Here is a 57,671-nt window from a genome sequence, read left to right as displayed (position 1 = left end):
TGCGAACCGTCGTCCAGTGCATTGAGCTGAGCCGGTGTTAAAGCCACCGACCAGTTGCCGTTAACGTCCACCACCCCGGTTATACTCTGCGTGCCGTCAATGGTGACTTTCACCGTCTGGCCCGCACCTGCCTGCCCCGTCGAGCCTGCCAGTTGCGTACCCGCGTTCGCTTCCGCCTTGCTAATGTAATTATCACCAAAAATTGTCGCCGGCAGCGTTGCCGTCGGCGGCGTTAACATCACAACCAGTGTGGTGGTCGCGGTGGCCGGGTTATTCCAGGCATCCACGGCCGACACGGTGGCGGTCAACTGACCGCTGGTGTTGAGTTCACCAGCGCCAACGGCCACAGTCCAGACTCCGCCGCTCACGCTGCCAGAGAAGGTCTGCGTACCGATGGTGACATTGACAATCGTGCCATCCGCCAGCCCGGTTGCTGTACCGGTCAGCGTGGCTGGCGCTCCGGCTTCGGCAATACTGACAATGTTATCGGTGTACATCGCACCCAGGGTAATCGTCGGTGCCGTCGTGGTATTTGCACTCACAGGAATCGTCACAGGCGTTGTGTTGCCCTGTGCATCGGTGGAGTAGAACACCAGATTGGTCGTACTTTGCCCCAGGCTTTGCAACGCGCCCGACGGGATTGTCATGCTCCAGTTACCCTGATCATTCACTGAGGTAACCAGAGTGGTGCCATTGATATCCAGTTTCACCGTCTGTCCCGGCGTACCGGTTCCGCTGACGGTCTGATCAACGCTCGCCTCCGCGATATTAATCACCCCGTCAGACAAGATAGAACCTTGCGTCGTCACCGTCAGAGCCGGACCGGTGGTATCGACAACCACATTGTGCGTCGCCGATGCCGGGTTATGCGCTGCATCCTGCGCACTGGCAGTGACCTGGTAATACGGGCTTCCAACCGAAGAGTCCGACATATCCTGCACGTCGGCCTGCGGAACGGTGATCTTCCAGTTACCGCTGCTATCCACCGTACCGGTATAGGTTTTGGCATTCAAGGTCACAGTGACGACAGTACCAGCCGCCAGATGCGTCGACGTCCCGGTGATATCCAGAGACTGGTTATGCTCCTGGGCGTTAATCACATCATCCAGTGCGATACTGTTGATGATCAGCGTCGGCTGCGAGGCCGTATGCGTCACAAAGGTCACGCTATGGCTGGCCGATGCGGTATTGCCCGCCAAATCTGTCACCAACACAGAAATGACCTGCGAACCATCCGGCACCGCTACCACATCATCTCGCGGGATACTAAGCGACCAGACGCCGCCCGATACCTGAGTTGTGTACGTTTGCCCATTCAGGGTGACGGTGACCGTTCTGCCGTCTTCCACACGCGTGGTGGTGCCGCTGATGATCAGTGCACTTTGCGCTTCCAGATTGCTGACAAAATCATCACCGGAGACTTTGTTAACCTGTACCACAGGCGCGTTGACCGCTGAGGCATCCAGGGTAAAACTCGAAGAGGTCGTTGTGGTGTTGCCCGCATAGTCGGTAATGGTTGCTTTGACCGTGACCGGGCCATCAGGCACATTCGACAGCGCCCCGGCAGGCAGCGTGACGCTCCATGTCCCGTTAGATTGCAGGATAGCGTCGTAGTTCTGCCCATTAATCAGCACCTTGACCGTCTGCGCATGCAGCGGATCGTACGAGCCCGTACCGGTAATGTTCAGTGCACCGCCCGCTTCCACTGTATTGACGATGTTGTCGCTGGTAACGCTGTTGATTCCCAGCGTCGGCGCCTGCGTATCCACCAGCAGCGCCGCAGTGGTGCTACTTTGGTTGCCCGCCGCGTCAGTCGCGGTAACGGTAATGGTATGGTTGTCCTGGTTGAGCGCCCCCAGTTGCGTGGGCGTCAGTGGCAATGTCCAGTTGCCGTTCGCATCCACCGTTGCCGTCAGCGGTGTACCGGAATCCAGTGTGACGGTGACCGTCTGGCCACTACCTTTACTGCCCGTGGTGCCGCTCAGAGTGCCACCAGCAGCAGCTTCTGCCGCATTCACGATGCCATCGGTGAACGGTACGCTGATTGTCGGTTGTGGCAGTTGATGCGTGATGATGGTGAACTGGTGTTCACTGGAAACAGGAAGATTATCGACATCATATGTGGTAACCGTCACCGTCGCAGTGCCATCGGCAATGGCCGCCGCATCCGCCTTCGGAATGGTTAACTGCCAGTTACCGCTGGAATCCACCTGTGTGGTGTACTGTTTGCCGTTGAGCGTAACGGTAACCGTTGTCCCATCGGCAACGCGCGCAGTGCTCCCACCGATAGTTAAACCGTCGTTGATATCCGCAGCACTGATTTTATCGTCAGATTCAACGGGGCTAACCGCAATGGCGCTGGAGTTGGTATTCACCGTGAAGCTCACGGTCTGCACAGACGAGCTGTTACCGACCGGATCAGTCACCACCACTGACATCAAATAGGTGCCGTTGCCCATACCGGAGAGCACGCTGGAGCTTACCGGGACAGACCAGGTACCGTCTGCGCCCACCGTACCCGTAACGGTCGCACCATTAATGTTGATGGTGACGACGCTGCCCGGATCCGCCGGAACGGTTTTCCCGGTCAGGTTAATGCCGCTGTTGAGCTCGGCAATATCAATTTGGTTATCGCGGGTGACCGGGTCGATCACCACATTCGGTGCCGTCGTATCCAGAGTTATGGTGCGGGTTATCGTCGTGGTATTGCCTGCGTTATCTGTCGCAGTCACCGTATAGGAGGTTGCGCCATTAGGCAGCGCACCCAAATCGGTCCCGGACAATGTCACCTGCCAGACGCCACCGCTCAGGATGGCATTATGTGGCACACCGTTAAGGGTAACCACTACGCTTGCCGTATCCCCCGACGCGTTGATCGTTACCGTCTGCCCGCTTTGTACGTTAGCGGCATTCAGCACGTCGGTGCCATTCACCGGTGTGACCGTCACGGTTGGCGGCGTTTTGTCCACGCTAAATGCAATGGTTTCTGAGGCGGTATTGCCCGCAGCATCTTTCACATCAACCGTGATCGTACCCGGTGCAGAAGGCAGGCTTTCCATCGCCCCGGCCGGTAGGGTGACTGACCAGGAACCGTCGTTCTGAACCACGCCGATATACTGCTGACCGTTAAGCGTTACCACAACGCTTTGACCCGCACCCGTTACGTTGGTATGCCCGGTCAGCACCTGATTCTGGGTGGATTCCGCCAGGTTAACCGTACCGTCAACAAACGGCTGATCCACCTGCAATTGCGGCAGGTTATGGATGATAACGGTAAAGTTATGGTTGTCACTCACGGTGCCAGCCGATGTCGTGGCCTGCGCGGTGATCGTATTCAGGCCATCGTCCAGCAGAGCAAGGTCTGCGGCCGGAATCGTCGTTTGCCAACTGCCATTCGCCGTGACCGCTGCCGTGTAGACTTTACCGTTTAGCGTAACAACAATGATGGTGCCTTCCGGCAGACCCGCACTGTTGCCTTTAACCTCCAGGGGACTCCCCGACTCCGCCAGATTCAGATAGTCATCACCGGAAAGGATGCTGATAGCGACCGCATCGGTCGTGGTATCCACGCCAAAGCTGGATACCACGGTCTGAGTCTGTCCGTATGCGTCGGTGACGCTAACGGAATAACTTTGCGTGCCATCGGCAAGTTTTTGCAGTTCAACCGCAGGTAAAACAATCTGCCAGTTACCCAGAGCGTCCACCACCCCGGTGTAGCTCTTCCCACCCAGGTTTAATGTCACCACGCTGCCTATTTCGGCATTGGTCAAACCGTGCAAGGTTTGATCAACTTTCACCTCGGCGGCGTTCAGGGCGTTGCCATCGGTGAAATCCTGCACGCTGAGGGTCAGCGCGGTCGTTTTCACATCAACGTTATGCGTGATGGTGGTGGTGTTACCCGCTGCATCGGAGAGACTAACTGTGATGGTATGGGCACCATTGCCAAGTAGTTCCAGATCCGCCGAGGGCAGCGTGACCTGCCAGTTACCGTCGTCCCCCACCACTGTGGTATAGGTTTTTCCGTTCAGGGTTACGGTAACGAGCTGGCCGCGCTCACTGGTCGCACTGATGCCGTTAAGCACCTGATCCTGACCCATCTCGGTAAAATTGAGTTTGTCATCGCCCGTTAACGGCAGCACCGTCAACGCCGGAGGCACGGTATCTACCTGAGCGATATCAGTAATCGTTCCCGCATTCCCTGATGCATCGGTCGCGTTGACGGAGATCGCCAGTTGACCATCCGGGAAGGTTTGCAAATCGGCTACAGGAACGGTGATTTTCCAGTTACCGTCGCCATCTACCGTTGCCTGGTAGGTTTTACCACCGACCATGACCGTGACATGCTGGCCGCCGCCGGACACACCGGTGTTCCCGGAGAGGGTTTGCGCCGTAGCTTTTTCAGTGCTGTTCAGGTAGCCATCACCAAAAGGTTCATTGATTGTCGGCTGCGGCAGGTGGTGAATCAGAACATTTAAGGTGTGCTGATCTTGAGCCGTCTCAGTCCCTTGTGTCACGATGGCCGTGATAACATTTGGGCCGTCACTCAGTTGCAACAGGTCGGCTGACGGGATAATGACGCTCCAGTGACCCGCAGCATCAATGTTGGTGACCGTATAATTTTTGCCATTAACGGTGACGACAATAGCAACACCCGCGCCAGTGACCGTGGTGATACCACGCACTTCCAGCGACTGCTCTGCTTCAGCAGCACTCAAGTAATCATCCGTAGAAATAATGGCGATGGCGATCCCCGGTTGACCGGTGCTCACCGTCACGGTGTCATTTCTGACAATGGTATTACCGTTAATGTCGTTGACAGTGGCGGTAATAGTATTCGCCCCCTGTCCCAGCATCGCTAAATCGCCAGAAGGGATAATAACCTTCCAACTGCCATCGCCACTGACTTGCGCATAATAGGTTTTCGTCCCCAAAGTCAGGGTAACAATCTCTCCGACAGCAACATTAACCGTATGGCCAGAAAGGGTCTGGCTGAGCAACACTTCCGCCGAATTAATAACGTTATCGCCAGCGAACTGATCGAAAGAGAGGTCGGGGTTAGAGAAGTTGGTGGTGATCGTGCTCTGTTGTTGAGTCACGTTACCCGCCAGATCCACCACGCGGTAGGTCAGGGTGTAGCTTTGATCATCCTGCAAAAGCGCCATATCGGCCTGCGGGATCGTTAGTTGCCACTGACCATTGGCATCGACCGTGGTGTTGTACGTTTTGCCGTTTAAGGTCACGCTAACCTGGCTGCCCTCATCCGCAATACTTGAGTAACCGCGGACCAGCTTATCGCCTTCGGTGAGTTCCAGGTCGACGACATTATTTGGTGCAAAGGCGGTTAGCGTCAGCGCCGGAGGAATGGTATCAACCCAGAACTGGGTGGTTTCAGTGGTCGTGCCTCCAGACAGCGTTGTCAGCGTTACCGTTACGTCATGGTTGCCCTGCGCAAAGGTGGCCATCAAGGATGGCGGTAAAAAGACTACCCAGCTTCCGTCACTGCCCACCACCGTGGTCCAGGTATAGCCACCACTGGTGACCGTGATTTGACCACCTGCGTTCGCCGCATCTGTCGTCCCGGATATGGTTTGCGGTGTAAGAATATCGGTTGAGTTGAGTGTGTTGTTGTTACCAATAACCGCAAGGTGCAACACAGGTGCGCCAGGAGTACCGCCGCCGTTGTTGCCCCCCCCCGTATTCCCTCCTCCCGTATTCCCTCCTCCCGTATACCCACCACTGTGATTACTGTCGCCACCTCCGGCAGCCGCCGCGATGCCAACAATACCCGCTACCGCAGCAATTCCACCTAATACCGCCATTGCGGAAATACCACTCGCACCAATTAATGAATTCGCGGCGACCTCGGTAAAGGTTGGATAAATAGCTTCAGCGCCAATGGCTCCCGCAGTTTCAACAGTTGCCGGGAAGACGGCATGGTGGGTGCCAAGGGTATCTTCAAAGATTAATTCGCTGTGCAAACCTTCCGCATCGAGCTTAAAGAAGTTCTGGTAACGAACAGTGGTTCCATCTTTCATATGGACAATCAGATCGTTTCCCTGGCGCTCATATCCGCTCACCACATCCGGAGATGCATTCACCCGGACGACGCTGGTCTCAGTAAGATTCACTACTCGGTCGCTATTTTTCGTATATTCCATAACGACATCGCCGGTTTTCCTATTTAATACATCAACTGCACCTGGAAGACTATTTTGCGGGGCCATTTTGTCACCTCGAAAAAAATGATCTGATATCAGCGCCAGAAATTATTATGTAAACGACCTGACGCACATTATTAAACTTGCGAAATTAAAATTTCATGCTAGATGAAGCCATCAAATAGCAACAGGTTGTTTTAATGGGGAAAATAATTATTTTTCATCAACATAAATGATTTCACGATATAGAAACATATAATCAATGTTTTCTGGATAGGCAAATGTAAACATCACAATTCATTGATATTTTTTTGGATACATAATATATCTCAGACTTCTGATGGATAAGTTAAGCATGGCTAAACCTTTAGTGTGAAAATCATTAAGTAAAATTCGAATGATTACCTTATTAAAGATATTTAATTACAGGTATACGCTATATTGTTTTTATTATTAATATGCAATATCGATACGTTTCGCTGTATGTGTCGACACTTATCTCTCCCGAGGAATCCGTCCCGCCGCCGGATTGATTGCATATTGTACGGCAAAAATTTCTCCCAACACTTCCTGCAATAGGGACTGGTATGCCGTATGGCAAATCTGTTATACTTAACGCAACACTATTGGGGCTGATTCTGGATTCGACGGGATTTGCGAAACCCAAGGTGCATGCCGAGGGGCGGTTGGCCTCGTAAAAAGCCGCAAAAAATAGTCGCAAACGACGAAAACTACGCTTTAGCAGCTTAATAACCTGCTAAGAGCCCTCTCTCCCTAGCTTCCGCTCTTAAGACGGGGATCAAAGAGAGGTCAAACCCAAAAGAGATCGCGTGGATGCCCTGCCTGGGGTTGAAGCGTTAAAACTAATCAGGCTAGTTTGGTAGTGGCGTGTCTGTCCGCAGGTGCCAGGCGAATGTAAAGACTGACTAAGCATGTAGTGCCGAGGATGTAGGAATTTCGGACGCGGGTTCAACTCCCGCCAGCTCCACCACTTTTTAGTTGTTTGAAGTACAATGAAGTCTACTAAGCCCGCACAGCACAAGCTCTGCGGGCTTTTTTACGTCTATTGTCGTCCAGTGAGAATTGCTGAGAACTATCACTTATGGCACCCTGAATGGGACCCACTAAGAAGGGTCCAAAAACCGAGGGTCCCAAAATGGCAAAAATCGCTAAGAAGCTCACTGACACTGAAATCAAAAGCACCAAGCCAGCCGACAAAGAAATCAACTTGTTTGACGGAGATGGTTTGATACTACGAATCGCTCCCCTCTCGAAAGGAGGAAAGAAGAATTGGTATTTCAGGTATGCAGTGCCAGTCAGTAAAAAAAGAACCAAAATGAGCCTTGGGACATATCCTCACCTTACTCTGGCAAGAGCCAGAGCCTTACGAGATGAATACCTTTCCTTGCTTGCTAATGGCATTGATCCCCAAGTTCATAACAAGAATGCTACTGAACACACTCTCCAAGCCGTGGCAAGGAAATGGTTGGATGAGAAGGTAAAGACCTCAGGTATCTCACAAGACCATGCAGCAGACATCTGGCGCAGCTTAGAGAGAAATGTCTTTCCTGGCCTGGGTAATGTCCCTATCAATGAGATCCGACCTAAGCTCTTAAAACAACACCTTGATCCTATTGAGCAACGAGGCGTATTGGAAACTCTACGCCGCATCATTTCACGTCTGAATGAAATCTTCCGGTGGGCAGCCACTGAAGAACTTATTGAGTTCAATCCGGCTGACAACCTTGGTCAAAGATTCAGTAAACCAAAAAAGCAAAATATGCCTGCCCTTCCCCCAAGCGAATTGCCAAGGTTTATGGAATCTTTGACGAATGCGTCAATCCGGCTGGAAACACGTATGCTAATTGAATGGCAATTGTTGACATGGGTTCGTCCGGGTGAAGCCGTTCGCGCAAGGTGGTCTGATATTGATACAACCAACAACATTTGGAACATTCCTGCTGATTTTATGAAAATGAAAAAGCCTCACAAAGTTCCTTTGAGTAAAGAAGCTTTGCACATCCTTGAATTAATGAATTCAATAAGTGGACATAGAGAATGGGTTTTCCCTAGCATTAAAGCGCCTCTTAACCATATGCATGAACAAACAGCCAACGCAGCTATCATCCGAATGGGGTTTGGAGGCGAGCTTGTAGCTCACGGTATGCGTTCTATTGCAAGAACAGCGGCAGAGGAGTCTGGTAAGTTCAGAGCTGAAGTTCTTGAGGCAGCCCTTGCCCACTCAAAAAAAGATGAAATTATCGCAGCATACAATCGTGCAGAATATTTGATAGAGCGACAGAGTTTGATGCAATGGTGGAGTGATTACGTTCAAGCTCAAAGATTAAATGCTCTGGTAGCCTAGGCATCAGAATAGTTAATATAATCCTGAAGGTGCAGAAAATGGAAGCCTTATTCAAAGTTTTTGAAAAATTCAGTTCCAGACCGCTTTTTTTTATTTTTTTCGGACTCTCACTTTGCGAATTTTTTCAGGAACAATCGGTTCTAATGAATCCATCAGCAGATAACATTGCGAAATTATTTGCAGCCATGACATTAGTTGTTTTTTTAACTTGGGGATTTGAATGGCTAATTTTTAAGTTCAATGTAAACCTTGAACCTCATGATCAAGGCGATATTGGACCAACAATTGGAACGGCTACTTTAGCTGTATACTTAGTTTATGCCTTTCATTTTCTCAGTGAAAATCCTGAAGCATTAAATTTAAAGTTATTAACTAACTCTGGTTTTATATACAGCACAACTCTATTATTATTCTCATTAGAAAGTATGAAGCTTAGAAGACTTAAACAAAAGTAAACAACATCATTGCGAGATAAATACAAAAGAGGTATGGCGGTAAATCACCATACCTAAAACATAATAATTTTGGTAGTATCGGTGATACATAATCCACACCAATATTGGAGCGATACTGAGACGCTATAGCCTGATATCTTTCTCCATAACCAATTCTAAGTTGAGATTTAAGATACGTTTTTTTTCTTTCCCTTTTTCTTTTGGGATTTGTCGTGATGTGAATAATATATCTTTGGTTTCAGATTAAATCCTTCAACAACTTCCTTCCAAGTTTGAACCGCCAATAAAAATTGAATAGAATTGATGTCAATTAATTTTTTAGCTTTTGTAGTAGTTGAGATCCATAAAACCACATCAGTAATTGTCTCTTCAAATTTTACTACTCCTCTTACTATAGTTTGAATTGTAGTTTTTGACTGTTCAATATTATAAATTAGATCATGCGGTTTATCTGATATCTTTACAGCAATAATCTCTCCATTTTTATAAAGATCTGCAACTTCAACATTGTAGTCCTTGCCATTATCACGTAAGGATGGTATTTTTTTTAGCTGGCGATCTAGAAGTATATAACCTTTCTCATCAGACATCTTTTCATTAAAATAATACTCTCTATATTCTAATTTGTCTTTAGAAGTTCCTTCTGCGATTTGTTTTATTTTTTCAGCTTGCCATACTTTGAAGTCGTCTTCCTTAAGAGCATCTTTAACCTCAAATTTTATACTGGCTAAAGAAGTAGACAAATACTTCATAAAAGCAGAGTTAAATCGACTCCATCCTCCCCTCTTAAGGAAGAAGTGCTCACTGCCCTCGCTATAAGTAATGCTCAATATTTCTTTTAACGAGGCTGTATGACCACTGTTATTTTCATTAGTTATCTTAACAAAAACTTTATTGACATCTTTTATGTCGTTAGTTTTTATGAATTTCTTTACATCTGCTATTTTTATGTCATTAATTTTATCTGATGATTGAAGATACTTTCCTCTCCCCTCAACTTTTGTGTGCAATTTAAAAAATGTCAAAGAATTATTAATTACAATAGAGGCACCAAAAGATTGAATCTCATCAATAATAACTTTTGCATCATCTGTAATGATCGATTGAAGTAGATAATTATCAAGCTCATCGATCTTTGACTCGTCAGTGATTTTTTCCGATTTAGGAAATTCGATTTTCTCTTTGGTTGCCAACGAAGAATCAATATCATTGAAAACATCGACTAATGCAGTAGGGGCACCATCCAAACTTAGCTGAATTGAATCAGAAAAAGTTATATTATTACATCCCCACTTGTCAGTTTCTTTGGCTTTTGTTTTGAGATGCTCGATGGATTCGCCAGGAAAATATGATCCTTGAACAAACTGTGAGTATGAGGATGCCTCCTGACTCTTTCCCCCACAAAAGAATCTGCTTTTCTTGAGTAAAATATTTTCATCATTAGCTATACGCATTGCCACATTCAGCCCAAAGTCTGCTTCAATAAACTTGCTGAGATAAAAATGTGATTTACCAAGACTGATAAGATAGCAATTCTCAGGGTCCTTTTCTTTAAATCCTATTAGCAGGCCAAAATAGAATATATTATGAGGCTTTTCAATTTCTTCATTGAAGAAATCACTAAAAACATCCCACCACCATACTTCATTTCCTTTTAACTTATCAGAAAAATAAAATTTGAGTTGATAAGATTGATGTAGAATAGTTTTTTGTTCGACAAGCCCTTCTTTAATGATTTTTTTGTCAATTCTGGAAGACTCTTATATGGCATTCTATATATGTTATAGCTGACTGACATTTAATCGCCTCTGAAATATATATTCATACAAGTTAATGTTAAAGTGAATAATTTTTAATATACTTGATTTATCGAGCTAAAATACTCAATGAATTTAACAACTGTGTATCTAAGGTTTCACTTGAGGGCACTGGTAGTCCGTTCGCAATGCGATAATTTTTTATTGACTGCCTTGTGGAAGGCCCCATTATGCCGTCAATATTCCCGTTGTAATAACCTTTGTCCAGCAAAGCGAATTGAACCCGCATGATTAAGCGCTTACGCTTCTCTGTACCAGAAGTCAGCTCATTACTTGCACGGTTAGCTTCTGTAGTTCCAACAGAATTCGTAGTAGTAGAGTTGTTATTGTCGTTAGAACGAAGCGAACGCACAGAGGAAGAGGACGATGAGGAACTTGTTCCTGAACTTGAAGACCCAGATGAACTTGGTGAGCTGTATGTTTTTGGATAATAGGGAGTGCTGCCACCATAGTACCCGCCACCTGATGATGAACGGTGAGAACTATGGCTCCGATGGGAGCTATGACTGCGATGCCCTGCAATGTAGAATGGAACTTCGGTGTTAAGTGGGGCTATCACTAAATCATGTTCATTAAGAGTCATACCAGGCAAATCACTTGCTCCGGTAGATGAATCACTTGCCCATACAGAATTATTGAGTGCCAAAAACCCCGGAAGTAGAGCAGCAAAATTAAATTTTTTCATAAAATTGGTCTCGGTGGTTGATGAAAACGGCCCGTTGAAGAACTGAAATAACCAGCACAGGAAGACTTCTGAGTGCATTCATCACATTCTTTAGGATAGTAATTTTTCCAATCAGAGATCGACTGAGCAGCAAGCTCCCAGGCTCTTTCAGGAAGATGACACAAAGGATAATTAAAAATTGTTAGAGGTATACCTGACCTGTGTGCAGCGTCTATAGCGGAGGTTATTTTCTCACTATAGCTGCTGTGTTCAATGAAGATTGTTGACCAGTTTTTTCGCGCCCAACCGATAGATTCCAACCCCATAAGGGAAATCTGATTGATGTTGGAGAAAACACGGCCAACGAACTCTACGATGTCATCCAATTCCGTATAGTTAGCCAGTGTCGGAATAACTCTAAGTTCGATATTAATCCCTGAGTTCCCTGCATTGATTAACCCCTTAACCGTTTCATTAAATGCGCCATCACTTCCTACCAAATGATCATGCACAAGTGGTCTTGATGAGTAGAGCGGTATACCAAAGGTGATTTTTATTTTTTTACTTCGCTTTGCCATTTCATGAGTAAAGTTGGTATCAGCAAATTTGCGTCCGTTTGTTAAAACATGCAAAGCAGTACCTGGTGAATTCTCGATGATAAAATCAATGAAGTTAAGGAAATCATCTCCATACAGCAAAGGTTCACCACCGCTGACCCCAACTACTCCATTCAACCCAAATGAAGCGATAGCAAGGGCTGATTGGGTAAGTAGCCAGTCATCATTTGATTTCTTTGGTGGCTGCGAACAAAAGAGACACAAGTTATTGCAGCGTTCCGTTACTAAGACAGTATTATGATTGGCTCTGCGGGACAGAATAACGCGGATCATATTGCCATTGTTAATTACCCCAATATCTCCATCTTCAATTGACTCAAATAATTCAGTGCTAATAACAGAGTAATCAAAGCATGGTAGAATGGCATCATTATTGCTTTCAGCAACTACCAGCAAATTGGGCAAAAAGAATAAAGGGTTCACTGGTTTTTGTTTGCATAACCGATAGAACCCTGTGGGCACATTCTTTTTTGAAGCAAAATGAAAGATATCGTTCCTGATAACCTCAGACATATGCCCATCCTTTTAGCATCTCAGCCTTCGGACCACCTTCTGAGATGGAGTTCATCAGATACCTGAACATTCCCTTGTGATACTGACAAAACGTTGAACGACTCCTATCACCGACAGGCTCACCTTGTACACTTATGTTCTGGCATGGGTCTGCACCGCAAAATGGTTGATACGCGCATGTATCACAACCTGGCAGAGCAAAATTGAACGATGAACTCAATACTGCGTTATAGTAAGGACTCTTGGAAAATGATAGCGTCTTAACCTCACCCGCACTGAACTCCGTTTCAGGGTTCACCTTCTGCAACATGCGGCTCTCATCGCTGCCATATACTCGACCGTCATAATTGAAAAGAATACTGTTAAGCACGACCCCACTTGGCGACTTCAAATCCGCATAACCACTAAAACCGGGATTGAAGATCCTTTTCAGATGAATGGAGGCCGAATGTTCCACAACCCTTATCCCTTCAATGTTGATCTTAAGGATTTCATCTATCAACGAGGCATAGAAACTTAAGTATTCGTCCATAGAAAAGGTGAACGATGCTTTTTGTGCAAACCCATAGGGACTAACAGGTCGGATAAACATGTCCTTGAGGCCAAGAGACAAGTGAGCCTGGACAATCGATTCAGGATGCCTGATAAGATCTTTAGTAACTGTAGTAACCGTTGCAACGCGACCAGCGCCTAAAGACCGTTTGATAGCCTCTACTCCTGATACTGTTCTACTATAAGCAAGCCCATGACCAAGAATTCGATTACTGTTGTGAACAACTTCCTCTCCATCGAGCGAAATAGAGAACGTTATGTTCCTGTTTCTCGACCATTCAAGCATATCCTCATTCAAGACAGACAGGCTTGATACTATCACCATCTCAAAATCGGTGCTTCCCAACGTTTCAGTACAATGCTCATAGATAGACTGAATTAAATCGAACCGCAAGAGTGGCTCTCCACCCTGTATCTCTATCTTGTAAGGTGGTGTCGATATTTTTTTGATAGTCGAAATGATATCAGGGATGAGATCGGGATCTAGATCATAACCAGAGGCGTTCACTGAAGCTCTACTGACCTGACAATACTTGCAGGTATGGTCGCAGCGCAATGTGGGCACAATCATGAAAATTGGCCTGATCGCCAGTTCATTCATCAATCGTTTTGCAAAAGCAGAACTTAAAGCATAGGGAGCAATAGCTGATGAGCTTTCGTTGGTTATGAACAGCTTGCTTTCTAGTGCATTTGATTGCTCCGCACTGATTTGCTCATCAGAAAGATCAAGCAGCTCTTGCTCATTAATGAAGTGATGAAAGCCAGCGAGGTTGCTTATAAAAACCCGTCCATTAGGCAATCTGTCAAAATTGAATGGCATCAATTCCATTACGAAAGCCTTTCATCGACACTGCGAAGCACTTTATGGACAATAGAATCTCTCAACGCCCCCGTTTTATGCTGTAGTTTTTCTCGCAAAGCATAATCATTCAGCAGCCTCTCGAATTCATAGAGGCATTCGGGACCATCGTTTTCAAAAGAGATTGTCCAGGAGGATATATCTTCACAAAGTTTCCACTGAGTAAGAGAAGTCATCCAGTACAGGCTATTGCGTATAACCCATTCAGAATAAACATCTTTTTTTAACGTCCTTTCGCACATTGCCATTGCCTCACAAAACTAATAATCACAATCAGCAACCGCTTTAAAGCGGATTTTTCCTATAGAAATGAGGATACACCATTTAATTAATATGTTACAGGATGTTAGCATCTGAATGCCGATTCTGAAAAATGATGTTGCTTATCCCTATGTAAATAATGATATTTTCCGATTATTATCAGCAGCTCGAACAGGTGAAAATTTAGGAGGCTAACATGCCATTATAAGTATGGGCTTCAAGATCTTTTTGTCGGCCATGGGATGAGAGCTATTGCCTCAACAGTGCTTAAAGAGAAAGGATTTCCTCCTGATGTGATTGAAGCTGCGTTAGCACATATCGATACTTACGAAGTCAGGAGAGCCTACAATCGTGCTCAATACCTTGAACTGCGTAGAGAAATGATGCTCTGGTGGGGTGAGTATGTAGAAGCAGCATCCTTTGGAAACTCATCAATAAGTGTTATTGGCAAGTAAACCTCAACAGAAGGATATACCGATTAAAATCTTTAGCTGCTCTCATAATTGAACTTTCTCACATTTATGAGCAAGATAGTGAACATTTTGCATTTCAATCGCACTAAAAATGATTAGTATGTCTATGTAAGAATTCTGATTTATAGCTATGTTCAGTAAAATTTTCATAGGATAAAAAATGTCTAACATAGAGGAAACACTGCCAGAAAGTGCGATCAGTTCTTGGGGGGGGTTTGTTTACCAAGGGAAAGTAGCTCTTTATCACTGCCTGAAACTATTAACGGCAAAATCATTTCAACAGAGAATAATTGATAATTTTGAGTTGCAATTAGATAGCACAGATGACTTTGCTATTTATTGTGATGGCAAGGTGATATCAACTCATCAAGTGAAAGCAAAGCTATCGCAATATCGTTCTGAATATGTCAAAGCTATTTATAAAGCAGCATGTATAGCTACTGACTGTGATGAAAATACAATCAGATATTTTCATGTAGCTAAAGAACTTGATAATTTTGAAAATTATACAAGTAATGATGGGAAAATAGTGGAGTTTTACAGTTATGGCGATATTAAATACTGTTTACTATCAAAAATAAATGAATTGATTGATGAGCAAATTGAATTGTTTTTAGATACCAACAAGTTGATTAAAACAAAAAATTTAATTATTGAAAAATCCACTTTACTCTCAGAGCTAATAACTAATAAAGTAATTGTAATTCATAATTTAGTTCACAATGGACAAAAACAAGACTACGCAGCATATCATAATAGAATCTCAAGTAGCATTTTTTGGGAATTACTAATATCCCCCCCACTTAATCGGACAGACGAAATATATCAAGCATTATTAACCAAAGAAAAAATAACAAATATTATTGAAACTGAGTTCTATAATGACTTGGACGCTTTTAGCGTGAAGCAAATTGAATCGATATCAAACGTTTTCAGATTTATTTATAGCTTGAATTATAACTCTGCCATACAATTGCATACCTCTTTACAGCCTCACAGACAAAACAATGTTATAAATGAAGATGATGTCCGGGATTATCTTGATGTAGTATCAGCAATATCCCACATACCAAAACTAATGGGCTTGCCTCATTATTCTAAAAAAATAGATAAATATCTCCCAACAGCGTTGACAATTAGAGATGGAAGAAGACGAAACACTTCATTCCAAGAAGAGTTGAAAAATCACATAAGGGATAATGCTACACTTGCATCGTTGCTTTATGAATATAATAATATAATAGCCTATAAAGTATCAGATGATACGATAATTTCAGCAACCTCAGAAAAAATCACAAAAATTAACGACTCTAAAGAGAACAATAACCATATTGTTAGGGAATTTGATTTAAGGGTTATCTCTACTGATAAAGCAGAGGCGGAACTAAATGCTAAATAATTTTATAAAACAAGCTATTGAAGATCACCAGTTTATAGAAGTTGAAAGTACGCTAGAAAATATTTCTTTTTTTAAAAAGGAGAAAGATGCATTACGTCGATATATAATAACCTACAGAACTGATAAACTTGAAGATGCGAGTTTCATTAATGAGTTAATTATTAACAACACCCCAACTGAACTTTTAGAAGCTCCAGCTTTTGCAAAAAACACTGATCTTATAATAGTTTTTCAACTCGACAAGCTTTCAAATTACAAGCAATATGAAAAAAGTATATTTGATATAGAAGAAAATGCTTATCATTTCAAAAAGTATGTATTGTATTATTCAAATGAAGAGAATCAATTAATTTCCGGGAAGAACTTTAATAATCTTAGAGCAGTTCTCTCAGATCATGAAGAATTCTCCACATATAAAGCAGATCCATCCCGACCCAGCCTGTATAACATGGCAGCTAGAATTTTCATTAAACTACCTTTTTTAGAAATGCCTGATATAGAAAAGGATATTGTTCCAATTGATCTCCAAATCAACACGCTGGTAGATTCATTAAATTTATCTGAGATATATACTAAGATCAGCACAGCAAATAAACAAAGTGATGTAAATTTAGAAATGCTAATTGAGGAATTAATAAATGAAGAACTGGAAGCTATCAAAGCTGAGAATAAATAACTTCAAAGCGTTTGATAAAGTCGAATTCGATTTTGAGAGTTCTTCTTTGTTGACACTTGAAGGCCCTAATGGATATGGCAAAACAAGCGTATATGATGCTTTAGAATTATTGTTTACAGGAAAAATAAAAAGAATTGTACAACTATGTGAAACAATAATGCCAGGAGGCATTAAAAATTATAGTGATAATCTTTTCTGGAACAAAACAAATGGAGAGGATGATATCGAAATCAGTGTCGAGATGTCGAATGATAATAATGAGAAACTTTACTTTTCACGAAGAGCATATGCAAAAGATTTAAAAATAATACAGAATAATAAAGCAGATAATTTTAGCATATTTAAACTCTATAAATTAGGTTTGTTAGACTCTTACGAAAACAGCACCTTAATTACACAAAATGAACTTGATGAAATATTAGGCGAAAAATTCACTGATAACTACAACTTTCTTAACTATCTTGAACAAGGACAGAGTTCATTTATTTTTGCTAACAGTATTAGGCAGCGAAAAAATGCTATCAGTGGTTTGATGAACGTTAGTGAACTAACTGAAATCATAAATTTATGTGGACGAGTTCAAAGTACATTGACGAGGAAATCAACCGGTCTGAATTTCATTCAAAAGAGGGATTCAATTACATCTCAAATTCAAGCGATAGGTGTACCAGGAACAAATGATAATAATCCTGTGCAGTATGAAAAAATATCAACTCATCTGACTACGCCGTCATGGGATGTTGAGAACCCTTCAATTTTTTCTGATATTGAAACAACAGAAAAAAATGAGAATAAAATTTCATTACTAAAAAAACTAATTACTAACAAAGAACAGCTTCGCGTAATTATTGATAATGCCAGAATAGAAAATTTCATAAGCAAAAATGAAAAGCTATTAACCGAGGTAATAAAAGTAGGACATCATATTGAAGCCTACCCGGAACTGGCTCAAAAGAATAAGATTAACAATGGGATGAATTTATCTTTAAGCATTTTGCGTAAGAAGGAAGATTCGATAAGTCAGGATGATACTGATAAAATCAAAGATAATACAAATATAAATATTATCGATTTTAAAAGACACTTACAACTTAGAGATAATTACAAAAAAGAAATAGGTGAGAAAAATGCTATTCTTGTAGAGATTAGCCAAGCAAGAAAGAAATTAATAGAAGAACATCAAAAGAAAACATCTCTATCAGAAAAACATTGTCTACTTTGTGGGCATGACTGGATCACAAAAGATCTGCTATTAGACGCAATCGATATTAAAAGTAAATATTTAGAAAGTTTATTAGATAATGTAGGGAAACAGCTACAAGCCGAACTCGATGAAATAAAGCAATCTAAGGATGCTGAGATTCAGCGTTTGGTAGAAGCACAAACACAGCTTAAATTTGACAATAAATTATTTGATAGTTTACAAAAGTCAGAAAGCATATTCGAAAAAATAAAAAAAATAAATGAAAGACTTTCTCAAATCGGAATATCTTACCCGCAGACCTTTACAGATTTACCAGAAGAAATAGAATCAAGGAAACAATCATTAGTATCGTTGATACGTCAACAAAAGAAAAATGAGCTGATTTCACTTCCTGAAGGATGGGAATCAGTCTTGAATGAATCATTCGCTACACCAGATGATGTTTTCAACATAGACTTAGAACAGATCAATCGAAAAGATAAATATTTCTTATACAAAAAGAATGAAGCGAATAATCTTAGACTTAAAGCTTTAAAAAAAGAGCTTAACGATTTGTTAGATATGGATAAAGCCTTAACAAATGCTAAACAGAAAATTACCACATTAAAGGAACAACTCACTATACTAAACAAAGATTATTCTAAAAAAACCATCGCTGATATAGAGTTAACGTTCCATATTTATAGCGGTAGACTTATCCAAAACTATCAACGTGGCTTAGGACTATTTATAGATGAAGGGAATGGAGATAGACTGAGGTTCTGCACAGCAGAAAAATCAGAACATGACGCAACCATGTCAATGAGTTCTGGACAGCTATCGGCATTGAGCTTGGCCTTTTTCCTATCACTTAATAAAGTGTATGCGAAGTCCCCCCTTGTTCTGATAGATGATCCAGCTCAATCTCTTGACGAGATAAATATAGCTTCTTTAAGCGACTTGCTACGCTGTGAGTTAAGTAATAGGCAGTTGATACTCTCATCACATGAAGATAATATTTCTTCATATCTCAGGTTTAGATTCATGCGTGCAGGTTTGACGCAAAAACCCTTCAACATGCAATCACATACCGGTAAATAGAAATTCATAGCTAGGGTATTGAAATACCTTAGCTATATTAAATTATATAACGCCTTTCCTTTTTGAAAATCACCCCAAGTAAATATATTGAATACTTATATCTGTAATACTACCATAGTCCTCGTTGTATTCTTTATTTTCCTTTGGTACGTATATGAATGTCGTTTCAATTTGCATAGAGTGATTCATGCTTAAAGAAAAATCATTGCCATAATCATTCAAAGAATGACGTTTCTCATGATTCAACAGGGATTTGTAATAAGTATCATCATTTTTGTCAAACGTAAGTTCAACTTCAACTTGACTATAATCTAAACGACATCTGCACAATATACCGAAATCACTCAACTCAGTTTGTATTATCTCAAGTTTAACTTTAGAAAATCTGCCTATATAAACAGCCTTAGCCTTAAAATATAAATCTACCTGACCTTTACTGTCAGTAACATTTATATTGTCCGCATTTTTAAAAAATGAATCTTCAAGAAAAGTTCCCAAGTCCATTTCAAACATACCAATTTCAATATAGTTTTTGATATCTACATATGACGTAGGATACCTCTCTTTCTCTACAGAATAGTGGCTCATAAGATTAGATACTGAATGAAAATATTTAATATCTGCTTTTACACCCAGAGAACTAATATCAGCCTTCAGATCATCATGCAAGACTCCCACCCCTATTTTTTTATTAGATATTTGCTCTGGGGAAGAAAAATCATGAGAGTTGTTAGAGACAAAAGCCACTTCCTCATTTTCAACTTTATTTTCAACAAGATAATTCAAGAAAGAAAGCCAAATTAAACTATCCTTATAGCCTGAACCATCGTTTTTGAAAGGCTTCTCAATATTAAACGCTTTTTTACAAATCAATTGATGCGATACTTCATCAGATTTAATAATTATTACTTTATTTTTATCAATATATTTATATATCTGCTTTAAAAAATCATATCTAATCGGATTCCGATCATCTGCATCAGTAAAACCTTCAAAATGTTCAACTTTCGTTTCATCGCCCATAGGGAAAAACCTGTTATACTCATTCAATGCAGAGGTTAGCTTTTTTTTAGCTGCATCGTAACCATCCCGAAAGTGTTTTTCCACTTCTTTTAATACTATATCCGAAATGAGTAATACATGACTCTCATTATTTATATAACTTAACATTAAACGCAAGTCAGCAGATTTGATATAATATGAATTATGAAAGATATTCGTATCAATTAAAATTTTCAAAACTTTCTCCTAAAAACTTCCTTGTATTTAAAGATAATACTAGTATTAGATGTTGACAAATGCTTTTTAAAGTGCTAAGGTAAAATTGTATAGTAAGAAAGTGGGTTTAAGGATTTCCTTGCAATCCACGATCGTTGTCGGTTTGTTCTGGCAACACCCCCTACTTAGATGTAGGCAGCGGCCACCACGAGGTGGTCGTTTTTTTATCAAGGATATTTTATGAGATTTTGCTTCATTGATGAGGCTGGTGATTCTCAGCCAATAAACTCTCCAACGCAAAACATCCAACCTCTTCTTGTTATAAGTGGCTTATTCATAGATGGCAGTAAAATTCCATTACTAACAAAAGAATTTATTCAGTATCCATACCCGATATTAAGAAAACCATCTCTAAACCTTATAGCAAAAGCTCTGCCAGAAAAAAGGTAAAGAATTACGTTAAATATAGTAATTTTTTAGATTGAAACTTTACAAAACCTCGTTTTTTTTGAAACTCAGTCAGTGAACTTATAAGGTCTCTAAATTTATTTCCTTAACATTATTAAAAGTTAAAAGATCGATGTAGCAACATTCCTCTTAAGCAACATGCTTTCTTGAATTCTCGATAGTTGATTGAATCCACTCTTCCACTTCACTTTCAATGAAAGCAACTGCACGAGATCCAATTTTTACTGGTGATGGGAAACATCCTTTGCTGATTAGGTGATAGATCCAGGCTTTACCATAACCGGTTCGATTGAGAACCTCTGGTAAACGAATAAGGCGGGTATTGTGCTGATTCATAGTCGCTTCCTCTTGTGTCGTTTTGATGGAAATGACTATACGAATGAATCAGCAAGAAAGAGACAGAAGCTGAGAACGCCAGAGCTAATAGAGGTTAGCCTTAGTCAGAATCTGAGATTTTCATCACCTCTGAAACTCTGATCTTTTTCAAATGGCTGTTCTTGTTGATGAACAGATGAAACTGGCGAATAAAAGGTATACTCGCCGCCTTCAAAGCAAGTGGTTTGTCCGTATCCCTGATTTGGTGGTTCAGGCGAGTGTTGATCTCATCATCGTCATCTGTATACAACAGGCGGGAAAGGCGGTCTTCTGATATACGTACTTTATGCAATTTTGACCATACCAGGATGTCAATCATAGGAATGAGTCTGTAATTGATGATTTTCTTGATGGTGCCATAGCCAAACCTGATCGAATCAGATGTATCGGCTTCGATGCCCCGTACTTTACGCCATTGAGGTAGCGCAGCTTTGAGTGATTCAGCGATCTCTTCATCTGTCCCGTTTGCAAGATCGATTTCGACCATGACAGTATCCCTGAACAACTTGGGGAGAGCTTCTGAAACAGGGCTATCGAGGAGTTCACGGTTAACCGAGTACTCATCCCCTCCCTCCCAGAAGAAAAGTGAATTTCGCAGCCCCACAATACTGAGTTGCGCCAGTCTTTCAGTTGTTGTCAGATAGAAGTGAGGTGGCTGGTAAAGGGTATCTTCTCTTGTGAGGTATCCAAGATGTTGTTCTGTAATAAGAAACGGTTTTCCGATGAAAATCCGCTCAATGTAAAGTCTGACCGCTTCTGCTTCAAATTCTTCATGATATGGTTTGAAGAACAATGTCCTTGCCAGCAATTCATGGTAGAGGTGTATAAGCGGAAGCTCTTCGAATCCTCGATATGTATCTATATCCAGCCACTTCTTCACCTCTCTCGTATGCTCAACTGACCAGTTTTTCATAACAATCTCCAACAGGCGGAAGACTTAATGTATGTAGCTAACGTAATCGACATGTTAAAGGAAGACCAATGAAATGAGTTCAGATGACATCAGGAAGTTGAACCAAGAGGTTTGATATTTTTTGATACAGTTTGCCAACGGGCTATTTTCAGGGGTTCATGCCGTTACGATTTAAGGTTCCTTTATAGAACCAAAGATAAAGTCAGAAACAACAGTTATCTAGAAAATTCAATCAAATAGATATCTAGTTACAGGGACGCCAGCCCAAAATTCTCCATCGGTGATTACCAGAGTCATCCGTTGAAGTCCTAAAAGCCCGCTTTTGCGGGCTTTTTTGTTTTTGTGTTGAAGCATCATCATGCTCTAGCTTGCTGAGCATGCACGACTCGTTTTCTCTTGGGTTTATCCGGCCAGTCAATATCAGGCGCAAAGTTGACGTCAACGCATAGCAACAGGGTCCAGTACTGCTTCCACAGCACCATCTCTTTAACTTCTCCATGAGTAGCCATGTTCAGCTTAATTGCGCTTTGCAGTGGAGCGATGGCTGATTTCGCTTCTTCGATAAGCAGTCGTTTAAACTGGATTGCTACCTCAACATCTTCAGAATGTTGTTCGGCTTTATCAGTCAACCACTCACTGCCATTCCACTTATCGTAACGAGCAACCGGGGCGATTCGTGAGTGGGTTTAGTGTTTCCCACTTAAAAGCGCCAACCGAACTTACGTAAAGTTCACTCTCCGGTCTGGTATCTTGTTGCCTTAAGCGATACATCGAGAAATAACGCTTAACAATTGGTGTTTATTTCAGCTCTTTAAGTGTTGCAAATCCGATCATATAACTGCGCAATGTTGCCTTTTCTCAGGTGATCTTCATCACGTTTCATCTTGTAATCGCCGTTAGAAATTGACACAAATCAAAGATGCATTTTGTTTATACCTTCATATCTGGACGCTCACTCGCTCATATGTAAATGTAATTGATAGTAATTATTATTATCATATCAATAATCATTTATAGGTTAACGATGCTACACTCCATTACTCGAGGGGCCTGTGTACTCTCTGCCCTGCCGCTCTTTATTGCAGGTGCTGCTTCAGCCGCCACGGCTAACAAAGCGCAGAATAATGCCAACAAAGAAGAGACGCTTATCGTCACCGCGAATCGTTCGGAGAGCAGCCTTTGGGAGAGCCCGGCGACCATCCAGGTTATCGACAGCCAGATGCTAAAAAACTCCACCAACAGTTCTATTGCTGATGATTTACAAGACATTCCCGGCGTTGAGATTACCGATAACGCCCTTGCTGGCCGCAAACAGATTCGTATTCGTGGCGAAGCCTCTTCACGCGTATTAATTTTAATCGACGGACAGGAAGTGACTTACCAGCGCGCTGGACAAAACTATGGCGGTGGCCTGTTGATTGATGAGTCGTCTCTTGAACGTATTGAAGTGGTGAAAGGCCCCTATTCGGTGCTGTACGGCTCTCAGGCTATCGGCGGCGTAGTGAATTTCATCACCAAAAAAGGCGGCGATAAGCCACTCGCGGGCACGGTAAAAGCCGTTTACAACTCGGCCAGCATGGGCTGGGAAGAGTCAGCTGCGGCATGGGGCAGCATCGGCCAGTTAGATTACCGGATTAACGGCAGCTACTCCGATCAGGGCGATCGCGATACGCCGGACGGCCGCCTGCCCAATACCCACAACCGTAATAACGGTCAGGGTCTCTGGTTAGGCTACAACCTCGACAAGCATCACTTTGGCCTGTCGCTCGACAGATACCGCCTAGCAACGCAGACTTACTTTGAAGATCCGGACGGCGAGTACGATGCCTTTAGCGTCAAGATCCCCAAGCTGGAGCGTGAAAAGATCGGCCTGTTCTACGACATGGATGTGGACGGCGACTATCTGAAGAAGATCCACCTCGATGCCTACGAGCAAACTATCGATCGCACGTTTGAAAACGAGGTTGCGACCACTCAGGTTGTTCCTGTGCCCCTTGCCAAAGCACTCACTATTCGCAATCAGACGTCCACCAAAGACAAGCAGTACACCCAAGGCGTGACGTTACAGAGCAACTTTGCGTTACCGGCAAACAATGATCTGGTGGTCGGTGCACAGTATCAGCGCGATCGGGTATCCCAGACCTCGAATGGCTACACGGACCAAAAGGCAATCACCGGCAATGCGATGTTTGCCAAAGAAACGCGCACCACCTCGTATAACGAGTCCGAACAAAGCAATACCTCACTTTTCGCCCAGAACGACTGGCATTTTGCCGACAACTGGACCTGGACGTTGGGTGCGCGCCAATACTGGTTATCGTCAAAACTTACCCGAGGCGATGCACAATCAACCGTCAACGGCGTGACCAGCGACACCTCTTTGGCCGAGCAGTCCGCCCACGATAATGAATTCGTCACTGCCACCAGCCTGCGCTATTCCGGCTTCGACAATATCGAGCTGCGCGCGGCCTTTGCGCAAGGCTACGTCTTCCCAACCCTCAGCCAGCTGTTTATGCAGACCACCGCAGGCGGCGGCGTCACTTACGGCAATCCCGATCTGAAAGCCGAGCACTCTAATAACTACGAGCTAGGTGCACGCTACAACGGCAATCTGTGGATGGTTGACGGTGCCGTCTATTATTCAGAAGCGAAAGATTATATCGCCAGCGTCTCCTGTTCAGGCCAGGCTCTGTGCAACGGCAATATCGCCACTTCGCGCGGCAGCTATTACTACTACGACAACATCGACCGAGCTAAAACCTGGGGTATGGAGCTCAGCGCGGAATACAACGGTTGGGCGGTATCCCCGTACGTTAGCGGCAACCTGATTCGCCGTCAGTACGAAGGGCCGACACTGAAAACCACCAACACCGGCGAGCCGACCGTCAACGGCCGGGTCGGGCTAAAACACACGCTGATGCTGAACGTCGCTAACGTCACTTCTGATATCTACATTCGCGCAGCCTCCAGCGCTAAAGACGATACCGGCACCAAGGAAACCCGCACGCCGGGCTGGGCGACACTGAACCTGGCGGTCAACACGGAATTTGGTGCCAACGACCAGTATCAGGTCAATGTGGCGCTCAATAACCTGACCGATAAACGCTATCGCACGGCGCATGAATCCATTCCGGCGGCAGGCATTAACGCAGCCGTTGGCTTTGCCTGGAACTTCTGATGATGAAAAAAATAGCCATAGGACTCCTGGCGCTGATCTGCACGTTCAGCACACAGGCGGCAGAACGCATCGTGGTAGCCGGTGGTTCCCTCACCGAACTGATTTATGCCATCGGCGCGGGAAAGCGCGTCGTCGGCGTCGATGAAACCACCTCATACCCACCGGAAACCCAAGCGCTACCGCATATCGGCTACTGGAAACAGCTCAGCAGCGAAGGCATTTTATCGCTGCGTCCGGACAGCTTTATCACCTGGCAGGACGCGGGCCCGCAGTTGGTATTCGATCAGCTCCGCGCGCAGAAGGTGAACGTCATCACTCTACCGCGCGTTCCGGCGACCGTTGAGCAGATGTACGCCAACATTCATACGTTGGCCAAAAACCTCAACGCCGGGATGCAAGGCGATGCGTTGGTTAATACGCTGCGCCAGCGTCTGGACGCTGTTGCCCAGAGCAGCGCCAGTAAACCCGCCCCAATCAAAGCGATGTTTATCTTAAGCGCCGGCGGCAGCGCGCCGCAGGTAGCAGGAAAAGGCAGCGTGGCGGATGCCATTATGACGTTGGCTGGCGCGCAGAACGTCGCCCAACACCCGCAGTACCGTAGTTACAGCGCGGAAGCGTTAATTGCCGCTAACCCTGAAGTGATTGTCGTCACTTCACAAATGGTCGACGGTGATATCAACCGTCTCAGCACGGTCGCCGGGCTCACTCGCACCGCCGCATGGAAAAACCAGCGCATCGTCATCCTCGATCAGGCCCTGATTCTGGGCATGGGGCCACGCGTCGCCGATGCCGTTGAAACGCTGCACCGCCAGTTCTGGCCAAACTAAAGGATATTGATAGACCCGTGATGCACACTACGACAAACGAACTGGATTTAACCCCGCACTTTGCGCTGGAGGGCGGACAGCCCTTCAAAGATCGCCGAGCCACTATGCCCTGGCGTGGCGCAATCCCTGTTGCCAAAGAGCAGCTAGCGCAAACCTGGCAACAGGTGCTCAGCCAGGCGACTCCGCCGCGCAAGCGACTGTTGTATCTGCACATTCCATTTTGCGCCACCCATTGCACTTTCTGTGGCTTCTACCAGAACCGTTATCAGGAGGAGAGCTGCACACGCTATACCGACGCGCTGCTGCGTGAAATTGAAATGGAAGCCGATAGCGTTCTGCATCAGTCGGCGCCTATTCACGCGGTGTATTTCGGCGGCGGTACGCCGTCGGCACTCTCCGCCCACGATCTGGCGCGCATTATTACCGCACTGCGCGAACGCCTGCCGCTGGCGCCAGACTGTGAAATCACTATTGAGGGCCGGGTACTGAACTTCGACGACGCGCGTATTGACGCCTGTCTCGATGCGGGTGCCAACCGCTTCTCCATCGGCATTCAGTCGTTTAACAGCAAAATCCGCAAGAAGATGGCGCGCACCTCCGATGGCCCAACCGCCATTGCCTTTATGGAGGGATTAGTCCGTCGCGACAGAGCTGCCGTGGTGTGCGATTTACTGTTCGGCCTGCCGGGCCAGGACGCCAAACTGTGGGGCGAGGATCTGGCGATCGCTCGCGATATCGGGCTGGACGGCGTGGATCTTTACGCGCTTAACCTGCTGCCCAATACGCCGCTCGGCAAAGCGGTAGAAAACGGCCGCACCACGGTCCCTCAGCCCGCTGAGCGCCGCGATTTCTATCTGCAAGGCTGTGATTTTATGGATAAGGCAGGTTGGCGCTGTATCAGCAACAGCCATTGGGCGCGCACCACCCGCGAGCGCAACCTCTACAATTTACTGATTAAACAAGGTGCAGACTGCCTGGCGTTAGGCTCCGGCGCAGGCGGCTCGGTCAACGGCTACTCGTGGATGGTGGAACGCAATCTTGATAACTGGCATCAATCAATCGCTGCTGGACAAAAACCATTGATGATGATGATGCGTACCGCCGAACGCGGTTTCCAGTGGCGCCATACCTTACAGGCTGGCGTCGAAACCGCCCGTGTGCCACTGGATACGCTGACCCCGCACGCGGCAAAACTCGCCCCACTGCTGACGCAGTGGCATAAGGCCGGGTTAACGCTGGATGACTCAACCTGTCTGCGACTGACCAACGAAGGCCGCTTCTGGGCCAGCAACATTTTACAGTCTCTTGATGAACTGATTCAGGAGCTTAACGCACCGCGGATTGCGGTAGAAACCCCATAACAGGAGTTAATGATGAGCAACGTCTCTTTGCAGGATTTCATGAAAACCGAACCGGACGGCACCCTGGAAGCCATTGCGAGCCAATACAACACCACGCTGCTAGAGGTGGTAAAAAGCCTGCCATCACACACGCTGGTGAGCGGTGACAAGTTTGATACCGTCTGGGATACCGTCTGCGAATGGGGAAAAGTGACCACGCTTGTGCACTCTGCCGACGTGATTCTGGAATTTACTGGCGAACTGCCGTCCGGTTTCCACCGTCATGGTTACTTTAACCTGCGCGGTAAAAAGGGCATGACTGGGCACATTAAAGCTGAAAACTGCACCCACATCGCGCTGGTCGAACGCAAATTCATGGCGATGGATACCGCCTCACTTCTGTTCTTCAACGCAGCGGGCAATGCGATGTTTAAAATCTTCCTGGGTCGCGATGACCACCGCCAGCTGCTGGCTGAACAGGTTGATGCCTTCCGTACGCTGGCTGCCGTACTCAAAGGGGATGCCTGATGAACCCATGGCTGATTTTTGGCGCGGGAGGCAAAGGTGTGGGCGCGTTGACCGTTGAGCTAGCGCTGGCTGAAAAGCGCCCAGTGGTGGCGGTGGTGCGTCATCAGGAAGCCGCTGCGCGCCTGCAAGCCAAAGGCGTCAACGTGTTTATCGGTGATGCCTGTGACGCCGATTGTGTTGCGCAGGCCTGTCAGGCCGCGGGGACAGAGGCGACGGTCATCTCATCGATGGGCGGTGCGCACGATTATCTGGCACATCGCACGGTAATTGATGAAGCCGAAAAAGCCGGCCTCAAACGCATGATTCTCGTCACCTCACTAGGTTGTGGCGATAGCTGGCCGTTCCTTTCGGCACGGGCAAAAGCGGCATTTGGCCAAGCGGTAAGAGAGAAATCACTGGCGGAAAGTTGGCTGCAAACCAGCACGCTGGATTACGCCATTTTGCGTCCTGGCGGCTTGCTGAACGGTGAGGCCACCGGCAAAGCACTGCGTAGCCAACAGCAGGAAGTGCATGGCTTTGTGCAGCGCGCCGACGTCGCGGCACATATTCAGGCATTGGCCAGCGCTCCGGCGCTCAATCAACAGGTCTACAGCCTGGTCGAGCCTGAGCTAAAACCGGCCTAATCCCCACGCGGCGCTGGCTCACAGCGCCGCAACGATGTGTTATGGAGACTTGCGTGTTTAAGGATTCCCTCTCTTCCTTTAGCGTTTTCATCGGCCTGCTGTTCATTCTGGCGACCCTTGTGCTGGTCGGAGCCAGTCAGGGCGCGCTGAAAATTACCTTCGCCTCCCTGCAGGATGAACAATTCCGCGATATCTGGCTCAATATTCGCCTGCCGCGCGTGCTGTTAGCGGTGCTGGTGGGGGGCGCGCTGGCAACGGCGGGCGTGATTATGCAGGGGTTATTTCGCAACCCTATGGCCGACCCCGGCCTGCTCGGGGTCAGCAGCGGTTCCGCATTAATGGTAGGCGTTGCCATCATCTTTCCGATTTCACTTCCCGCCGTCTTTTTACTCTATGAGCAGATGATTTTCGCCGTTGCCGGAAGCCTGGTGGTGTGCGCGGTCATTTTCCTGATAAGCCTGCGCCATACCCACGGCGGCATGATGCAGCTTTTACTGGCCGGTATTGCCATCAACGCCCTGTGCGGCGCGGCGATTGGCGTATTGAGCTATGTCGGTGATGAACAGCAGCTGCGTCAGCTGACGCTGTGGATGATGGGAAGCCTGGGACAGGCGCAGTGGCCGACGCTGCTGGTCGCCGCCTCATTTGCGGTTCCCGCGATAATGGCGACCGGTTGGCTGGCGAATACGCTGAATCTGTTGCAGCTTGGCGACGAAGAAGCTCACTACCTCGGCGTTAACGTCAAACGTAAGCGTCAGCAACTGCTGTTGATAAGCTCACTGCTGGTCGGCGCGGCGGTTTCTGTCAGCGGCGTCATTGGCTTTATTGGGCTGGTGATCCCACACCTGATCCGCATGACTATCGGTGCCGATCACCGTTGGCTTATCCCCTGCTCCACGCTCGCCGGTGCCTGCTTATTACTGGTGGCCGATACGCTGGCTAGGACGCTGGTACAGCCTGCGGAAATGCCCGTCGGCCTGTTAACCAGCCTGATTGGCGGCCCTTACTTTTTATGGCTGATCCTACGTACCCGGAGAGCGCTATGATTGACGCCCAAAATCTGACTTTTAGTATCAACGGGCGCTGTCTGACCAATAACGTCTCCCTGACGCTGCCCGGCGGTGAAATTGTGGCGATCCTCGGGCCAAACGGTGCAGGAAAATCGACGCTGCTGCGCCAGTTGACCGGCTATCTCCAGCCGGATAGCGGCCATTGCTCACTGTTCGGACGGCCTTTACGCGATTGGCCAACGGCGGAGCTGGCAAAAACCCGCGCGGTAATGCGCCAGAATTGCCATATGGCCTTCCCGTTCAGCGTCATGGAAGTGGTGCGGATGGGCCGCCACCCGCATCGGACCCGTAATCCGCGTGATGAAACCGAACACATTATGGCGCTGTGCGGCTGTAATGAACTGGCCTCCCGCGACTATCGCCATCTCTCCGGCGGAGAACAACAGCGGGTGCAGCTGGCACGTTTGCTGGTTCAGCTCTGGGAACCAGAACCCTCTCCGAAATGGCTGTTTTTGGATGAGCCTACCTCGGCGCTGGATATCCACCACCAGCAGCATCTGTTCCGTCTGCTGCGCCAACTGGTGCACAAACGGCAGTTTAACGTCTGCTGCGTACTGCACGACTTGAATCTGGCTGCGCGCTACGCCGATCGCATCATTCTGCTGGAAAAAGGCCAAATTGTGGATAACGGTACGCCGCAGGAAGTGCTCACCGAGACCGCATTAAGGAATCTCTATCAGGCCGAAATTAGCGTCGCGCACGCGCCTGATAATGCACCGTTAATTATGTTGGATCGCTAGTTTCCGTGGGGTCGGATTACGCCCCATTTGGAACACAATGATTCAATTACAGTTTATTCCTAAAGCCTCATCCATTTGTCTATGCCATCCTTGCTAACGCTCACTAACTGATGAGGAAGTATTATGAAAAAAACAACAATTGCACTGTCTGTTCTTCTGCTGGCTTCTCCTGTTTTCGCTGCGACCACACACGCCACTGACGAAACAGTTGCCGCTGCGCAAGAAAATGCGAATACGGCAAAAGAGAAACTGCATCAGGCACAACACCAGGGCGAAGAGCTGAAGCTGAAGTCTAAGCACGCTGCGGAAGGGAAAAGTGACAGCGTAGGCAGCCAGGTTAGCGAAGGCGCACAAAAAACCTGGAACAAAACCAAAGAAGGGACTGAGAAAGGGTGGAATGCCACCAAAGAAGGGACGCAGAAAGGCTGGGATAAGACCAAAGAAGGCACCCAGAAAGGTTGGGACAAAACCAAAGAGACCTCCCAAAAAGGGTGGGATGCCACGAAAAAAGGCGCTCAGGAAGGCTGGGATAAAACCAAAGAAGGTGCCAGCTCGCTTGAGAAGAAAATTAGCGAGTAATCCCCTGTTCTTAATAACAAAAAGCCGGATGGAAACATCCGGCTTTTTTTATGTTTTCTTTCTGGCCAACTACGCCAGCGCATTTTCCTACCCCTTCGTTGTATATTGACATACATAACGAATACTCCCATCATATTCATCACACAAATAATAATAGCTGTTCCCCTCATGCGTAGATGGTAACCCAGTTACCACCAGTCTTTCTGCTAACAAATTGAATTTGAATATGTTTAACAATAAAAAACTACCGTTCGCCACGGGGTTGCTGGCTTTCTCGTGCCTGGCAATCAGCAAACCAGGCTACGCCGACGATACGATGGTCGTCTCCGCAAGCCCAGCCGCCGACAGCACCTCGCAAGAAACCCCGGCTGCGGAAAAACAGGCCACGCTGGGTAGCCTTGGCAAACGAGCATTGATTGATGTTCCCTGGTCAGTACAAACCCTGTCAGCCCCGTTTATCAGCCAGCAGCAGCTCAAAAGTGTGAAAGATGTTTATCGCTATATGCCTTCCGTTCAAGGTGATGGCGTTCGTCCGCAGACCCGTGGTATGCAGGGCAGCGTGGTGCAAAACCACATGATTGATGGCCTGAATACCGTCTCCACCACCGAATACGCTGCCGAGCAATTCCAGAGTGTGGAAGTGCTCAGTGGGCTGGCGGGTTCACTGTACGGGCCAGCAAATCCAGCCGGGATGTTTAACCTTGTCTCCAAACGCCCAACCGATACCCCGCTGCACCGCGTCACCGTCGGAGCCAGCACCGGTAACGGCACGCTAACCTCGATGGATTTTAGCGGCCCGATTGATGACGGCGACCGCGTAAAATATCGCCTTAATCTACTTAATGATGAAGGCCACGGCTACACCAGCGGCAGCCATAAACGCCGTCAGCTGGCGAGTCTGGGGCTGGATTTCCAGCTCACCGATAAAACGGTTCTGGAAACCAATTTCAGCTATTACCACTATTACGAAAAAGGGATGCCGGGATCCTTTGCGCTAGCGAAAGGGGTTCATTTCCCTTCTCCGCTGGATGCGAGCAAAGCTAAATATGGCCAGAGCTACGCCGGTAACGATGATGAAACCAGCACCGCCAGCCTGCATATCAAGCATGATTTTGACGGTAACTGGCTGTTAGACGTTGGCGTGCTGCGCCAGATTGCTGACCGAGAATCCACCACCGTCACCAACACGCTGACCGATAATCGCGGAAACTACACCACCACGACATCGGACTCCGCCGCCAGCCGCTTCACCATCAACAGCTATATGGCCAACCTGACCGGCAGCTTCGATACCGGCTGGTTAAGTCACGATATCAGCACCGGGGTGCGCGGTTTTGTGTGGAAAAACTATAACCCGGTCGCCGGCGGTACCTTTACGCTGGGCAAATCCTCTCTCGACGAGAATCCGGTTTATCCGCGTCCACCGTATCCTGATTTTGATTCACGCTATCAATCGGCAACGACAACACAGCACGCCTTCCTGCTGAGCGATACGCTGCACTTTAGCCCACAGTGGAGTCTGCTGCTTTCCGGTAGCGAAAACCTGTTTACGGTCAGCAACTACAATAAAACCGGCAAACAGACCAGCGATAAGAAAGACAACGGCGCCAGCGGCTCTGCCAGCCTGATGTACAAACCGGTCGATAACGTAACGCTGTACACCACCTGGGCCGACAGCATGCAGCAGGGCGATACCGCCCCGGCAGGTGCCAGCAACTCCGGTGAAGTTCTTTCCCCGTACCGTAGCCACCAGATTGAATTCGGCGCGAAATATGCCCCTATCAACGATCTGATGCTCTCCGCCGCCGTATTCCAGGCCAAACGTCCGTTTGCTTACACCAACGATGACGGCATTTTTGCCGAAGATGGTACGCAGAAAAACCGGGGGCTGGAGCTAATGGCTGACGGTCACGTCACCCGCAACTTACGTCTGTTTGGCGGTGCCACCTGGCTTGATCCGCGCCTGCACGACACCGCTAGCGAAACGGCGGACGGTAAACAAGTGGTCGGCCTGCCACGCTTCACGGCGAGCATGCTGGCGGTTTATAGCATTGAACAGCTGCCGGGCGTCGATGTGGATACCAATGTGCGCTACATTGGCCGCCGTGCGACGGATAATGCTAACGACAGCTGGGTGGGCAGTTACACCACCGTCGATGTGGGCAGCAGCTATGCCACTCGCATGTTCAACACGCCTGTTACCTTCCGTCTCGATGTCACCAACCTGACCAATCGCCGCTACTGGACTAACGTGGTGCCGGGCGCACTTACCGGCTATACCGGTGCGGGTAACGCCAGCGCTCAACTCGGTGCGCCGCGTCAGGCTCAACTGTCGATGCAAATTGATTTTTAAGGAATCTGATACATGAAACGTCGCCATGCGTGGTTGCTCTGCGCATGGCTGGCCTTCCCCGCACTGGCCGCTCGCCAGGTGGTGGATGATGCCGGCCATACCGTAACCGTTCCCGACCAGGTGAATGCTATTGCCGACGGTTGGTTTGCCCACCATTCCGTGCTGATGACCCTGGGAGCAGGAAGTAAAATCGTCGCCACCGTCAATCACCCGGACAGCCAGCCGTGGATGTTTAAAATTGCCCCAACGCTCAATCAGGCGCTACAGGTTCGCGGCACCGCTTTCAACCCGGAGAGCCTGCTCGCCAAACGGGTCGACGTGGTGTTTACCTCAAAGGGTAACGATAAAGCGCAAGGCTATCGTCAGGCGGGGCTCCCCACGCTTGAGATGGCATTTACCGACTATCCATCGCTGATGAAATCGGTGACCACCACCGCCGATGTACTCGGCACTGCCGATGCGCTCGCGCGGGCAACAGCCTATAACCAGTATTTGCGAACCACGCTCGACAACGTACAGAACAAAACACAGAGTCTGACTCAGGCACAGCGCCCTACCGTTTTGCACATTCAGTCACTAAAACCGCTGAAAGTGGACGGTAGCCACACGTTAATTGATACCTGGATTAACCTCGCCGGCGGTAAAAATGCGGCGCAGGGAATTGAAGGTAATATGAAAGAGGTCTCCGCAGAGCGCGTGCTGGCCTGGCAGCCAGATGTCATTATTCTTGGCGCCAACTGCGGCACGCTGGCGGACTCGCCGTATGCGCAACTGTTCTCAGGGCTGAAAGCCGTGAAAAACGGCCACCTGTGGCAAAACCCTGCTGGCGTCTTCCCGTGGGATCGTTACGGCACTGAAAGTGCGCTACAGATCCAGTGGGCGGCGCAGAAACTGCATCCGGACCTATTCCCGGGTATAGAGATGGCAAAAGTGACGCAGGATTTTTACCGCCAGTTCTTTGATTACCCACTGAGTGCTGACGAAGCGCAGCGTATTTTGCACGCCCAGCCGCCGATAAACTAACCCGGCATCTTCAATTGGCCGGATAACAATATCGCCTTATCCGGCCAACGTTCACATTCAAGCCGCTCGTTTTAGTTATACACCAACGTAAAGGTCGCCATGCTGTTGGCAATCCCCGCCCCCACTGCGCTTTCCGTCTGCACATACTGAGCAGTGAAATTAATCCGCTCGGCGCTGGCGGCATTACTTGCCGTAACTTTTTTCAGCAACGGAAGATTGGTCGCTTCATTGATTTTCACCGCCGTCCCCGCCGCGGGGGCCGGTGCATCATTGCTACCATAGCTCAGCTTGACGCCAACGCCGCTTGCTGCGCCGCTGAGCCGCGTCAGTGCCAGAGTATCCGGGAACCCCGCCCCTACCTCCAGGCCAAAGAAACCAATACGCACATCCGTCGGCTGCGTGCAGTAAACCGGAATGGCAAAGTTCTGCGCACTGCCGCCGGTGGTATTGACCCCTTTGAACGCCGATTTATTGACTGAACCCAGCGCTACGTTAATCGTGGGTGTGGTCACCAGGCAGCTGCCGCTGGCACCAATATCAACGTTCAATGCCGATAGCCCAAGGAAGGTTGGCTGTGTGGTTGTGGTCCCGTTACCCGTCGCGGAGGTCAGATCCATAAACAGTTGCCCGACCTGCGGCTGCGCATCGACGTTGGCGTGATTTCCCCCAGAGAGCTGAATTTCACCGGTCTTGTAGAACGTGACGTAGGCTTTGATAACGATCTCTTTTTGCGACAGCAACGTGGGCATATCTGCGCTGTCGCAGATCGTCGCCGACTGATTCCCCGCAGGCGATGTACTGCCATCAATGTAATGCACCGCCCCACCGTTGCACTGGAAACCGAGCGAATAACCTAGCCCATCAAGTTTGGTGGGAAAAATATGGACACCGTTGATAGCCGTTGCCGCACCGTTGGTATCTATCTGCTGATAAACCAGCCGTTTCCAACCCGCTGCAGGAGCCTGTAAATCACAGGTGAAACGAATACCGCTACCGTTATCCGCCATCGAATGTGACATCTGTGAATTGACCGGCAGCGACGGCAGATACTGAATGTTCTGCGTGTTGATGGTCATATCACCCACGGTATTGCTGCAATTCTCCGCCCATACGCGCGGACTGGAGATGGCGGCGGCCAGCAGAATAAGAGAACAGACAAACCGATAATTTCTGCGCATGTTCATGACCTTTTTATAAACAGACCGCGTTCACCGTTTTTACCGGATTGCGCTGTTGATGGCTGGGGAGATGGAAATGGACGGTACAGGTTTGCGCGGTGTTGCTGGCATCCCAACGCACCACAATCGCCCCCTGCTCGGGAATGCCGCTGAGATAAACCTGTCCTTGATCGGCCACAATACCGGACGCGGCACCGTCATCGCCCAGCAGCCGAGCGCTGGCGCCAAACGGCAGCGGGCCGTGAGCGCCGCGCAGTGTAAACAGCACGCGGTTACCAATGTGAGTCTGATAATTGGCTTCAACAATGGCGCCGCCACCGGGGATCACAGTTTGTCCCTGAAGCTCAACATCGGTATCGTCGGCCATCGATTCGGTATCGAGACTGATATCGTTTTTCCGAAAGGCGGTTAGCGTTGGCACAATGGCATAGCCACGCCAGTCGGTGTGCAGATCGGTACCGTTTTGAATCGCCACATTATCGGCTCCTGGCGCGCGGACAATCGCAAAGCTGTCGCCGGTATACTGCCCCAGGGTAATGCCGTGAGGGTGAGCAACAATCGACCCCGACGCCCCCCAGGTCACCTGATGGCTGGTGTTATCGTGCTGATAACCGAGCTGCGCTTCGCCGTAACCACCGCGATAATCGAGCGATACGCCGCTGTTGCTGCCCTGCCCGTTGCTACCGTAGCCCTGCTGAACGCTGTAGTAGAGATTATTTTTCTCCAGCGCTGAACCGTAGAGAGAAACCTGCTGTGAGGTGTAGCCGTTATTATCCGAGGTCGTGCTGTAGCTGACGGAACTGTTTGGCAGCATGTCACCCAGCGGAATATTGATGTTGAAAGATAATGAACGGTCGGTTTTGTTATTCTCTGACGATTGCGTAAAGTAGTAGCCCAGCCCCCAGGAAACACCTTTCCACGCGCTGTAAAACCCCACATGTATCGTCCGGTCCCGGCGCGGAGAATGCCAATAGTTTTGTGCCCATGCAGAAGCAGACAAACTCCCTACTTCCCCCAACGGCTGCGAAAACGACACTTCTTCGCGGCTGCGTTTGCTGTCCGTTTCGCCATAGCGCCCTTCCAGCGCATTAGCCTCGCTGAAATTGTAGTAACCCAACGAGGAATAGCGGTAGCTGGCAAGACTGAGTGTCGTGCCGGTGGTGGTGAAGTTTTTTTGATACTGCGCACGCGCGGAATGTCCACTGTAGCGTTGTTCTGACGGTGTACGGGTAATAGCATGGGTGTAATCCACGCCCAGCGAACCCAGCTCGCCAAACCCTCGCCCTAACCCTGCGGACCACGATTGATAATCCTCAGCGATCTGCGCGCCGCCGTAAAACGTGACATCGCCGGGCAGGCCGTAAAAAAGCGTCGACTGCATAAACTGTGGCCTGCGGGTTTCAGCCTGGGTTGAGTAAAAACGCCCGACGCTAACACTGTACTTAATTCGCCCCTGCCGCAGCATAAATGGCACCGCTGAAAACGGCTGGATAAATTTGCGCTCGGAGCCATCGCTTTCTTTCACCGTCACTTCAAGGTCGCCACTTTGCGAGGTGGGATAAAGATCGTTAATGGCGAATGCCCCTGGGGCAACGAACGTCTCATAGATGACGTAACCGTGCTGGGAGACGGTGACTTTGGCATTACTGTGAGCCATACCGCGAATAATTGGTGCAAAACCACGCTGACTATCCGGCAGCATTTCCTCATCGGACATCAGCTGTGCACCGCGAAACTGCACGCTATCGAAAACATCTCCGCTGGTGTAGGTGTCGCCAATGCGCAGCTGACTTTTTAGCGCACGCACGTCATGCTGCAGATAGGTACTTTGCGAACGCCAGCGCTGGGTTTTGTCATACTGCATGGAGGCAATATTACGTAATCGCCAGCCGCCAAGATTAATACCGCTGCGTAAATTCAAATAGTTAGACTGATAGCTGCCGTTGCCCTGCTGGGTTTGTGCGCCGGTAAGATTGTAGTCAACAAACGCGGCCGGAATGCCGTCATCCCAGCGCGCCGGATCGACGTAGCCTCGGCTTTGCAGATTCATTGCGGCCTGCGGAATGCTGAGATTGAGCCGCTGGCCCACAAAATCAAACTGGCTGGTGGCATCGGGAATAAATCGTCCAATGTCGGTAAACGTCTCACCTTCATGCAGTCGATTAAAAGCGGAAAAAGCGCTGACATTCACGCCATACTCAGCCAGTTTGGCCGATGTTAAGCGCGGTTTTAGCGCGCCGTCTTGTTCAACGAACTCAATCGTCTCTTGCCCAATCTGCTGATTATTCACCCACACCGATACCGGGTAGCTGCCGGGCTGCTGGCCACCCGATTTGGCAAAATAGTGCAAATCAGCAGTTTTTTGCTGTGGGTCGGAAAGCTCCACCGCGGCGGGGTCAAAGTAGTCATCCGCCTTCGCGGTATTGTGATAACACAAGAACAATAGCGCCGTTGGCAGGCAGGCCAGGAGTATGCTGCTTAAGTAAGCATCGTCATCCTGAAAATCTGAAGTTGTCTTTTTCACAGTCATACTCAGCGTCGTTTTACCGTTGAGCGAAGTCGGTAACACCGCCGAAGTCGTTAATCGCACGCCACTTCACTGTGCCGCCATGATGGGCAGGCCACGATTTATTGCTAAACGGCGCAATCATGCCCGGTTCATCCAACTCCTCTCCCCCCACGGAAAGAGAGAAAAATGAGACAAAGTAAGGCGTTGGATTATGTGCCACCAGGCTCGAACCGAGGGTCTGGAAGGTCAGCTTTTGCCATGCTTCTCCGGCATCACCCGCAAGATTTTTAGGTCGATAGAATATTTTGAATTTTGACTTAATATTGACCTGGAGTTTATTGGCATCGTCCTTTTTCGTCGGTGCAATACTTTTCACATTTAACCAAAATACTGATTCGCGATCCGTCGGCAGCGTTGCACCGGTAAAGTTAATACGCAGAATATTTTTTTGTTCCGGATCAAGGCGGAACAAAGGCGGTGTAACAATAAATGGAGGCTGGCTCTTATCCGTTGCAGAATAATCCTCTACCCATGACTGCACCAAATAAGGAGTCGCATTATCGGCATTTGTCACCGATAAAGATGCCTCACGTTTTCCCTCTTCATATATTACGCGAGTGCCTCCCATGACAATGCCCGCATGAGCAGTTGCTGATAATAAAAGGAGAAAGAGAGAAAGGCTCGCGATAAAACGATTCATAGATATAAGCCGTATTATAAAATAGCGTTTAATTTGAGCAGAAGTCACCTTCTGCTCAGGATTTAATTAGTTGTAAACCATATTAAAATCAGCGACGCCATTTGCCGCACCGGTTGTGACGGTTGCGCCAGTAGAGGCATAGTCGGCAAAGAAGGTCAGGTCAGCGGTACCTTCGGTACCTTTAGAGCCCGCGTCGACATTGTGCGCTTTAGTTACGCTGCCTAGTTTTACCACCTCGCTCTGATCGTCTTCGTAAAGCTTAATACCCACACCGGTAGCGCTGCCTGTAGCATTATCAACGGCGAGCAGGTCTGAGTTGGTACTGTCTTTTTTACCATCAAATAAAACAGCAACATGCGCTACGGAGTCAGGGCAATCTTTGACTTTAATATGGAAAGCCGTTTTGGTTGTTTCCGTCCCGGCACCGGTAAAATAGCTTTTCGCCCATTTGCCGAGATCGACGGTTTGATTTGTGCTGCCGCTATCAACGTTGCAGGAGGAGTCGGTGATAGAACCGGTAAAGTTGACCTGACCACCCGGGCCTTGAGTCCCTGCGGATGAACCAGGATTGGTGGTGACGGCCGCTGAGGCCACACCGGATACCAGCGCAGTGATGACACATGCCATAATGCGATATTGTGCTTTCATTCTCATTCTCTTATTGACGAACATTTATGCCGATAGCCCGCGAAAATATAATTCCCACGCCTACCCGCCGTGAACCCCTCCATGTTATGTGGTTTTATTCCTTTGCAGGGTATTAAATGCGTAACCGTTACCCCTCCGTTTAATTTCCATAAACAGAAAGCATTTGATATTAATCTATTAAGTAAACGGCCAATGCCAAGTGGTGTATTAGAAATACGACATCAATAATATTCTTATTAAAACCTGATGCAATGCATTATTAAGTAAAGCTGTAGTGAAATAATTTAATCCATCTAAATAAAAATAAACAACAACCATGACATGTTATCATTAATCATCACCGAACAAACATTGTATTCAGATATAGAGATTTCGACTTAACACCCTTAGCATTTCGGCAACGAACTTAACGGCCTTATGCACAATATATATTTCAAGTTATGACAAAAAATGCTTTCTTTAAGTAAAACTAAGAATATTCTTATGAGCAATAGTTAGCCATGAAGCAGAAAACTAAATAATCATCCGATAAATCAGCATGTTCATTAACAAATCGATCTTGTACTGGTCATCTCGAACCTTTTAATTTAGAATTTGCTTAATTAAGAAAAGCGTAAAGTCAATAATGAACGACAGCCCACTTCTGCAGGCCCAAGCCCACCAGGCAGCGATGCTTTTAAAAGCAATGAGCAACCCTCACCGGCTGCTGATTCTTTGTATGCTCTGTGAGACCCCGGGCACCAGCGCCGGTGATTTAGCCAAAATCACCGGATTAAGTCCATCAGCGACCTCCCAGCATCTCAGCAGAATGCGCGAAGAGGGGTTGATTGACAGTCAGCGTGATGCGCAGCGTATTCACTACTTTATTAAAAATGACGCGGTGAAGCAGATTGTCGCCACTTTAAAAACGCTCTACTGCCCGTAAGAGAGAAACACATGACCGTTGAACACATCTCCCCGGCCGCGGCGCTCAAGCTCATTGATCAAGGTGCCGACCTTATTGATATTCGCGATGCCGACGAGTACGCGCGAGAACATATTGCTGCCGCCCAACTGTGCCCACTGGCATCGCTGGAAGAAGGTCACTTACCGCGGTTAAACGTTGATGACATAGTGATTTTTCACTGTCAGTCTGGCAACCGGACGCGTAATAACCTGAACCGCCTGATTGCCGCAGCTGGTCCAGCGCAGGTAAAAATACTCGAAGGCGGTATTGAAGCCTGGCGCCAGGCGGGACTGACGACCATAGTAGACAAATCTCAACCCCTACCTCTAATGCGCCAGGTACAGATTGCTGCAGGCGTGTTAATTTTACTGGGCGTCGTGCTCGGCTATAGCCTCTCCAGCGCATTCTTCCTGTTAAGTGCGTTTGTCGGTGCCGGATTGACCTTCGCAGGCGTCACCGGGTTTTGCGGTATGGCACGGCTCCTTGCCGTGATGCCGTGGAACCGACGCTGACTTCTTGTCGCGAGAGGCACGTTTGTCTCTCGCGTATTCATAGCAATAGATAACAAAGGAGCATTTTGATGTTTGCACCTGGCGATCTGGTCCAATCAAAAATGGGTGGGCCAAAATTAAAGGTTATTGAAGCGCACGAAGAGAGCATTGTGGCCGTACAGGCTAGCGATGAACAAGGTAAGCAGTACACGTTAAAAAACAGCGATGTCGCCCCTTATCAGGAAGACGGTGATTTCGGCGTCTGCTGATTTTCCTCTGCGGTGGGCTCGGCTCACCGCAAGCCCCTTCCCCTGCCCTGCTAAAATGAATGATTACCCACAAATTACGCATAATTTCAAATGAAAGACATTGGAATTAAATTCTATAAAACCAGCGAATGGTCGGATAAAAAAGCCAAACGTGATTAAAATCACAATAAAAACCCCATCATCGTCATCAGACGAAAAGACACACTCATCGCAGTCTTTTTTAACCTTCATGAAACAACGATTAACTTATTGATATTTAACAATTAATAAAACATCGAAAACAAAAATAGCGCGCCGTGAGACAAACAATCCACAGCAGAGTATTTTATCGACAAAAACGCATTAAATAAAAATGTTTCACTAGTTGTTTGTTTTATTGCAGATGGATAACCTATACGCGTCAAATAAAGCAAACCAAAACGCCATTAAACACGACTTATCCTGTGTTAACCGTTCATTTTTCGAGGAGCATACCGATGTTCTCTGCGCAGTCACGCCTGCGTCATGCGGCAGCAGACACTTTTGCCATGGTTGTCTACTGTTCCGTCGTGAACATGATGATTGAAATTTTTCTCTCAGGAATGAGCTTCGAGCAGTCACTTTCATCCCGTCTGGTTGCCATCCCAGTCAACATTATTATTGCCTGGCCATACGGTATGTATCGTGATTTCGTTATGCGACAAGCGGCACGGATTAGCCCGGCGGGTTGGATGAAGAGAGTGGCCGATCCGATTGCTTACGTCACCTTCCAGTCCCCGGTGTACGTACTGATTCTACTGAGTGTCGGTGCTGACTGGCACCAGATAGCGGCAGCAGTCAGTTCTAACGCGGTGATCTCATTGGTGATGGGTGCTGTTTACGGCTACTTCCTCGATTTTTGTCGCCGTCTGTTCCGTGTAGAACAGTACGCCCAGGCGAAAGCCTGATTGCCGTGAAATAAATGACTGGCATTGCCAGTCATTTATTTATACGTTCTCGCCAAATAACCCATCTAAAAAGCGTTCAAGCGCCATGCGCGAACTAAAGCCGTGCGGAATGCCATAATGCTGCTCAACCGAGCCCCCCAGATACAGTGGAAACTGTTCGTAGTGATCGCACGCTTTAATATCTGAAGCTGGCTCAGCATATTTATTGCTGCGCTCTTTTAGTGCCGGGTGAATGATAAGCGCTGTGCGCCCCATTCGCGCTTCGCGGTTAACGTAAACATAATCTTCGCCACGGCGATAGCCGTAAGCTTTTGTGGTTACCGCATCCATGGTAAAGCCCGCTTTTTCAAGAACGCGCGCCACCTCATCTGGTCGTAAATACATTTTTTATCCTCGTCATCTTTTACTGCATCGCCACCTTACCGTAATCAGTATTCGCCTCGCTTTCAGATAATTCCAGAAACAAGCTATTTCGCGGCAATTTATGTCGGATGACCTACACTTAGGGTTCTATCAAATTTTGGGGAGACCGTAATGATTAAACCATTTAGCCGCAATGAAGCAGACCAAGAGGCACAGGATATTCATAATGATGTCAGCCAATTAGCTGATAGTCTCGAAGGTATTCTCAAGAGTTGGGCCAGTGATAATAAGGATGAAGTAGAGGCTGCTCGCCGTGAGGCAAAATCTCTGCTGAGCGAAACTCGCGCCCGCATTCATGGACGCAGCCGCTTGCAGCAAAGCGTCCGTGATGTTGCCGATACTGCTGATAGCTATATTCACGATAAACCGTGGCAAAGTGTGAGCGCTGCCGCGGCGGTAGGGATATTTGTTGGCATATTATTAGGATGCCGTCGATAATATAACCACAATGATGTCGATAATAAAAACGCGTCTGCCCCGGATTATCTCAGATAATCCGGGGCTTTTATTTTATCGCCTCAATCAGTGCGGCGACCTGCTGCTGCGCCATTTTCTGCGACACAATATTAGTGAAGCTCATGATCAGACCCGCATTACCACGATGTGCCATCCGCCAATCATTCACCGCCTGTACCGCAAGCCCGGCACGCCTCGCCTGTCGCGCCATCGCTTTGTCGTCGCCCTCGACGGCCACCACCAGCTGGATCCCTCCTGACTGAGGAACAACATTAAACCCCTGAGCCACCAGAGCCTCCTCCAGCCAGCGACGACGCTGCGCATAGTGCACGCGCATTTTCTTCAGATGACGCCAGAAATGACCTTCACGCATGAAATCTGCCAGCGTCTGCTGCCACAGTAGCGGCACTGGACAGGCCAGGCGCTGCGCCTGACGACGAAACGCCGCCACCAGCGGCAAAGGGACCACCAGCCATGCCGTACGCAGCGCAGGAAATAACGACTTACTGAACGTACCGGCATAAATAACCCGCTGCGGCGCATCAAGACTCTTTAACGGCGGCAACGGCTTACCGAGATAGCGAAATTCACTGTCGTAGTCATCTTCAACGATCCACCCTTGATGGTGGGCGGCCCAGTCAAGAAGCTGGCGACGCCGTGGCAGAGAGAGCGCCACGCCGGTGGGGCTTTGGTGAGCGGGTGTCAGTAACGCGAAGCGCGCCCCTGGCGCATGCTGCATTCCCCACTCAATATTCATGCCGTCTGCATCGACCGGCACAGGAAAGAGCGTCACGCCCTCCTGCTCCACCAAAGGTCGAATCAGCGGAAAACCCGGGTCTTCCACCCACATGGTTTCGCCGCGCCCGCCCAGAGCTTGCAGAATTAGGCTCATTGATGGGGCATATCCGGAGGTGATAAATACCTGTTCGGCTTCGCATTCGATGCTGCGTGATAGACGCAAATATTCAACCAGGGCCTGGCGTAGAGCACTTTCGCCGCAGACATCCCCGAGCGCAAGATCAAAACGCGTCTGTGTCCGTAGCCTCCTCCCCATCACCCGCGCCCATAGCCCGCGAGGAAAGAGATCCAGTGCCGGCAGTCCCAGTTGAAAAGGCTGCGGCTGCGACTGTTCTCCGCCAAAACCCAGCGGCGCGGCGGTAATCGGCTGTACTGTTAAGTGATCGCTTACAAACGTTCCCGCCTGCCCACGTCGCTCAAGCCAGCCTTGCGCCACCAGTTCACCGTAGGCGTTCTCTACCGTCACCCGGGAAACACCCAGTTCCTGGGCGTAAACCCGGCTCGAAGGCAAACGTCTACCGGAGGTTAATTCCCCCTGCTCAATTGCCAACTTTAGCTGACGCGCGATTTGCTGATAACGCGGTACACCGTTTACGCTCATGGTCTTATTTTTTACCCTCAATATGGCTATCTTTTTAAGACCATTATAGTGCTATTTTTGTCCCATCTTGAACGAGGAGTGACACCATGATTGCATTACGCCAACCCTATAGTGAACTGAGCCCAGCCGTTTATGCCGGGCTAGTCCAGGCCAGTATCGCGCTGGAAAAAAGCTCGCTGGAACGCACGCTGCTTGAGCTGCTGTATCTGCGCGTTTCGCAGATTAATGGTTGCGCATTCTGCCTTGAAATGCACAGCAAAGCGCTGCGCAAATCCGGCGTCGAACAGGCCAAACTGGATGCCCTGGCGGGGTGGCGAGTGAGCAATCACTTCAGCGATGCAGAACGCGCAGCGCTAACCTGGGCGGAAGATCTGACCCACGTAGCTGAAACCCATGCCGAAGACAGCGTCTATCAACCGTTGCTGGCGTACTTCAGCGCCGAGCAAATAAGCGATATGACATTTGCCATTAGCCTGATGAACGCATTTAACCGCCTGGCCGTGGGTATGCGGATGTAAGTTCTTGGCGCCTGTAAATAATCGCTATTTACAGGCGTAATTCCCTGGTAATTCCTCCATCTATTGACACCCAAATACAACCCTGTTTTTCACCCGGATATTTCCCTAAAAACCATCATCATCATACAAATAACACACCTGAATTTCAGCTGATTTCCCAGGCAATATTTGCAGCAATTCTTAGATCCTCGCCAAATTTCGCGTGTAAATTTGCAAAAAAAATCCGTTCGGCATAATTCGCTCTCAGCCCTTATATCATGGGAAATTCCACCACAATCTTCCTCTTGCATATTTCAGATGAAAACAGATTGAGGGTTGTCACATCGTCTCAGTATGCTAGGGTATAAACAGGTCATTATTTTCATCAGGTAGCATATCGACATAAACTAAAAAACGGGAAATTTCATATTGCATGGCAGTTAAATTAGAAGTTAAAAATCTTTATAAAATATTCGGCGAGCACCCACAGCGAGCATTTAAATATATCGAGAAGGGTTTCAATAAAGAACAAATTCTGGATAAAACAGGGTTATCACTTGGCGTAAAAGACGCCAGTCTGGCCATTGAAGAAGGCGAGATATTTGTCATCATGGGATTATCCGGTTCCGGCAAATCAACCATGGTACGCCTTCTCAATCGTCTGATTGAACCCACCCGCGGACAGGTGCTTATTGACGGTATGGATATTGCCAAAATATCCGATGCTGAACTTCGTGATGTCCGCCGCAAAAAAATTGCGATGGTCTTCCAGTCGTTCGCGTTAATGCCGCACATGAGCGTGCTCGATAATACCGCTTTTGGTATGGACTTAGCTGGCGTACCTGCGCAAGAACGTCAGGCCAAGGCGCTGGACGCGCTGCGCCAGGTTGGCCTTGAGAACTATGCTCACGCTTATCCGGATGAACTTTCCGGCGGGATGCGTCAGCGCGTAGGTCTTGCCCGTGCGCTGGCCATTAACCCCGACATTCTATTAATGGATGAAGCCTTCTCGGCACTCGACCCATTAATTCGTACTGAGATGCAGGATGAACTGGTAAAATTACAGGCCAAACATCAGCGCACCGTGGTCTTTATTTCCCACGATCTCGACGAAGCGATGCGAATTGGTGACCGCATTGCCATTATGCAAAATGGCGAAGTGGTTCAGGTCGGTACACCGGATGAAATATTAAATAACCCAGCCAATGATTACGTCCGCACCTTCTTCCGCGGCGTCGATATTAGCCAGGTATTTAGTGCCAAAGATATTGCTCGTCGTAATCCCGACGCGCTTATCAGAAAAACCCCAGGGTTTGGTCCCCGCTCAGCATTAAAATTATTACAGGATGATGACCGTGAATACGGCTACGTCATCGAACGTGGTAATAAGTTTGTCGGCATCGTGTCAATTGATTCACTGAAAGAAGCGTTAAAGGCGAATCAGGGAATTGAGGCGGCGCTGATTAATGAACCCGTCGCGGTTGACGCACAAACTCCGCTCAGCGAATTGCTCTCTCAGGTGGGCCACGCCCCCTGCGCCGTACCGGTTGTTGGAGAAGAACAGCAGTACGTCGGCGTTATTTCAAAAAGAATGCTGCTACAGGCATTAGATCGCGAGGGGGCAAACAATGGCTGATCAATCAAATCCGTGGGATACCACACCGGCCGCAGACAGTGCGGCAAACTCTGCTGACGCATGGGGCTCACCGACGCCCGCAGACGGCGGTAGCGCAGACTGGCTGCACAGTGCACCCGCACCGCAGGCAGAACACTTCAATATTATGGATCCGTTCCATAAAACGTTGATCCCGCTCGATAGCTGGGTCACCCATGGGATCGACTGGGTCGTGACCCATTTCCGCCCGGTATTCCAGGGGATCCGTGTTCCCATCGACTATATCCTCAGCGCTTTCCAGCAGTTGTTGTTAGGAATGCCAGCTCCCGTGGCCATCGTGGTGTTTGCCCTGATTGCCTGGCAAATCTCCGGTCTGGGGATGGGCGTGGCGACCTTGATTTCACTGATTGCCATCGGTGCGATTGGCGCATGGTCACAGGCGATGATAACCCTGGCACTGGTGCTGACTGCACTACTGTTTTGCGTCGTCATCGGTCTACCGCTGGGGATCTGGCTGGCACGCAGCCCACGGGCGGCGAAAATCATTCGTCCGCTTCTCGATGCTATGCAGACAACACCTGCGTTTGTTTACCTGGTGCCTATCGTCATGCTGTTCGGTATCGGTAACGTCCCTGGCGTCGTGGTGACCATTATCTTCGCCCTGCCGCCGATTGTGCGTCTGACCATTCTGGGGATTAACCAGGTGCCGGCGGATCTGATTGAAGCCTCGCGCTCCTTCGGTGCCAGTCCGCGTCAGATGCTGTTCAAAGTCCAGCTGCCGCTGGCGATGCCAACCATTATGGCTGGCGTCAACCAGACGCTGATGCTGGCGCTGTCGATGGTGGTTATCGCCTCGATGATTGCCGTCGGCGGTCTCGGTCAGATGGTACTGCGCGGTATCGGCCGTCTGGATATGGGCCTTGCCACCGTGGGTGGCGTGGGGATTGTTATCCTCGCCATCATCCTGGACCGCTTAACCCAAGCCGTTGGCCGTGATTCCCGCAGCCGTGGCAACCGCCGCTGGTTCCATACCGGTCCTCTGGGCCTGGTTCTGCGCCCCTTCACTAAGTAACCATCGTATTGGCCCGGCGCACGCCGGGCCAATGCTCCGCAACAATCACTATTAAAGGAACAACGATGCGACACTCATTGGTTTTTGCTACCGCTTTCACGACTTTGGTTTCCACCAGCGCTTTTGCCGCCGACCTGCCGGGGAAAGGCATTACCGTACAGCCAGTACAGAGCACGCTGTCAGAAGAGACCTTCCAGACGCTATTGGTCAGCCGCGCGCTGGAAAAACTCGGCTACACCGTCGATAAGCCAAATGAAGTGGATTACAACGTCGGTTATACCTCCATCGCCGCCGGTGATGCGACCTTCACCGCCGTGAACTGGATCCCGCTGCATGACGATATGTATGAAGCCGCTGGCGGCGACAAGAAATTCTACCGTGAAGGGACGCTGATTAACGGCGCCGCTCAGGGTTACCTGATCGACAAAAAAACCGCCGACCAGTACCACATCACCAATATTGAACAGTTCAAAGATCCGAAGATTGCCAAATTGTTCGACACCAACGGCAACGGCAAAGCCGACCTGACGGGCTGCAACCCTGGTTGGGGCTGCGAGGCGGTCATTAACCACCAGTTGGATGCCTATGACCTGACCAAAACGGTCGAGCATAACCAGGGGAACTATGCGGCGATGATGGCCGACACCATCACCCGTTTCAAAGAAGGTAAACCGATTATCTATTACACCTGGACGCCATACTGGGTGAGCGACGTGTTGAAGCCAGGTAAAGACGTCGTATGGCTGCAGGTTCCGTTCTCCTCCCTGCCGGGCGTGCAGAAAAATATCGATACCAAACTGTCTAACGGCGCTAACTACGGCTTCCCGGTCAGCACCATGCATATTGTCGCCAACAAAGCGTGGGCGGAGAAAAACCCGGCAGCGGCCAAGCTGTTTGCCATCATGAAGCTGCCACTGTCCGATATCAACGCACAGAACGCCATGATGCACGACGGTAAATCATCCGAAGCCGACGTTCAGGGCCAGGTTGATGGCTGGGTGAAAGCCCACCAGCAGGTCTTTGACGGTTGGATCAAAGAAGCGCTGGCTGCACAGAAGTAACGACCTGGTTCGACCCCTCCCGTCGCCGCCCATGGCGCCGGGAGTTTCCCCACAATCGCAATGGCACATTCCGCTACGCGACATTTTCCCCCTCCCCGCCGCCATTCGTTATGATTGCTAACATTCTCACCAATACTCTCTTAAACAATGACTAAACCTTCGCATGGGCTTAGCCCCGCGCTTATTGCGCTAATGTCTATCGCCACGGGTCTGGCGGTCGCCAGTAACTACTACGCTCAGCCGCTGCTGGAGACCATTGCCCGCAACTTTTCGCTCAGCGCCAGCCAGGCCGGATTTATCGTCACCGCCGCCCAGTTGGGTTACGCGGTTGGCTTGCTGTTCCTGGTGCCGTTAGGGGATATGTTTGAACGACGTCGGCTTATCGTCACCATGACGCTGCTGGCCGCGGGAGGGATGCTAATTACCGCCAACAGCCATTCTCTGGCGATGATGATTCTTGGCACTGCCCTCACCGGCCTGTTTTCCGTCGTCGCCCAGCTGCTGGTCCCGCTGGCCGCCACCCTCGCCGCGCCCGAAAAACGCGGCAAGGTGGTCGGTACGGTGATGAGCGGACTGCTGCTGGGTATCTTGTTGGCGCGTACCGTCGCCGGGCTTTTAGCAAGCCTGGGGGGCTGGCGTACCGTTTACTGGGTTGCCACCGTGCTAATGGTACTGCTGGCACTTGCCCTATGGCGCGGTCTGCCGACGCTCAAGCAGCAGAACCACCTCAACTACGGGCAGCTGTTAGGATCGATTTTCAGCCTCTTCGCCCGCGATAAACTGCTGCGCACCCGCGCGCTACTGGGCTGTCTGACCTTTGCCAACTTCAGCATTTTGTGGACATCAATGGCATTTCTGCTGTCCGGCGCGCCGTTCAACTATTCAGAGGCCACCATCGGATTATTCGGTCTGGCGGGTGCGGCTGGAGCACTCGGCGCGAGGTCGGTCGGTGGGCTGGCGGATAAGGGCAAAGCACACCTGACCACCACCTGGGGCCTGGTGCTTTTACTGCTGTCATGGGTGGCCATCTGGTTTGGGCATACCTCAGCACTGGCGTTGATTGTCGGCATTCTGGTGCTCGATTTAATGGTACAGGGCGTACATATCACCAACCAGACGGTAATCTACCGGGTACAGCCGGATGCGCGTAACCGCCTGACGGCGGGCTATATGACCAGCTATTTTATCGGTGGTGCTGCCGGTTCGCTGCTCTCCGCCTCTGCATGGCAGCATGCAGGCTGGCTGGGCGTTTGCCTGGCGGGTAGCCTGATAGCCGTCGCCAATTTGCTCGTGTGGTGGTGGGGTTATCATCGTCAGGAAGCTGAATAACGTAGCAAATGCCGGGTATACGTACCCGGCGTGCGTATGTCATAGATTAACTACATAAATTACGGCAATTAATTCATTTACTTTATTTGTCACTCTCGTTACTATATCGACTGTAACTAATGAGGTAATGCCCAGATGGATAGTTCGTTTACGCCCATTGAACAAATGCTGAAATTCCGCGCCAGCCGCAGCGAAGAGTTCCCATTCCAGGAAATTCTGCTGACTCGTCTTTGCATGCACATGCAGGGCAAACTGCTGGATAATCGCAATAAGATGCTGAAGGCTCAGGGGATTAACGAGACGTTATTTATGGCGCTAATCACGCTGGAGTCTCAAGAAAACCACAGCATTCAGCCTTCCGAACTCAGCTGCGCGCTGGGATCATCGCGCACCAATGCCACCCGCATTGCCGATGAGCTGGAAAAGCGTGGCTGGATTGAACGTCGTGAAAGCGACAACGATCGCCGCTGCCTGCATCTGCAGCTCACCGACAAAGGTCGCGAGTTCCTGAACGAGGTTCTGCCGCCGCAGCATAACTGTCTGCATCAGCTTTGGTCATCATTAAGCCATGCTGAGAAAGACCAGCTTGAACATATCACCCGCAAACTTCTCACCCGTCTGGATCAGATGGAAGAGGATGGCACAGTGCTTGACGCCCTGCGTTGATACCACCGCGATAGAAAAGAAAACAAACAGGCCAGCAGATAATCCCTGCTGGCCTTTTACGGTAAACAAGTCGGCTTAAGCCGGTATAAATAATAAGAATGTGGAGAATCACATGAGCGCAAATGCGGAGACTCAAGCCCCGCAGCAACCCGCCAACAAGAAAGGCAAGCGTAATCGCATCCTCATCTTGTTGACCTTGCTCTTTGTTATTATTGGCATTATCTATGGCAGTTACTGGTTCTTAGTCTTGCGTCATTTTGAGGAAACCGATGACGCATACGTGGCGGGTAACCAGGTTCAAATCATGTCGCAGGTATCCGGTAGCGTTACCAAAGTCTGGGCAGATAACACCGACTACATCAAAGAAGGCGATGTGTTGGTGACGCTTGACCAGACCGATGCGCAGCAGGCCTTTGAAAAAGCACAGACCACGCTGGCCTCCAGCGTACGTCAGATGCGTCAGCTGATGATCAACAACAAGCAGCTGCAGGCCAATATCGAAATTCGTAAAACCACCCTGTCGCAGGCGCAAACCGACCTTAACCGTCGTATTCCGCTAGGCAGCGCAAACCTGATTGGCCGCGAAGAGCTGCAGCACGCCAGAGATGCCGTGACCAGCGCTCAGGCAGCCCTGAACGTCGCCGTTCAGCAGTACAACGCGAACCAGGCGATGATCCTCGGCACCACCCTGGAAGAACAGCCTACCGTTCGCCAGGCAGCGACCGATGTGCGTAACGCATGGCTTGCACTGCAACGTACCAAAATCGTCAGCCCGATGAGCGGCTACGTTTCCCGTCGTTCCGTACAGCCGGGCGCGCAGATTAGCCCAACTACTCCGCTGATGGCCGTCGTGCCAGCAAGTAACCTGTGGGTCGATGCTAACTTTAAAGAAACCCAGCTTGCGCATATGCGCATTGGCCAGCCGGTTACCGTCATCAGTGATATTTACGGCGATGATGTGAAGTACACCGGCAAAGTGGTTGGTCTGGATATGGGTACCGGTAGCGCCTTCTCCCTGCTGCCAGCACAGAACGCTACCGGTAACTGGATCAAAGTCGTCCAGCGCTTGCCGGTGCGTGTTGAACTGGATGCTGACCAGCTGGCGAAACATCCGCTGCGTATTGGCCTGTCTACGCTGGTTAAGGTCGATACCTCTAACCGCGACGGGCAAATGCTGGCGAATGAGATCCGTACCAGCCCGGTTTACGAAAGCAACGCGCGTGAAATCAGCCTCGATCCGGTCAACAAGCTGATCAACGATATCGTCCAGGCCAACGCCAACTAATGCTGGGGTGCGCGTAATGCAACCGCAAAAACCGCTAGAAGGCGCGCAGCTGGTCATTATGACCATTGCGCTGTCGCTTGCGACATTCATGCAGGTGCTGGACTCCACCATCGCCAACGTGGCTATTCCCACGATTGCCGGGAACCTTGGCTCATCATTGAGCCAGGGGACATGGGTTATTACCTCATTCGGGGTGGCTAACGCCATCTCGATCCCCATTACCGGCTGGCTGGCAAAGCGCGTCGGTGAGGTTAAGCTGTTCCTGTGGTCAACTGTTGCCTTCGTGATTGCTTCGTGGGCATGTGGGATGTCCACCAGCCTGAGCATGCTTATCTTCTTCCGCGTGATCCAGGGGATTGTCGCCGGGCCGCTAATTCCGCTGTCGCAGAGTCTGCTGCTTAGCAACTATCCGCCGGCTAAGCGTTCTATCGCGCTAGCGCTGTGGTCGATGACGGTTATCGTCGCACCAATTTGCGGGCCAATCCTCGGTGGTTATATTAGCGATAACTATCACTGGGGCTGGATCTTCTTCATCAACGTGCCTATCGGTGCCCTGGTGGTGTTATTAAGCCTGCAGAGCCTGCGTGGACGCGAAACGCGAACCGAACAGCGCCGTATCGACGGTATTGGTCTGGCACTGCTGGTACTGGGTATTGGTAGCCTGCAGGTGATGCTCGACCAGGGTAAAGAGCTCGACTGGTTTAACTCCACCGAGATCATCGTGCTCACTATTGTGGCGGTGATATCGCTGAGCTTCCTGATCGTCTGGGAGCTGACGGACGACAACCCGATAGTCGATCTCTCGTTGTTTAAGTCGCGAAACTTTACCATCGGCTGTTTGTGTATCAGTTTGGCCTACATGCTCTACTTCGGCGCAATAGTTCTCTTGCCGCAGCTATTGCAGGAGGTTTACGGCTATACCGCAACGTGGGCAGGCCTGGCGTCAGCGCCAGTTGGGGTGATACCGGTACTTCTGTCGCCGATTATTGGGCGCTTTGCCCATAAGCTGGATATGCGCCGTCTGGTCACGTTCAGCTTTATCATGTACGCCGTCTGCTTCTACTGGCGTGCCTATACCTTCGAGCCGGGAATGGACTTCGGGGCGTCGGCGTGGCCGCAGTTTATTCAGGGCTTCGCCGTGGCATGCTTCTTCATGCCGCTCACCACCATCACGCTCTCCGGGCTACCGCCTGAGCGTTTGGCGGCGGCATCGAGTTTGTCGAACTTTACGCGCACGCTGGCGGGGTCTATCGGGACATCGATAACGACGACCCTGTGGACCAACCGTGAAGCAATGCACCACGCGCAGCTCACCGAGTCGGTGACGCCGTTTAACCCCAATGCCCAGCAGATGTACGATCAGCTGCAAAGCATGGGGATGACGCAGCAGCAGGCCTCCGGCTGGATAGCCCAACAGATCACCAACCAGGGGCTCATTATCTCGGCCAACGAAATCTTCTGGATTTCGGCGGGGATCTTCCTGGTGCTGCTGGGACTGGTGTGGTTTGCCAAACCGCCGTTCGGTGCAGGCGGCGGAGGCGGAGGCGCTCACTAAAGAAAAAGCCAGCTCAGATGAGCTGGCTTTTTTATGCCTATCAGCAAAACACTATGGCTGAGCCCCGACTCCCCATCGGCAATCAATGACCGCCCTTGCGTTTATCCGCGCGCATTACCTACAAACAAAAACCCCGGAGCAAGCCCCGGGGTTTTTGTTTGTTTCTGTCTGAGAAACTAGATGTGCAGTTCCTGCAGCGTCTCTTTTGGCAGTGCCAGTTCATCATTGCTGTTAATGCGTACACCGCGGTCAATGATGTGACGCGCGATATCCTGCGCTTCGCTCAGAGAGTGCATCTGGTAGGTGCCGCACTGGTAGACGTTCAGCTCAGGGATCTGATTTTGATCCTTCACTTTCAGAACATCGGCCATCGCCGCTTTCCAGGCATCCGCAACGCGCTGCTCTTCCGGCGTACCAATCAGGCTCATGTAGAAGCCGGTACGGCAACCCATCGGCGAGATATCGATAATTTCAACGCCGTTACCGTTCAGATGGTCACGCATGAAGCCCGCAAAGAGGTGCTCCAGAGTGTGGATACCTTTTTCCGGCATCACTTCCTGGTTTGGTACGCAAAAACGCAGGTCAAAAACCGTGATTGCGTCGCCGTGCGGGGTATTCATCTTCTTCGCCACGCGAACGGCTGGGGCTTCCATACGGGTATGATCGACTGTGAAGCTATCTAACAACGGCATTTCGTAACCTCCGATATCACCTTCATGCTCCCGAGCACTGCACTTTATTCTATCGGGTAAAAAATAACCCATTGAATAGAATCAACTTTATGCATTACCACTCGTTCTGCTTCAGGATAATGTGATTTTTTTTAAAATAAACTGAACTCTTTGTTCCAATGCCAGTCTGAGTATATGAAAGACGCGCATTTGTTATCATCATCCCTGATTCAGAGATGTATATTTTGGCCACAGTGATGTGGCCTTTTTCTTTTGGATCAAGCGTGTCTCGCCAGCAAAGCTTCAAACGATTCGCTATCCGCTTCTTCAATTTGACGCTGACGTTCTCTGGACGCATCGCGTTCCTTCGCGAAATCCTCTTCGCTCAGCACCTCTAACGGTTCTTCACGCAGCATTGTGCGATACTGTTCCGCCAGCGCTTTACCGGTTCCACCAATCCCACTCTCAAGCATAGAACGCAGAATGCGAGCGGAGAAGGTTAATTCTGGATTATCAAAACAGGCTACCAGTTCATCGCAGACTTTTTGATACTCGGTGCCACCGTTCATGCCGTCCAGCGTCTGAGCGACGCGCTTGAGGTCATGGAACAGATCTTTACCGACTTTAGTCAGCGGGAACTGCGCGGTTTCGCAGCCAATACCCAACGTCAGACCCGGCTTACGCCCTTCCAGAATCACGCGATTCCAGTTAGTACGGGTACACAGCAGCTCATCGCTGCTCATTTCCGGCGCATCGGCCAGTACGCACCACACCATAAACAGGTCGAGGAAACGGATCTGCTGCTCGTCAACGCCAATTGGCGAGAACGGGTTGATATCAAGCGAACGCACTTCGATGTACTCGATACCGCCGCGCAGCAGCGCGTCAGATGGTGTTTCACCGTCTCGGGTCACGCGTTTTGGACGAATCGGCGCGTACAGCTCATTCTCAATTTGCAGAATGTTGCTGTTAATCTGCAGGTGCTTGCCGTCTTTCTCAAGACCAATGCGCGCATACTCTTCCGACGGCGTTTTAATGGCCCGCTTCAATCCTGCCACATACTCGTGCAATTCGTTAAACGTAATTCCGAGATTGCTTTGCGACTTATTGGTATAACCCAGGTCGCTTAGGCGCAGCGAGGTTGCGTAAGGCAGGTAGTACATACCGCAGTCGGTTTTCTCAAACGGCAGCGTCGTCGGTTTGCCCTGCAGGAATGAGGAGCAAATGGCCGGAGAGGCACCGAACAGGTACGGAATCACCCAGCCAAAGCGATAGTAGTTACGAATCAAACGGAAATAGCCCGCAGAAATCGCCTCTTTATCGTGAACGCCACACTTCGCCTGCCAGAATGCCATCGGCAGTGAGAAGTTGTAGTGGACGCCGGAAATCGTCTGCATCAGCGCACCGTAGCGGTTTTTAAGCCCTTCACGGTACAGCGTTTTCAAACGCCCAACGTTAGAGGTGCCATACTGCGCCAGTTCGATATCCTGCCCCGGTGCGATATAGCACGGCATGCTCAACGGCCACATACGCTCATCGCCAAGCTGACGAGCGGTATAGCGATGTACATCGCGCAGCAGCGTCAGCATGTGGTCAATGTCGCCATCAACCGGCGTAATGAACTCCAACAGCGCTTCTGCGAAGTCGGTGGTTATCCATTTGTGGGTCAGCGTGGAGCCTAGCGCCTCCGGATGACCGGTTGTTGCCAATGAACCATCTGCATTAACACGAAGAGTTTCACGCTCAAGACCGCGCTGGATCCCTTTAAGAGCCTGAGGATGTTTTTCCAGCCAGGACAGCGCCTGTGATACGTCCGGGATCAAATTGACCTCCCGCCTGTCGAATTCATTTTATTAAGCATAATTGTCATCGTGGAGATGGGGACTCGTCCACCAACCATCCAATTAGTGCCACCACGTCATGCCCTGGAGCGTCAGCGCCGCCACTACGATGTAGCGCAGCGCTTTACCCAGGCATAAAAAAAAGAGTACCGGTCCCCAGGAAATTCGCATCCACCCTGCCAACAGGCACAGCAAATCGCCAATCACTGGCATCCAGCTCAGCAGTAACGTAGCCGCGCCGTAGCGACGTAGCCAACCCACTGCCTTTTCCTGCCAACGCGATGTTTTGCGTAATGGAAAAAAACGACCAAGAATAACGTTAGTTGCCCCGCCAAGGCTATTACCCATTGTTGCTATTGCTACTAAAAGCCAAGGTTTGCTGGCTCCAGAAAGCAACAACGCAACCAATACCGCTTCAGAGTTCCCAGGCAGCAGCGTCGCACTGAGGAAGCTGCTTGCAAACAGCGACCCCAGTGCCAGAAGTTCATTCACAGCAGACGCACGTCAACGGCATCCATCCCCGCCGCAGCGGCGGCCTGAAGGCCAAAATCAGCATCTTCAAACACCACGCAGCGTTCTGGTGCCACGCCCATACGTTCGGCACACAGCAAAAAGGTATCCGGCGCAGGCTTATGCAATTTGACGTGATCGGCGGCAACAACGGCCGCAAAGTAATGACGTAGCCCTAAATGGGCCAGCAGAGCCTCAGCAATCGCGCTTTCACTCCCGGTCCCTACCGACATCGGGCGGCGACCATGCCAGGCTTTCACCACCTCAATCAGCGGTAAAGGCGTGACGGAATCCAACAGCATCTCTTTAACGGCCTGCGTTTTTTCACGCGCGAGAAGATGAGGATCCAGGTCTGCCTCATGGCTTTCAATAATAGCCTGCGCAATACGCCAGGTCGGGGAGCCATTAAGCGCCACCATCGCCTGCTCATCAAAACGCATACCGTAGCGACCCAGCACTTCTTTCCATGCCTTACGATGCGTCGGTTCGGTATCAAGGATGGTGCCATCCATATCAAAAATCAATCCAGCGTAGCGCTCGTACATCGTCTTCTCACCCATCGGATAATGTCTTGTTACTTTATCGCAAAAGGGGCGCATTGTCGCTGACAGCCGTAGAGACAACAAAGGCGCCGTCGGGCGCCTTTGTATTTATATTATGTCGACAATCATTTAATTTTCATGTCATTTTCAACGACTCGCACGCCCTGAACCTGGCGCGTCAGCTCAACTGCACGCTGTGCGTCGGCCGATGATGACACAAAACCACTCAGCTGCACGCGGCCTTTGAAAGTCTGCACGTTAATTTCGCTGGATTTAATGTTTTTGTCGCCAAACAGCGCGGTTTTCACTTTGGTGGTGATGACCGTGTCGTCAATGTAGCCGCCGGTACTTTCCTTGGTTGACGAACCCGCACAGCCGGACAGCGAGATTGCTACCAAAAGCGCTGCGCAAAACGCCGCCATTGCTTTGAACCATTTCATGGATTTCTCTCCTTGCAGTAATGTCGCCAAAATATGGGCGTATAAACTCTAAATAATTCGAGTTGCGAGAAGGCGGCAAGTGAGGAAATCCCGATAAGCTTACCAGGTAAGTGATCCGGGTGAGCGAGCGCAGCCAACGCACATGCAACTCGAAGTATGACGAGTATCCAGCGATAAATTATAGAGGAAAGAATAGGTTGCCAATGAGAAAAGTGTGATTTTTAAGTTCAGAAAAAAATGAGATGTGAAGCAAGGGATATTCAGGAATTCAGAAACAATGGGGGGATTCATTCAGGAGAAGATGGTGCATCCAG

General features: G+C 48.9%; 48 protein-coding genes, 1 other RNA gene and 2 pseudogenes (1 of these 51 running past the window's edge). 30 read left to right on the top strand and 21 right to left on the bottom strand.

Annotated elements, in window-relative coordinates:
• Positions 1–6,224, bottom strand: the 5' portion of a protein-coding gene (locus KP80_RS15355) for an Ig-like domain-containing protein (protein WP_072129137.1). 5,998 nt of this gene lie to the left of the window's left edge; the window shows 6,224 of its 12,222 coding nt (coding positions 1–6,224); the start codon lies at positions 6,222–6,224; the stop codon falls past the left edge of the window.
• 562 nt (positions 6,225–6,786) lie between these two features.
• Here KP80_RS15355 and ssrA point away from each other — a divergent pair.
• The 3 genes from ssrA (at position 6,787) to KP80_RS15345 (ending at position 8,978) form a co-directional block, all read left to right on the top strand.
• Positions 6,787–7,149: a transfer-messenger RNA gene (gene ssrA, locus KP80_RS22570) on the top strand.
• A gap of 165 nt (positions 7,150–7,314) precedes the next feature.
• The gene (locus tag KP80_RS15350; protein WP_052284546.1) at positions 7,315–8,523 is read left to right on the top strand and encodes an integrase arm-type DNA-binding domain-containing protein; all 1,209 of its coding nucleotides are present in this window, start codon (positions 7,315–7,317) and stop codon (positions 8,521–8,523) included.
• A gap of 38 nt (positions 8,524–8,561) precedes the next feature.
• On the top strand, positions 8,562–8,978 hold the full coding sequence (locus KP80_RS15345; protein WP_000387701.1) for a hypothetical protein: 417 nt from the start codon (positions 8,562–8,564) through the stop codon (positions 8,976–8,978).
• On the opposite strand, the pseudogene KP80_RS15340 reads toward KP80_RS15345, so the two are convergent.
• The 5 genes and pseudogenes from KP80_RS15340 to hxsD form a co-directional block, all read right to left on the bottom strand.
• Positions 8,965–10,776 (bottom strand): annotated as a pseudogene (locus tag KP80_RS15340) (DUF6119 family protein). The gene KP80_RS15345 and the pseudogene KP80_RS15340 sit on opposite strands and share 14 nt — an antisense overlap.
• 68 nt (positions 10,777–10,844) lie before the next feature.
• Positions 10,845–11,480 (bottom strand): His-Xaa-Ser repeat protein HxsA, encoded by a 636-nt coding sequence (gene hxsA / locus KP80_RS22565; protein WP_072129136.1) that lies wholly within the window; start codon positions 11,478–11,480, stop codon positions 10,845–10,847.
• The gene (gene hxsC, locus KP80_RS15330) at positions 11,477–12,589 is read right to left on the bottom strand and encodes a His-Xaa-Ser system radical SAM maturase HxsC (protein ID WP_047959275.1); all 1,113 of its coding nucleotides are present in this window, start codon (positions 12,587–12,589) and stop codon (positions 11,477–11,479) included. The genes hxsA and hxsC overlap by 4 nt, the downstream gene beginning before the upstream one ends.
• Complete coding sequence (gene hxsB, locus KP80_RS15325) at positions 12,582–13,970, bottom strand: His-Xaa-Ser system radical SAM maturase HxsB (RefSeq protein ID WP_052284517.1); 1,389 nt, start codon at positions 13,968–13,970, stop codon at positions 12,582–12,584. Before hxsB ends, hxsC begins: the two co-directional genes overlap by 8 nt.
• Entirely contained in the window at positions 13,970–14,242 is a 273-nt protein-coding gene (gene hxsD / locus KP80_RS15320; protein WP_000333417.1) for a His-Xaa-Ser system protein HxsD, read from the bottom strand. The genes hxsB and hxsD overlap by 1 nt, the downstream gene beginning before the upstream one ends.
• 225 nt (positions 14,243–14,467) lie before the next feature.
• On the opposite strand from hxsD, the pseudogene KP80_RS22560 reads away from it, so the two are divergent.
• The 4 genes and pseudogenes from KP80_RS22560 to KP80_RS15305 form a co-directional block, all read left to right on the top strand.
• Positions 14,468–14,716: pseudogene (locus KP80_RS22560) on the top strand (integrase); the annotation flags it as partial.
• A 178-nt stretch (positions 14,717–14,894) separates the two neighbouring features.
• Positions 14,895–16,133, top strand: coding sequence for an ABC-three component system protein (locus KP80_RS15315; RefSeq protein ID WP_052284516.1), 1,239 nt, complete (start codon positions 14,895–14,897; stop codon positions 16,131–16,133).
• Positions 16,123–16,809, top strand: a complete 687-nt coding sequence (locus KP80_RS15310) for an ABC-three component system middle component 1 (RefSeq protein WP_000933776.1) — start codon at positions 16,123–16,125, stop codon at positions 16,807–16,809. Before KP80_RS15315 ends, KP80_RS15310 begins: the two co-directional genes overlap by 11 nt.
• Entirely contained in the window at positions 16,772–19,093 is a 2,322-nt protein-coding gene (locus KP80_RS15305; protein WP_052284515.1) for an AAA family ATPase, read from the top strand. The genes KP80_RS15310 and KP80_RS15305 overlap by 38 nt, the downstream gene beginning before the upstream one ends.
• Positions 19,094–19,162: 69 nt before the next feature.
• On the opposite strand, the gene KP80_RS15300 is transcribed toward KP80_RS15305, so the two are convergent.
• The 4 genes from KP80_RS15300 to KP80_RS15290 all read right to left on the bottom strand — a co-directional run bounded on the left by KP80_RS15300 (position 19,163) and on the right by KP80_RS15290 (position 22,741).
• Positions 19,163–20,332 (bottom strand): PIN domain-containing protein, encoded by a 1,170-nt coding sequence (locus KP80_RS15300; protein WP_023329943.1) that lies wholly within the window; start codon positions 20,330–20,332, stop codon positions 19,163–19,165.
• Positions 20,333–20,908: 576 nt separating this feature from the next.
• A complete protein-coding gene (locus tag KP80_RS22555) occupies positions 20,909–21,115 on the bottom strand; it encodes a helix-turn-helix transcriptional regulator (protein WP_001071602.1) in 207 nt (68 codons plus the stop codon).
• Positions 21,116–21,215: 100 nt separating this feature from the next.
• Positions 21,216–22,067, bottom strand: coding sequence for a DUF6387 family protein (locus tag KP80_RS15295; protein WP_052284514.1), 852 nt, complete (start codon positions 22,065–22,067; stop codon positions 21,216–21,218).
• A gap of 356 nt (positions 22,068–22,423) precedes the next feature.
• Positions 22,424–22,741, bottom strand: a complete 318-nt coding sequence (locus tag KP80_RS15290) for a tail fiber assembly protein (RefSeq protein ID WP_082221752.1) — start codon at positions 22,739–22,741, stop codon at positions 22,424–22,426.
• 350 nt (positions 22,742–23,091) lie between these two features.
• On the opposite strand from KP80_RS15290, the gene KP80_RS15285 reads away from it, so the two are divergent.
• The 10 genes from KP80_RS15285 (at position 23,092) to KP80_RS15240 (ending at position 34,328) form a co-directional block, all read left to right on the top strand.
• Complete coding sequence (locus KP80_RS15285; RefSeq protein ID WP_052284512.1) at positions 23,092–25,245, top strand: TonB-dependent receptor plug domain-containing protein; 2,154 nt, start codon at positions 23,092–23,094, stop codon at positions 25,243–25,245.
• A 2-nt stretch (positions 25,246–25,247) separates the two neighbouring features.
• Complete coding sequence (locus tag KP80_RS15280) at positions 25,248–26,072, top strand: heme/hemin ABC transporter substrate-binding protein (protein ID WP_052284545.1); 825 nt, start codon at positions 25,248–25,250, stop codon at positions 26,070–26,072.
• Between the two features lie 20 nt (positions 26,073–26,092).
• Positions 26,093–27,433 (top strand): heme anaerobic degradation radical SAM methyltransferase ChuW/HutW, encoded by a 1,341-nt coding sequence (gene hutW, locus KP80_RS15275; protein WP_052284511.1) that lies wholly within the window; start codon positions 26,093–26,095, stop codon positions 27,431–27,433.
• Positions 27,434–27,445: 12 nt separating this feature from the next.
• Positions 27,446–27,940: a heme utilization cystosolic carrier protein HutX gene (gene hutX, locus KP80_RS15270; RefSeq protein ID WP_052284510.1), complete on the top strand. Its 495-nt coding sequence runs from the start codon at positions 27,446–27,448 to the stop codon at positions 27,938–27,940.
• On the top strand, positions 27,940–28,563 hold the full coding sequence (gene chuY / locus KP80_RS15265; protein ID WP_052284509.1) for an anaerobilin reductase: 624 nt from the start codon (positions 27,940–27,942) through the stop codon (positions 28,561–28,563). The genes hutX and chuY overlap by 1 nt, the downstream gene beginning before the upstream one ends.
• Before the next feature lie 53 nt (positions 28,564–28,616).
• Entirely contained in the window at positions 28,617–29,609 is a 993-nt protein-coding gene (locus KP80_RS15260; protein ID WP_052284508.1) for a FecCD family ABC transporter permease, read from the top strand.
• Positions 29,606–30,373 (top strand): heme ABC transporter ATP-binding protein, encoded by a 768-nt coding sequence (locus KP80_RS15255; RefSeq protein ID WP_052284507.1) that lies wholly within the window; start codon positions 29,606–29,608, stop codon positions 30,371–30,373. The genes KP80_RS15260 and KP80_RS15255 overlap by 4 nt, the downstream gene beginning before the upstream one ends.
• Positions 30,374–30,496: 123 nt before the next feature.
• Positions 30,497–30,952 carry a hypothetical protein gene (locus tag KP80_RS15250; protein ID WP_052284506.1) on the top strand — a complete coding sequence of 152 codons (456 nt, stop codon included), beginning with the start codon at positions 30,497–30,499 and terminating at the stop codon, positions 30,950–30,952.
• A gap of 226 nt (positions 30,953–31,178) precedes the next feature.
• Positions 31,179–33,305: a TonB-dependent receptor gene (locus KP80_RS15245; protein ID WP_052284505.1), complete on the top strand. Its 2,127-nt coding sequence runs from the start codon at positions 31,179–31,181 to the stop codon at positions 33,303–33,305.
• 12 nt (positions 33,306–33,317) lie between these two features.
• Complete coding sequence (locus tag KP80_RS15240) at positions 33,318–34,328, top strand: ABC transporter substrate-binding protein (protein WP_052284504.1); 1,011 nt, start codon at positions 33,318–33,320, stop codon at positions 34,326–34,328.
• 71 nt (positions 34,329–34,399) lie between these two features.
• Here the strand turns inward: KP80_RS15240 and KP80_RS15235 are convergent, their stop codons facing one another.
• From KP80_RS15235 to KP80_RS15220, 4 genes are all read right to left on the bottom strand, one after another.
• Entirely contained in the window at positions 34,400–35,506 is a 1,107-nt protein-coding gene (locus KP80_RS15235; protein ID WP_052284503.1) for a fimbrial protein, read from the bottom strand.
• Between the two features lie 13 nt (positions 35,507–35,519).
• On the bottom strand, positions 35,520–38,036 hold the full coding sequence (locus KP80_RS15230; RefSeq protein WP_052284502.1) for a fimbria/pilus outer membrane usher protein: 2,517 nt from the start codon (positions 38,034–38,036) through the stop codon (positions 35,520–35,522).
• A gap of 13 nt (positions 38,037–38,049) precedes the next feature.
• Entirely contained in the window at positions 38,050–38,715 is a 666-nt protein-coding gene (locus KP80_RS15225; protein ID WP_052284501.1) for a molecular chaperone, read from the bottom strand.
• 66 nt (positions 38,716–38,781) lie between these two features.
• Positions 38,782–39,363, bottom strand: coding sequence for a fimbrial protein (locus tag KP80_RS15220; RefSeq protein WP_052284500.1), 582 nt, complete (start codon positions 39,361–39,363; stop codon positions 38,782–38,784).
• A 625-nt stretch (positions 39,364–39,988) separates the two neighbouring features.
• Between KP80_RS15220 and KP80_RS15215 the strand changes: the two genes are divergently transcribed.
• The 4 genes from KP80_RS15215 to KP80_RS15200 all read left to right on the top strand — a co-directional run bounded on the left by KP80_RS15215 (position 39,989) and on the right by KP80_RS15200 (position 41,995).
• Positions 39,989–40,288, top strand: a complete 300-nt coding sequence (locus tag KP80_RS15215) for an ArsR/SmtB family transcription factor (RefSeq protein ID WP_052284499.1) — start codon at positions 39,989–39,991, stop codon at positions 40,286–40,288.
• A gap of 11 nt (positions 40,289–40,299) precedes the next feature.
• Positions 40,300–40,821: a rhodanese family protein gene (locus KP80_RS15210; RefSeq protein ID WP_052284498.1), complete on the top strand. Its 522-nt coding sequence runs from the start codon at positions 40,300–40,302 to the stop codon at positions 40,819–40,821.
• A 68-nt stretch (positions 40,822–40,889) separates the two neighbouring features.
• Positions 40,890–41,069, top strand: a complete 180-nt coding sequence (locus KP80_RS15205; protein WP_052284497.1) for a hypothetical protein — start codon at positions 40,890–40,892, stop codon at positions 41,067–41,069.
• A gap of 476 nt (positions 41,070–41,545) precedes the next feature.
• Positions 41,546–41,995 carry an L-alanine exporter AlaE gene (locus KP80_RS15200; protein ID WP_052284496.1) on the top strand — a complete coding sequence of 150 codons (450 nt, stop codon included), beginning with the start codon at positions 41,546–41,548 and terminating at the stop codon, positions 41,993–41,995.
• 39 nt (positions 41,996–42,034) lie between these two features.
• Here the strand turns inward: KP80_RS15200 and KP80_RS15195 are convergent, their stop codons facing one another.
• Positions 42,035–42,379: a DUF2002 family protein gene (locus KP80_RS15195; RefSeq protein WP_052284495.1), complete on the bottom strand. Its 345-nt coding sequence runs from the start codon at positions 42,377–42,379 to the stop codon at positions 42,035–42,037.
• Between the two features lie 150 nt (positions 42,380–42,529).
• Here KP80_RS15195 and KP80_RS15190 point away from each other — a divergent pair, with 150 nt between their 5' ends.
• Positions 42,530–42,856, top strand: coding sequence for a DUF883 family protein (locus tag KP80_RS15190; RefSeq protein ID WP_052284494.1), 327 nt, complete (start codon positions 42,530–42,532; stop codon positions 42,854–42,856).
• Between the two features lie 67 nt (positions 42,857–42,923).
• Here the strand turns inward: KP80_RS15190 and KP80_RS15185 are convergent, their stop codons facing one another.
• A complete protein-coding gene (locus KP80_RS15185) occupies positions 42,924–44,273 on the bottom strand; it encodes a PLP-dependent aminotransferase family protein (protein WP_052284493.1) in 1,350 nt (449 codons plus the stop codon).
• Between the two features lie 86 nt (positions 44,274–44,359).
• Between KP80_RS15185 and KP80_RS15180 the strand changes: the two genes are divergently transcribed.
• The 8 genes from KP80_RS15180 to emrB all read left to right on the top strand — a co-directional run bounded on the left by KP80_RS15180 (position 44,360) and on the right by emrB (position 53,353).
• Entirely contained in the window at positions 44,360–44,791 is a 432-nt protein-coding gene (locus KP80_RS15180; protein WP_052284492.1) for a carboxymuconolactone decarboxylase family protein, read from the top strand.
• Between the two features lie 412 nt (positions 44,792–45,203).
• The gene (gene proV, locus KP80_RS15175; protein WP_052284491.1) at positions 45,204–46,406 is read left to right on the top strand and encodes a glycine betaine/L-proline ABC transporter ATP-binding protein ProV; all 1,203 of its coding nucleotides are present in this window, start codon (positions 45,204–45,206) and stop codon (positions 46,404–46,406) included.
• A complete protein-coding gene (gene proW, locus KP80_RS15170) occupies positions 46,399–47,457 on the top strand; it encodes a glycine betaine/L-proline ABC transporter permease ProW (RefSeq protein WP_052284490.1) in 1,059 nt (352 codons plus the stop codon). The genes proV and proW overlap by 8 nt, the downstream gene beginning before the upstream one ends.
• A 65-nt stretch (positions 47,458–47,522) precedes the next feature.
• Positions 47,523–48,518 (top strand): glycine betaine/L-proline ABC transporter substrate-binding protein ProX, encoded by a 996-nt coding sequence (gene proX, locus KP80_RS15165; RefSeq protein WP_052284489.1) that lies wholly within the window; start codon positions 47,523–47,525, stop codon positions 48,516–48,518.
• A 147-nt stretch (positions 48,519–48,665) separates the two neighbouring features.
• Positions 48,666–49,847, top strand: a complete 1,182-nt coding sequence (locus tag KP80_RS15160) for an MFS transporter (protein WP_052284488.1) — start codon at positions 48,666–48,668, stop codon at positions 49,845–49,847.
• 135 nt (positions 49,848–49,982) lie between these two features.
• Positions 49,983–50,513 carry a transcriptional repressor MprA gene (gene mprA, locus KP80_RS15155; RefSeq protein ID WP_052284487.1) on the top strand — a complete coding sequence of 177 codons (531 nt, stop codon included), beginning with the start codon at positions 49,983–49,985 and terminating at the stop codon, positions 50,511–50,513.
• Between the two features lie 112 nt (positions 50,514–50,625).
• Positions 50,626–51,798 carry a multidrug efflux MFS transporter periplasmic adaptor subunit EmrA gene (gene emrA / locus KP80_RS15150; RefSeq protein WP_052284486.1) on the top strand — a complete coding sequence of 391 codons (1,173 nt, stop codon included), beginning with the start codon at positions 50,626–50,628 and terminating at the stop codon, positions 51,796–51,798.
• 16 nt (positions 51,799–51,814) lie between these two features.
• Positions 51,815–53,353, top strand: a complete 1,539-nt coding sequence (emrB, locus tag KP80_RS15145; RefSeq protein WP_052284485.1) for a multidrug efflux MFS transporter permease subunit EmrB — start codon at positions 51,815–51,817, stop codon at positions 53,351–53,353.
• 176 nt (positions 53,354–53,529) lie between these two features.
• Here the strand turns inward: emrB and luxS are convergent, their stop codons facing one another.
• The 5 genes from luxS to KP80_RS15120 all read right to left on the bottom strand — a co-directional run bounded on the left by luxS (position 53,530) and on the right by KP80_RS15120 (position 57,357).
• Positions 53,530–54,045, bottom strand: a complete 516-nt coding sequence (gene luxS / locus KP80_RS15140) for an S-ribosylhomocysteine lyase (protein WP_052284484.1) — start codon at positions 54,043–54,045, stop codon at positions 53,530–53,532.
• 257 nt (positions 54,046–54,302) lie between these two features.
• Positions 54,303–55,847, bottom strand: a complete 1,545-nt coding sequence (gene gshA / locus KP80_RS15135) for a glutamate--cysteine ligase (protein WP_052284483.1) — start codon at positions 55,845–55,847, stop codon at positions 54,303–54,305.
• Between the two features lie 81 nt (positions 55,848–55,928).
• On the bottom strand, positions 55,929–56,357 hold the full coding sequence (locus tag KP80_RS15130; protein ID WP_052284482.1) for a YqaA family protein: 429 nt from the start codon (positions 56,355–56,357) through the stop codon (positions 55,929–55,931).
• Positions 56,354–56,920: a fructose-1-phosphate/6-phosphogluconate phosphatase gene (yqaB, locus tag KP80_RS15125; protein WP_052284481.1), complete on the bottom strand. Its 567-nt coding sequence runs from the start codon at positions 56,918–56,920 to the stop codon at positions 56,354–56,356. The genes KP80_RS15130 and yqaB overlap by 4 nt, the downstream gene beginning before the upstream one ends.
• A gap of 122 nt (positions 56,921–57,042) precedes the next feature.
• The gene (locus tag KP80_RS15120) at positions 57,043–57,357 is read right to left on the bottom strand and encodes a BON domain-containing protein (RefSeq protein ID WP_052284480.1); all 315 of its coding nucleotides are present in this window, start codon (positions 57,355–57,357) and stop codon (positions 57,043–57,045) included.
• Positions 57,358–57,671 lie beyond the last annotated feature (314 nt).

Origin of the sequence: Kluyvera genomosp. 1 (assembly GCF_001266615.1) — a bacterium.
Taxonomy (GTDB): Bacteria; Pseudomonadota; Gammaproteobacteria; order Enterobacterales; family Enterobacteriaceae; genus Kluyvera; species Kluyvera cryocrescens_A.
Note: the sequence above shows the minus strand (reverse complement) of the source record. Positions and strands in the feature narration are given on the sequence as shown.

Excerpts from the sequence above, each read along its gene's own strand:
- KP80_RS15315 (WP_052284516.1), top strand. The coding sequence starts at position 14,895 with ATGTCTAACATAGAGGAAACACTGCCAGAAAGTGCGATCAGTTCTTGG.
- yqaB (WP_052284481.1), bottom strand. The coding sequence starts at position 56,920 with ATGTACGAGCGCTACGCTGGATTGATTTTTGATATGGATGGCACCATC.
- KP80_RS15250 (WP_052284506.1), top strand. The coding sequence starts at position 30,497 with ATGAAAAAAACAACAATTGCACTGTCTGTTCTTCTGCTGGCTTCTCCT.
- KP80_RS15295 (WP_052284514.1), bottom strand. The coding sequence starts at position 22,067 with ATGAAAAACTGGTCAGTTGAGCATACGAGAGAGGTGAAGAAGTGGCTG.
- hutW (WP_052284511.1), top strand. The coding sequence starts at position 26,093 with ATGCACACTACGACAAACGAACTGGATTTAACCCCGCACTTTGCGCTG.
- emrB (WP_052284485.1), top strand. The coding sequence starts at position 51,815 with ATGCAACCGCAAAAACCGCTAGAAGGCGCGCAGCTGGTCATTATGACC.
- proW (WP_052284490.1), top strand. The coding sequence starts at position 46,399 with ATGGCTGATCAATCAAATCCGTGGGATACCACACCGGCCGCAGACAGT.
- KP80_RS15220 (WP_052284500.1), bottom strand. The coding sequence starts at position 39,363 with ATGAAAGCACAATATCGCATTATGGCATGTGTCATCACTGCGCTGGTA.
- KP80_RS15240 (WP_052284504.1), top strand. The coding sequence starts at position 33,318 with ATGAAACGTCGCCATGCGTGGTTGCTCTGCGCATGGCTGGCCTTCCCC.
- KP80_RS15160 (WP_052284488.1), top strand. The coding sequence starts at position 48,666 with ATGACTAAACCTTCGCATGGGCTTAGCCCCGCGCTTATTGCGCTAATG.
- proX (WP_052284489.1), top strand. The coding sequence starts at position 47,523 with ATGCGACACTCATTGGTTTTTGCTACCGCTTTCACGACTTTGGTTTCC.
- KP80_RS15180 (WP_052284492.1), top strand. The coding sequence starts at position 44,360 with ATGATTGCATTACGCCAACCCTATAGTGAACTGAGCCCAGCCGTTTAT.
- KP80_RS15255 (WP_052284507.1), top strand. The coding sequence starts at position 29,606 with ATGATTGACGCCCAAAATCTGACTTTTAGTATCAACGGGCGCTGTCTG.
- hxsC (WP_047959275.1), bottom strand. The coding sequence starts at position 12,589 with ATGTCTGAGGTTATCAGGAACGATATCTTTCATTTTGCTTCAAAAAAG.
- KP80_RS15120 (WP_052284480.1), bottom strand. The coding sequence starts at position 57,357 with ATGAAATGGTTCAAAGCAATGGCGGCGTTTTGCGCAGCGCTTTTGGTA.
- mprA (WP_052284487.1), top strand. The coding sequence starts at position 49,983 with ATGGATAGTTCGTTTACGCCCATTGAACAAATGCTGAAATTCCGCGCC.
- hxsD (WP_000333417.1), bottom strand. The coding sequence starts at position 14,242 with ATGTGCGAAAGGACGTTAAAAAAAGATGTTTATTCTGAATGGGTTATA.
- KP80_RS15345 (WP_000387701.1), top strand. The coding sequence starts at position 8,562 with ATGGAAGCCTTATTCAAAGTTTTTGAAAAATTCAGTTCCAGACCGCTT.
- KP80_RS15200 (WP_052284496.1), top strand. The coding sequence starts at position 41,546 with ATGTTCTCTGCGCAGTCACGCCTGCGTCATGCGGCAGCAGACACTTTT.
- KP80_RS15185 (WP_052284493.1), bottom strand. The coding sequence starts at position 44,273 with ATGAGCGTAAACGGTGTACCGCGTTATCAGCAAATCGCGCGTCAGCTA.
- hxsA (WP_072129136.1), bottom strand. The coding sequence starts at position 11,480 with ATGAAAAAATTTAATTTTGCTGCTCTACTTCCGGGGTTTTTGGCACTC.
- chuY (WP_052284509.1), top strand. The coding sequence starts at position 27,940 with ATGAACCCATGGCTGATTTTTGGCGCGGGAGGCAAAGGTGTGGGCGCG.
- KP80_RS15230 (WP_052284502.1), bottom strand. The coding sequence starts at position 38,036 with ATGACTGTGAAAAAGACAACTTCAGATTTTCAGGATGACGATGCTTAC.
- KP80_RS15305 (WP_052284515.1), top strand. The coding sequence starts at position 16,772 with ATGAAGAACTGGAAGCTATCAAAGCTGAGAATAAATAACTTCAAAGCG.
- KP80_RS15190 (WP_052284494.1), top strand. The coding sequence starts at position 42,530 with ATGATTAAACCATTTAGCCGCAATGAAGCAGACCAAGAGGCACAGGAT.
- KP80_RS15285 (WP_052284512.1), top strand. The coding sequence starts at position 23,092 with ATGCTACACTCCATTACTCGAGGGGCCTGTGTACTCTCTGCCCTGCCG.
- luxS (WP_052284484.1), bottom strand. The coding sequence starts at position 54,045 with ATGCCGTTGTTAGATAGCTTCACAGTCGATCATACCCGTATGGAAGCC.
- KP80_RS22555 (WP_001071602.1), bottom strand. The coding sequence starts at position 21,115 with ATGAATCAGCACAATACCCGCCTTATTCGTTTACCAGAGGTTCTCAAT.
- KP80_RS15215 (WP_052284499.1), top strand. The coding sequence starts at position 39,989 with ATGAACGACAGCCCACTTCTGCAGGCCCAAGCCCACCAGGCAGCGATG.
- KP80_RS15245 (WP_052284505.1), top strand. The coding sequence starts at position 31,179 with ATGTTTAACAATAAAAAACTACCGTTCGCCACGGGGTTGCTGGCTTTC.
- KP80_RS15205 (WP_052284497.1), top strand. The coding sequence starts at position 40,890 with ATGTTTGCACCTGGCGATCTGGTCCAATCAAAAATGGGTGGGCCAAAA.
- KP80_RS15195 (WP_052284495.1), bottom strand. The coding sequence starts at position 42,379 with ATGTATTTACGACCAGATGAGGTGGCGCGCGTTCTTGAAAAAGCGGGC.
- KP80_RS15235 (WP_052284503.1), bottom strand. The coding sequence starts at position 35,506 with ATGCGCAGAAATTATCGGTTTGTCTGTTCTCTTATTCTGCTGGCCGCC.
- KP80_RS15210 (WP_052284498.1), top strand. The coding sequence starts at position 40,300 with ATGACCGTTGAACACATCTCCCCGGCCGCGGCGCTCAAGCTCATTGAT.
- emrA (WP_052284486.1), top strand. The coding sequence starts at position 50,626 with ATGAGCGCAAATGCGGAGACTCAAGCCCCGCAGCAACCCGCCAACAAG.
- KP80_RS15310 (WP_000933776.1), top strand. The coding sequence starts at position 16,123 with ATGCTAAATAATTTTATAAAACAAGCTATTGAAGATCACCAGTTTATA.
- proV (WP_052284491.1), top strand. The coding sequence starts at position 45,204 with ATGGCAGTTAAATTAGAAGTTAAAAATCTTTATAAAATATTCGGCGAG.
- KP80_RS15350 (WP_052284546.1), top strand. The coding sequence starts at position 7,315 with ATGGCAAAAATCGCTAAGAAGCTCACTGACACTGAAATCAAAAGCACC.
- KP80_RS15280 (WP_052284545.1), top strand. The coding sequence starts at position 25,248 with ATGAAAAAAATAGCCATAGGACTCCTGGCGCTGATCTGCACGTTCAGC.
- hutX (WP_052284510.1), top strand. The coding sequence starts at position 27,446 with ATGAGCAACGTCTCTTTGCAGGATTTCATGAAAACCGAACCGGACGGC.
- hxsB (WP_052284517.1), bottom strand. The coding sequence starts at position 13,970 with ATGGAATTGATGCCATTCAATTTTGACAGATTGCCTAATGGACGGGTT.
- KP80_RS15225 (WP_052284501.1), bottom strand. The coding sequence starts at position 38,715 with ATGAATCGTTTTATCGCGAGCCTTTCTCTCTTTCTCCTTTTATTATCA.